Source organism: Scytonema sp. UIC 10036, assembly GCF_009725235.1.
Genome location: NZ_WJFC01000007.1, coordinates 1 through 57,671, shown reverse-complemented (window position 1 = coordinate 57,671; position 57,671 = coordinate 1). Strand labels below are relative to the sequence as shown.

Here is a 57,671-nt window from a genome sequence, read left to right as displayed (position 1 = left end):
AGCCTGAAACCGAGCGTACAGATGATTTCATTTTCAAAAGTAAGAAAGGAGGAATAGTAGACTTTGGTGATTTTCTTCATCACGCTTGGAAAGGCTATAAAAACCGCCACGGTAAACATATGGATGGTATCGTTACTCAGTTAGTTAAGCAGAGCCTTGTGAGTGAATATCGAAAACCTTACCAGTGTAGGCACACTTTTATCACTCTGTGCTTGGAATCAGGCATTGATGCTAAAGATGTGGCAAAATGGGTTGGCAACACTCCAGAAATTATTTACAAGCATTACGCAGGTAATAAGCGAGATTTACAAGTTCCGGAGTTATAAGATTTTACTTGTGACTGGTTCAACTTGAGGTAACCAAGGAACACACCTTGTACCTCTTTAACCATTTAACCTCCCAATAAGCAGTACACACCCGATCGTTCTTCTAGAATCGCGTATGTTTTCTTAAAGAAAGGTTATCATTTTGACAATTATTTTGGCTATCCAATAAAATTGCTTCAATTCCATCTTGCACCCGCGTCAATTCTCGATACTGCTCCTCAATCCAAGCTTTTTCCGCTTCACGTTGTTCTATTGTTTCTTGACGATACCTTACTTGTTGAGCGAGGAAATCACTATAAAATGTTAGCCCTTGCTCAACTGCTTGTTCAACTAATTTGACAAACTCATCAAAAATAGTAGTAACAATTGTTTCCAATTTGATCAAAACTTCCTTCGAGCATTTATCAAATTGCTCCCAACTAATACCTAAAACTCCCTGCTTGGCTAAAGTATCAGCGGTATTGTCCAAAGCATCAACCAAAGATTTAACGTTTACAGGGAGAATGTAAAAGCGTTCGGTAAATGCTCTTTCGACTAAATTAGCTATTGTAGAAGCAATTAAGTTAAACTGAGTAAGAAGTTCTTTAGCTTGTTGTTTATCTAATTGTCCAATACATTTTTCTAGGAATGGAATGTGAGTTTCTAGTTCATGCTTGACGAGTAAGTTGATACTGTCGATAATAACGCGTTGTAATGCTTTTACCTGAGCTTGTAATTCACAACGTAACCTTATAATAAAGTTGTCCTTTTCAAAAACACTTAATGCATTCTTGATTTTTTTCTTATTATCATAAAAATGGTTTTCTTCAATCAGCAATTTTCGTTTGTACCAATCATTCTTAACTTGGTTAGTCACTTCAGATTTATATTGTCTGCTTAAATGACGGACTTTAAGATTACACCCACTTAAATCTCCTATTTCTTCCCATATTTCATAAGTAGATATTTCAGCTACTCTTTGCTTGCTATCCCAAACATCCTCAGTATGAGCCAAATCATCAAAACATACTTGGATTAGACTTTTGAGTCTAGTAGCTGATTGCTTCATTTCTTTAAAACAGGGAGCAATCGACTGGTTCAACTTGGCTACAGATTGCTTAATTTCTGGTGAGTTTTGTTCATCCTTCAAAACTGGCTCGATAGATTCAGTCATCCTCTGAAATATCATTAAATATTCATTCATCCGTGTAATCTCCGATGTTTTTTGTAAAACTTAATTAATACAATCTAAATCAATATTTTCTTTCAAATGCTAATCAAATTAAATACTATGTTTTTTGTATTTCGCCCAGAACACATGATTGGTCTTGCTAATGGTACTCTCAAACAAGTTGTATCGTCCTCAGGGATTCCACTGAGCATGGTTAGAGACGCAAAGACAGGTCACATTGTTGGTCACGCTGTTGGTGTAGTAGCTCAGCCATTTGTAGCTATTCCAAAAATGATATTCGATAGCATAGAAATGATTCAAATTGATAGAGGTTTTAAAAAAACTTATGAAAAACTGGATTTAATTCAGTCAAGCTTGACGACTATCAACACTAATATTAGTGTTTTGCAAGCGACTACAGCTTTGATTGGTGTAGGAGCTATAGCAGGATTGGCACTCTCAGCAGTAAACTTGTATCAAATATTGAGATTAAGAGAAGATATAAAGCAATTGAAACTGGAAGTTAAACATGGATTTATTGATTTAAAAAAAGCTTTAGACAATCAGGGTAAAGAAATCATCAATCATATTGATAGAGTTGCTCAAGATATTAAATTTGAGCAACATCGTTTAGTTATGATTGAGGCATATGGGAAATTTCAGGCAGCACTCAATTTAATTAAAACTGCTTTAAAAACAGAGGCAAGTATCCGAAATACTGATTTAGCAACCGCACGGCATTTATTAACAGATGCTTTAGAAAAATATCGAAATCAGCACTTGTTATCTGAAACGTGTGCAGCTGGATATCTTCGTAGAGTGGAATGTTCTTGGGCTATCGATCAGACTATTATCTTAACATATCAGTTGCAAAACCAGCCTACTGCTGTAAGCGATCGCCTAACCCAACTTCAAGAGAAAATCCGTCAAGACAGCCTCTCTGTTGTAGAACAGTGTGAATCTGAAGAAGAACTAGATTTTCTATTTCCGGGAATAGCGCAAATTTGCAATTATGATTTAACCTTATTAGAATCTTGGCAACATCATGTTGATTGGCTACAAAGTTTATCTCCTGATGAAAGGCAATTAATAGCAAATTCCAATAATCAATTTGATGAGATTTACGAAGATAATCAAAACAGAATACAGATAGCCGAGCCTGAAGAAATATCACTTTACGATCGGTTAAAGCAAAAATCACATTACTTATCTCTACGGGATCAACTAAAATTTATGATTTTACCTAATTCACGTAAGGAGTACGAAACTTATATAACTCAACAAGCGTTAGCAACTGGATACAAAGGTTTTGCTCCTTCTAGTTGGCAAGAATTACCAGACTTAACTGTTGCTAACCTTTACTGGTACTTTAAAGCAAAAAAACAATAAATTCTAGTAATTAAATTTAGAAGTACTTTACTTGTGTTCGTGGGTTCGCAAATGAAACCATACCAAATATTGCATATTATCTCAAATCCGTTTGTATCGGAATTATAGTGATTCTCACTTGAATGAAGTACAGATTTATCTGCTACGGGCTGCGTGCATCTGCGGTTTTATAACTTTTTTTGTATTACACCCAATTGAAAAGCGCTATATCTCTCCTTATCTTTCCCTCTGCGCTCTCTGAGTCTCTGCGGTTTTTAATCATTTATATTATGTTCGGATAAACATTTATACTACGATTATAGACACAATGCATGCGCTAAAGCGCAACTACGAACGAATCATTTTATAAGTCATCAGCCGACCACGATATTACTACGTATTTGATATCATCTCTATCTCCAGGAATGGAAATTCAAAATGTTAATAGATAACAGAATTGCTCCCTCTAGAAATCAATCATTTATTGTGTAAAAGTATGGCACTCTTGTATTGTTTTTTAGACATAAATCTTGTCTTTATTGGATAAAAATTGAATTGTTTTAGAAATATCTAACAAATAATTACCAATCATTTCTAGAGAGAAAACTTCTGGTAATGCTTGTCTACGAGAAAGACCGCCCCATGCGTGATTTAACCGCTTGGCAATTTCATCAGGAATTTCAACCGTAATTTGCATAGAGTATTCCAGCTATAATAGTAGTCCAATTCTATTTTAATGATGTTACCTTGCTTGTTGAGAGGGCAAAAGACGGAAGGCAGACGGCAGAAGCTCATCTCTTTTACCTATCCGTATAATATCATATCCGGTAGCATAACCATGCGGAAAAGTTTCCTAATTTCTTAGCGCCTTTGCGTCTTTGCGTGAGTTTTATTTAGGGTATACAAGCGGACATGATATAACTCTTGGTTTAGTCAAAAGCAGCGCAATAAAGCTACAGTGTTTTCATTAGCTTTTACCCATAAAATAAGGGCTTTAGGGTTAGTACTATGTGTCAAAACAACATCAAATAGAAACTTGCAGTCTCCTACACAAATTCCATAGTAATAATACGTAACTAATTATACAGATGACAAACCTTGCATGGTGCCATAAACTCGATGTGCATAAGCAAGTAACTCTTGCTGTATCTGTAACTCAAACTAATACTTGAAAAATATTATGGGGATTGTCATTTTCTTGGGTGTATTGATTGCCACTTTAGCTGTTATCATAGTCAACAGCTATAATGACCTAGTAAAACTTCGCAACCGCTACAAAAACGCTTACGCTCAAATTGACATCCAATTAAAGCGCCGTTATGACCTAATTCCAAATTTGGTCGAAACAGCTAAAGGTTATATGAAGCACGAGCGGGAAACTTTAGAAGCAGTCATTGCTGCTCGGAATTCTGCTATTTCTGCAAGTAGTCGAGCTTCGCAAAATCCAGGAGATCCCCAAGCAATGCAGCAATTGGGAAATGCTGAAGCAGCCCTAGCGGGTGCATTAAGTCGCATTCAAATCCTCTCAGAATCTTATCCAGAGTTGAAAGCAGACCAAACAATGAGCCGAGTGATGGAGGAGTTATCTTCCACTGAAAATCGTATCGCTTTTGCTCGCCAATCTTACAATGATTCGGTAACGCTTTACAACACCAAACTAGAAGCATTCCCTAGCAACATGGTGGCAAATAGTTTTAACTTTGTTGCAGCAGCACTGTTGCAAGAAGCCACACCAGAAATGAGAACAGCGCCACGCGTGTCTTTTTAATGAGTATATGAATTTTTTTGAAAATCAGGATCGAGCACGCCAAAACACTCAACAGTTAATAGGGTTGTTTGTTTTATCGATAGTGGCAATTGTTGGAGCAATTTACATTGCCACGCTGTTTTTTCTCCGCATGGCTCCTAGAATTTGGTGGCATCCACAATTATTTCTGTGTGTTGCAGGTGTCACGACAGCTGTCATCGCTCTAGCTAGCTTCTACAAAATAGCTTGCCTCAGAGAGGGTGGAAGTGCGATCGCAATAGAGTTGGGTGGAAGATTGCTGATATCAGACATAGCAAATCCCAACGAGCAACAACTGTTAAATATTGTAGAGGAAATGGCGATCGCCTCTGGCATTTCAGTGCCGTTTGTGTATGTCCTTGACTCAGAACTGGGCATCAATGCTTTTGCTGCTGGGTTTACTCCCAACGATGCTGCAATCGGAGTCACCCGTGGTTGTCTGGAACAACTCAACCGGGATGAGTTGCAAGGCGTGATTGGTCATGAGTTCAGCCATATTCTCAATGGAGATATGCGCCTGAATTTGCGTTTGGTAGGATTGCTCCACGGAATTTTGTTTCTTTACCTAACCGGAGTCTTTATTCTACGTTTTCGTAGCAGCTACCGTAGCGAGAACAAAGGTTTGTGGGCGTTTGGTTTGGCATTGATGTTAATAGGAGGTGTGGGATTGTTCTGCGGGCGCTTGATTAAAGCAGCAGTCTCCCGACAACGAGAATTTCTTGCTGATGCTTCAGCCGTCCAATTTACCCGTAACACTGATGGTATTGCAGGAGCGCTTGAAAAAATAGAAAGAATCGGTTCGGGGTTGTATTCTCCCGCAGCTGAAGCCGCAAGTCATATGTTTTTTGGCAATGCGCTTCAACTCTCTTTTTGGGAAGATATGCTAGCCACTCACCCACCACTTTCAGATCGTATTCGCCGCATTCGCGGTTTGAACTACAAACCATCTGGAACTGACATCCAAAGGCGTTCTTATCCCCACGAATCAGCAATGGGTTTTGCTCTTAGCAGTGCTTTTACTACGGGTGCTCCAGTTGCTCCAGAAAAGGTTGTTAACCAAGTGGGAAGGGTTGCTCCAGAGCATTTTACTTATGCTCAAAAAATACTGGCAGATTTACCAGAAACCCTACGCTTGGGCTTGCAAAGGCAACAAAGTGCAATAGCTATTGTTTACGCACTGACATTAAATGATACAAATTCTCCCGTGCGCGATCGCCAACTTGAGTGGTTGCGAGAAGTACAACCTGCGGAGTTAGTAGAAGAAACTCTATTGTTTGTTGACGAAATAGCCTCGTTAGATTCCGGTATGCGCTTACCTCTTGTGGATTTAGCAATACCCGCATTGCGTCAATCTTCTCCTAGCGAATGCCAGCAAATTTGCAAATGCGTTAAGGGTTTGATTAAAGTGGGTGGAGATTTATCACTTTGGGAATTTGTGTTGCAATTAGTGCTGTGGCACCGTCTCGAACCTTGCATCCATCCAGAATCCTCATCTAAAGCCGAGCAATTTGACAATATACAAGAGATTTGGTCAGATTGTATCCTCGTACTTTCTGCACTCGCAAAAGTCGGACAATCTCAACCTGATGCGATCGCCTACGCATTTCGCAGTGGGGTTTTTAGACTTCCTAAAGTCGGGCAACAAGAACAACCGGAAACACCAATTGCTTGTAACTTTGCGGGAATTCAGAAAAGCCTCAATCGCCTGCGCCTTGCTAGCCCCAAATTGAAGCAAGCCACAATTGATGCCTGCGCTCATACAGTGATGGTTGATAATCAAGTCACTCCTCAAGAAGCAGATTTGCTGCGGGCGATCGTCATTACTTTGGATTGTCCCATGCCTCCATTTTTAATTCCTCGTAAAAGAAGCCAGAAGTAAGAAGGCAGAGAATAGAAGCTTTTTTAGGTTTAAAAGCAAGGACTTTAATCAAGTTGTTATGCATTTATTTGCCTCCATACATCTAGCTTGGAGACTTTAAACTGTTTTTCAGAAAACAGATTGCTTGTTTTTATGTTGTAATACATAGATTTTCATTCTGCCTTTCTTCCACAACTGACCTCTTGACACTGTACCGTTCGTTCGGTACACTAGTTTTAGGTTTTTGGATAGAGCTTAGGAGGACATTATGCCACGCAAGTTTGGAGAAATTGCCTTTACCCCTGAAGTTCTAGCCGCACAAACAGAACGCGGATCGCGGCAGTCCTACGAAAAATATATTGCCAATGGTCCTGCGAACGATATTATTACTTCCAACATTAAGGAATTTATTGCTCAATTAAATGGGTTTTATCTAGGAACTATGAGTTCCAATGGGTATCCTTACATTCAATTTAGAGGAGGTCCTCCCGGTTTTCTAAAAGTACTAGATGAGAGGACTTTGGGCTTTGCCGACTTTTCGGGAAATGTGCAATACATTACGGTAGGCAACCTTTCAGGTAATGACAAAGCGTTTTTGTTTTTGATGGATTATCGCCATCGCAGACGCATCAAAATCTGGGGCAGAGCTGAGTATGTTGAAGGGGATTCACAATGGACTGAAAAACTACAGATACCGGGTTATCCAGCCGTAATTGAACGCTCGATTCTCTTTCATGTGGAAGCCACTAGTGAGAACTGTCCCCAACATATTCCGATTCGTTATTCGGAAACCGAAGTCGAAGCAATGATAGCTCCGTTGCAAGCGCGAATTGCGGAGTTAGAACAACAGTTGAGCGATCGTGCTTCCACGTAAAAGTTACTCTTGCCAGTATCAACGACTCATACTTTGCCAATATCCTCGTTAATTCTGATGCGGTTGAGCAGATCACCTTAAATCTCTGCTAATCTCTGCATAAATTAGTAGAATAAACAAGATGCATAGATTAGAAGACTGACTACAGATTGGAGATGCCGCAAAGCTTAGGGGGTCAGTATTGAGACTCTCCGATGTTGGGAGAAAACAGGAAAGATTCAAGCGGTGCGAACAGAGGGTGGTCATCGTCGCTATCGTGTAGCAGATTTACTGAAAGTCGATCACCCCAACTTGCGGCATACAGTGATTTATGGCTGAATCAGCACCCCAGATAAAAAAGAGGATTTGGCTCGTCAGATAGGTGTGCTTGAACTTTACTGTCAGCAACAAGGGCTAGTAACTGCTGATAATTGACACGGTAAATCTTCGTAGGTTAAAATATCCAAAAAATTTGTTAAGTGAATTCTATGGGAAAAAAGAAGCAACAGAAAACTGAATATACCTACACTCAGATTCTTCCGGTTGTTTCTTGTTCAGATGAAACACAAGTGAATAAAATTATGCATTTGTGTGGCATTCCCAGAGCGCTTACTTATAACAAACTTGGATCGTTACAAGGTTGGTCTGTACACTGGACACAAGCCGCTCCGATTATTCGTAAAATACTCACCCCCTCTGACATCGGATTACCCGCCAAAATTTGGGAATGGTCTGTTAATGACACGATGAAAAATGTTTCAGCACAACAAGAAGCGGCTAAAACTATTTTAATTCGTGACATTTGGCGAAAATATCCAATGCAATCTAATCAGCGAAAACGGCTTGAATGGATTGAAACTAACAAAGATAAGAAAAAAGGCAAAGAACTTAAACAACTTAAAGAAAAAGCTTTAGAATTGTTTCCTCCAGGCTCGATTGAAATTGAGCGAAATCGATTAATTGAACTGTTAAGCACAGCTCCTACCAAAGATAATTGGTTACATCGAAAATTTCGCTCTCAATATCAACGTGGACATACTTTTGTACGCAACCAAATTGTTTATCAACCAAATGGTTATACGTGTAAACGTCTTAATAGACATTCGGTTGAGTTACAAATACAAGGTTTAGAACGTGGTAAAAGAATCACGTTAAAACTTCGTTCTAGACAAATTATTAAAGGTCAAATTCGTGTTATTCATAATGAATACGGAAGACTCGAAGTACATTGTCTTCGTACAGGAACATTAGTATTACCACAAGGTAAGCCTAACACAAAGTTGGGTATTGATAAAGGTTACACTGAAGGTTTTTACACATCCGAAAATCAAACCATTGCGTCTGGTTTAGGTCAGTTAATGACTGAGAAAACCGAAAGAATCGCTAAAACAAATCGGAACCGCTACAGGATCAGATGTTTTGGTGAAACGATTAAGAAACACGATCCTAAGAAAGCGGCTAGGATTTTAGAAAACAATTTAGGTTACAAGAAAAAGTCTCGGAAGCTACAACGCGAGAAAGAAACTATTAAGAATTTTATTCGCAAAGATTTACGTAAGGTAATCATTTCACCTATAGATATCATTTGCGAAGATCTGACAACGCCCATCAAAGGTAAAAGGCAAGCGAAACAAATTAATCGCAAGCTTAACCAATGGATGAAGGGAGAATTACAAGCTTCGTTGGTGCAGCTCTCAATGAAGACGGGATCAACAATATCAGTGGTTAATCCCGCTTATACATCGCAACTTGATAGCCAGACTGGGACGCTTTTAGGTCACCGGAATGGAGATCGGTTTATTCGTTATACGAAGGATGTAGTCCAGGCTGATTGGAATGCGGCGATAAATATCCGCATTCGTGAGCAGGATAACCAAATCACCAGGTATATGCAATCTGGTGAAGTGGAAACGATCTTAATAGGTCGTACTGTTCAATACTTACACTCAATTGGGTGTTCAGTAGCAGATGCTTTAAATTCAGGTTGGTTACTTCCTAAGTTTAGCGCAAAAGCATTGAAATATGAGAGTGAGTATTACCCGCAGGGGTAGCGGGTACGCTTAAGCTCAAGTTTGGGAGACAAAACCAATTGTCAGCAAAGTGCTTGCAGCCACTACCAAATTTGAAGAAAGCAGCAATTAAAGACAAATCTGAACGAGTTACAGAGATTTGAACAGATTTAGTTTACCCCATAAAGTCAGGAGTTCCTCAACCAATTGGCTATCGAGTTCTGATATTGGTGGAGGCGGAACAGCTTGTCTGTAGTCAATTCGGAAAGCGTAACCGCCTCGCTCATAAACACCACTAACAACCGATTGTAAATTTACGGTTGTAAACTCTTGAGGTTCCTTAAGCGGTAATAAAAACTCAGGAATTGCCTCACGCATTGTAAAAGCGTACAAGTCTGCTTTCGGGCGGCGATCGCACTGACTCACTACAATTCGATAGTCTGTTATTAAATTGACTCCTTTCATTGCCATGGGTTCATCCGCTCGAAGTAAGTCTATTTCAACCAAATGAGACATACTTCCTAAAATCGCATGACGTTTTTCTTCGTAAACTGAGCGTCCCCTTCCTTTGCGTTTATTCTTAGGCGATAAAATTTCAATGACTGTAATTACAGCATCTGTTCCAGTTTCCCTCACTTCCAAGTAGCGTTCTCTTATTTCTACTGGCATTGGCAGAGTAATTTGCTGAGGGCGAGATTGGACTGCAACAGGATTAGCCTCTTTTGGGCTAATTTGCTTGGAAGATTGCTTACCTGCTGATGACAGAACAACCGCATCCGGAATTCCGATGAGTAACTCCTCATCAGAACTATCAAGATAGGTGCGAGTTTCCACTCCAACGTAGTATTTAGGTAACAAATTTGGCGCAATAGCATCTGCAAGCGCTACAATTAAGCGGCTGTGGAACTCTGACCAGAAAATTGACTGCTCCAGGTAGGGGTCCATTCCCGGAAACGGTGATGGCATAAGCTGAAGGTAGGGGGTAGGGGGTAGGGAGTAGGGAATTTTTTATTCCATCGTTATGGCGTTCGCTTAGCGAACGCCATTGGTGTCTATCTTGATTTTAACTGTTCAAGCGCGAGTTCTACAGCCGATAATATATGGTTAACGCAAACTCTTAATCAATAGCAACCATAACATCGGATGATTTAATGATGGCGTATGCTTGTTTTCCTTCTGTCAGTTGAAGCTTCTCAGCTGAAGATTTAGTGATAATTGAAATGACTTCAACGCCAGGAGCAATTTCCAAGGTAACCTCGGTATTAACTGCTCCTTCTACAACTTTTTTTACTGTCGCTTTAAGTGAATTGCGAGCACTAACTTGCATTTTGATTGATGTTCCCTGTATCAATTTAACTCGATAATCCTAACAAATTCTCTCTTCCACGCTTGAGTTTTTATATTTTTTTAATCATTTAGATAACGTGAAATTCCTTAAGGGCAGGTAAAAAATTCTTATTCTCATGACTGGAACGACTGAGTTTAATGAGTGCAAATCGCTGTACGGGGAGTAAATTCCCCCATTGCTGTGAAGTTATTGCGATACCAAATTCCTGTGCTTTGCTACTGACGCTATCAGGTACATTTTGGTCATCCATCCAGGGTGGGTTTTCCTCAACAGGCAGATCGGTAACTGACTCACCAGTGTGCTGTTGGACTAATTGGCGTAAAAATTCTCGGTACTGTTGGACAGTTTCTTCTGTATTGCAAGGTCGTTCTACAAGGGTTTGACGTTCTTCTTGACTGAATTGATTCCACTGATTAAGTTTCAGCTTAATACCACAAGTGTCCAACTTCAAGCGCACCTGCATGGGAATACAACGCAGTGAGTCAACAAAATCAGCTTCAAAGTCAAAAAAATGGGTCATAAATGGTTAACATGGGGCATTGGGCATTGGGTATTGATATTTGCACCTAGTATACCAATAAAAAAAGAAGGTGATAGATAGTATAGATCGTAGATACCGATCGCCTGTTACCGATCGCCTGTTACCGATCGCCTGTTACTGTTCACTGTTAAAGACGCAAATGCTGCTGAATAACCGCTATCGAATTCTTCGCACATTGGGAAGTGGAGGATTTGGAGAAACTTCCCTAGCGGAAGATACTCAAATGCCCTCACTGCGACGTTGTGTGATTAAACAACTAAAACCCATTCACGATAACCCTCAAGTATACCAACTTGTGCAAGAGCGGTTTCAGAGAGAAGCAGCGATTTTGGAAGAGTTGGGTGGAAGCAGCGACCAAATTCCAACTCTGTATGCTTATTTTCAGTTGGACGATCGCTTTTACTTAGTCCAAGAATACGTAGAAGGTGACACCCTCACAGCTAAACTCAAACAACATGGTGTATTAAGTGAAACTACTGTTGCCGGGATTTTAGCAAGTTTATTACCTGTTCTGGAGTACGTACACTCAAAGAACATCGTTCATCGCGATATTAAACCAGATAATGTTATTTTACGTCATCGGGATGGCAAACCTGTACTGATTGATTTTGGAGCAGTACGAGAAACAATGGGAACTGCGCTGAATTCCCAAGGTAGCCCGACTAGCTCAATTATCATTGGTACACCAGGGTATATGCCCAGCGAACAAGCGATGGGTAGACCAGTTTATGCTAGCGATCTTTATAGTTTGGGACTGACAGCTATTTATCTTTTAACAGGGAAACCACCACAAGAGTTACAAACACATCCAAGTTCTGGAGAAATTGTTTGGCACTCTCATGCTACCAATGTTAGCGCAACGACGGTAGCCGTACTCAATCGAGCGATCGCGTACCATCCACGAGATCGATTTTCCAGTGCCAGGGAAATGCTGCAAGCTTTGCTGACTGGCAGTTTATTGATTCCTCCTACTGCTCCTCTGACACAACCACCATCTTTCACTCCTCCATTACCAGCAAAATCTCAAGAAACTCTTCTTGCCAACCCAGGAGTGTCTTCTCGTGAAACTTCGCTTCAAAATAGAGAACAAAGGGGAACACTTGGTCTTAGCATTATTGTGGCTGCTGGTTTGATAGGAGCCTCTGTGATTATTGGTCTTGTGTTAACAAGAAATCCTCAATCTGTAGAACAGCCAAACGCTTCATTGGGGATGCCTTCTAAAGCACCTTCTAATAGTTCTCTCTCCCCCAATCAAGTTACAGAAAATCCGAGTTCCAACTCATCTAACGAGAGTGCTTCTTCACCACAAAATACACCAATACCTACACAACAAAATGTTAATAAAGCAAATTTTCCCAATTCTTTTTATTTTCTTGCCGATTCTGCCTACTCAACTTCACAAACTGCTTTGATGCAAGTGAAAGCTTTACAAGCAGTTGGTTATTCTCAAGCTGGAATGTTTCGGATTCCACAGTATCCAAATTTGTCGGGCAAGGAGTTATTTGAAGTTTATGTAGCTAGATTTAGCGATCGCAATAATTGTATTGACCTGTTAAGAACTTACGGAAAAGTCAACTCCAATGCTTATTGTGCGTTTGCCAGTAAAGATCCAAATGCACCCCCCGAACGGCTATTTTTTAAAGAAATTTCTACATCCTCTTCGGCAACATTGCCAGATGCAAACGCCAGAAAAAACGATTATTCCTGGCTTTCTCAAAGAGAAGTCACAGATGCAGATTTAGATGGGAAAGATGGTTTTGAGCTAGATATTATGAGAAATGCCATTTTTGCACGTCACGGTCGCCGTTTTCAGACTGCTGGGTTACAAAAGTACTTTGATGGACAGCCATGGTATCGCCCGAAATACTCACCAGATAATTTTCCTAATGAATTACTATCGGATTTAGAAAGATGGAATGTAGAGTATATCAACAAATATCAAGACCGTTACAATCGGAGGCATTTTCGGTAACAGTGACTAAATCTACCACGAAATGGTTTGTTGTGCGATCGGGTAAGCGCTGTACAAGAAAATCTTAGGTTAATCTAGGTATAGTTAAGTAAATTAGAATTATGCCTTATATTTCTATTCAAGAAGCAAGTGACTTGTTAGGCGTTCACCCTGACACATTGAGACGCTCTGTCCAAATTGGGGCATGGTTGGGCATGTAATGGCGAAATAGCTTGACCATCACATCGTTAACCTCTGGGGGAAAGCCGCCAACATGGTAAGAATTGATGTGGACAACATGCTCCCAGCTCGCACCAGCAGTCGCCAAGGTTCGCTCTACGTTCCGAAACGCCTGAGCAATCTCGTCCGCAAGCGATTCGGGAATTTGCAGATTGTCATCCACCCCGCCTTGACCGAATAATTCGTAATTCGTAATTCGTAATTCGTAATTAAAAATTAATAAATTAATTAATAATTAATTCATTAAGGGTACAAGCCCCTAATTTTAATTATGAAAAAGAAAAAAATGCGGAGCATCCTTATTACAAGCCCCTGCCTTTAGGCATGGGGTAATAATTACGAATTACGAATTACGAACTACGAATTGGAGCGAAGCGACTTGACCAGATGTCTCTACTCGATTGCCAATTTTTACCGCTTGCGAGTAATGCAATTCATTCAGCATGTATTCCCCATAACCGGGAGTGATAAAAAACTTGGGCTGATTCATGGTGTTCCTTTGTTTAGTACGTTTGACTCTATCTCGCGTTGCTGAAACAAGTTGGTTTCGGCATCATCCGATTTAGACACTAATGTTCAGAATTCACTTGCCTTATAATCATAATGTTTTCAGCAAACAGTAAAACAACTATTAGCCGCGAAAACGCTTGTAAAATGGCTTCCATCGTCCAGTTCTGACTTTGAACCTCCCAGATCATCCAAACAATATTGAATCCAATCACCAACGAGGATAGGATGACCGATGAATTGCGGCTGCGATAGAAGCGGATCGTCGTCTCCCGCCAAAATGGGAAAGTACTGAAGAGACAAACAAGGTAGGATACTCCTGCACTGATGAACAAGCTGGTTTGAAGACCCGAAGGCAGATTTGGGTATCCAAGCGCGATCGCCGTTAGACAGACTCCCAGCGCGAGGTACAGGAAAGTAAACAAGGTAAATCGTTTCATTATTTCTTCTCCGGTGAAGCTTATTCTCTGTACCAGACCCGCACACATTGAAAGCAATTGATGGTAACGCCTTAACTAATCATCACTGGGTAGACACCATTACTGACCGTCACTCCGTAGACACCATCACTTGTGCCTTCGATCCGATCGGGTAAAACAACGGTTTCAACATTGATCACCTGTATCGTGCTAATTTCGATCCACTGATTGACAGCACTCACAACCTCAGAGAAGGATTCATACTCGGCAGGTCCGCCAAAGGGTAAGCGTTCAGTAATCCGAGGCGCGAAATCTTCGTACTTAATCATTTTATCCATCACCTAAAACTGTAGAGTTGACTTAGAGTCTTCGTAAATAGTCGCTCCCGCACTGCGGAGTTCATCCAGGAACCATTTGGTATCCGAGAGTAGTTCGGGTAGGTAAAGCCCAGGAGGGGCAGGAGAACGGTCGTTCAGTCCCAATACTGATGTGAGAGAAAGAACAACGCTGAGACCCGTGAGTGAGGCTGCGCCATGTTTGAACTCCAGCATCGATCGTGATCGCTTCGTTTGACCATCGATCTCGCCCTCGCTCTCGACGACGATCTCGGCGGCCGCCTCACCGCCCCGACGGCGGCTGGATGATTCATCGGTTACCAAGTCGAAGCGTACATCCGATGCTCCGGTGGCGACCTGGAGGCTCACGATATCGAACGTGGAAAATGCGGTGGCATCGAGCGAGCGATCATCAATTGATTTGATCTTGCCCTTTGCTGCGTCGCCGGACAGCCATACGCGCCGCCCACCCTCGAATACCATTGCGGGGGGAGCAGCTCCGTGTACCCGCTCCATATCTTCGAGCGACGCTGGACCTGCTGGATCATTCTCGTCGAGGATTGCTCCGATCTGGATGGAGTGGATGACCTCGAAGCCTTTGACACTGTTGAGTGCCAGAAACACAGCCGCACCAGCCATCCAGTGACTGGCGAGCACGACGGGTGCTGCGGTCGCATGATGCGCGAACATCGCCAACTCAGGTCCGATTTCGGTGAGGGCAGCGTTGATGTTCAAGTAAGGGATGCCCAAGTCCTGCGCGTAGCTCACTCCTTTGAGTCCGGCTTCGGGAGCCAACATGACCACAGCAGCTACTGTGACATCATCACCGAGACCCAAGCGGGGCTTATCGAGATCTATGGCAACAGCTTCGGCAGCGCCCACCTCCTGGGCGACTTCACCTGCCGATTGCAGGTTCCGTCCTCCGACGAGCACTCGAACGCTGGGGTGCCTCTCGCGGAACCACCTGATGGCAGTGCGCCCCACGAAGCCCGATCCTCCGGCAAAAAGTACCTGTCCTAAAGCCACCTTATTTTCAAGTATCATGATTTTTTACCTCTTGTTATGAAATCAGTTGCATTTACTTAAGTGTGATGACTTCCAACACTCAGTTTCTTTCAGATTCTGATGGTGCTTCTTTCAGCGATAGTGAACCTGTTTCGAGGTCATTCCGCAAATTGCTTAGAAACCACCTATTCGGAACTGCGATAAGCGAAGCTTAACGGCTAAAGCCGTATCGCAAAAAGATATCTGCCAAGGCAGATCGCGATTTAGCCTGCTGTATACCCACCATCGATTGTTAAGGGTTGTCTAGTGATGTAACTGGCTTTCATGGTGTTCTCTCAATATTTGAGTGGATCGATTTAGGGTGGAGCAATCGTGAAATCACTTTAGAAAAAAGCTTAGACAAATCTTGCCAGCAAAAGGCTAAAAGCAAAGGAAAAGGCATGAAAGCTGACATGGGATAACATCGCAGCCTCAAGCGAGTATTGCCAAAAGAGCCAACCAAAAGCAATGCCAGCAATCCCATTGAGTAATATCGCTCGGATAATCACAACTGGAGTGAGTGGAACTATCGCGGCAGTCGCTGGCAGGTGTAGTAGTCCAAATACTAACGCGGCTAGAACGATCGCACCCTGGTAAATCCCTTGACTTGGCAACGTAACGCCTTGTTTTAGCCCTTTCCATGCGATCCAAATAAGCAGCGACATTAAACCCCAGCGCATCAAAATTTCCTCAGTGATGCCGCCATAGAACATCGCTGTGAGCAAATTCAACCAACTTGGCTCTGTATTGTTGGCTGCCCGTAGCGCTTCAGGTAGGGCAGGTTGCATCAACCGATCGAGCAACAAGAGAACAATCGCCGCCGCTGCGCCGATCCCCAAACTCCACTTCATTTCAACAGCAAAAGATAGAGACTTAGCGGTATGAAACACCCAATGATCAATCAAATGGGAGCTTAATCCAACACGATAGGCACAGCCAATCCCAATCAGAATGCTGATTGCTAGTAGAATTAAATACTGTAGTCCTTGCAGAACCATTAAAATCCACAATGGAGGTACTTTTTCCAGTATTTCTGGAGACAGTTTCGCTAACTGTTGCTCGACTAAAGGAATAGACGTGATCGTAAACATGATAATTCCCACACTGCCCAATACAAATAAAATCCCGAATTGTTTCAGAATTGCCATTGGTTTAATCTCCAGATGATCCGTCCTATTAGCTCATGCCAGCAATTATCATCGCCGGAATTGTAAGCAAGTTGAAAACAACGTGAACAATAACAGCAGTCCAGACCGATCCGCTGCGGCGAAAGATCTCGGCAGTGGCGAGACCCGCAACTACGGCTGCGGGAAAGACGATTGTTCATTTCTGAATGCGTTTACTGATCACACTGCTCATATGTCGAGGTGCATAACGTTCTCCAACAGCAATTTCTTTTGGTGCAACTACTTCGATACGCTGTAGGTCTTCTGGTGTAAGGGTAACGTCTGCTCCATCTGCATTCTCTCTTAAGTATTTGCGACGTTTCGTGCCTGGGATCGGTACAATATCTTTACCCTGGGCTAAGAGCCAAGCCAAAGCAAGCTGACTGGGCGTGACGCTTTTTTGAGCCGCGATTGCCTTCACTTGCTCGACTAATTGCAGATTTTTGTAAAAATTTTCACCCTGAAAGCGGGGAGATTGGCTGCGAAAATCGGTTGGATCTAAATCTTCTGGTTTGGTAATTGCACCAGAGAGGAAGCCGCGCCCTAGCGGACTGTAGGCAACAAAGCCGATCCCCAATTCGCGCACTGTGGGAAGAATCTCATCCTCTGGATCGCGGCTCCATAGCGAGTATTCCGTTTGCAAGGCGCTGATCGGATGAACGGCTTGCGCTCGTCGAATTGTTGCTGGCGCTGCTTCTGACATCCCAAGATAGCGAACCTTGCCTTGCTGTACCAGTTCTGCCATTGCTCCGATTGTCTCTTCAATCGGTATAGTCGGATCAACCCGATGTTGATAGTAGAGATCAATTGTGTCAATTGCTAAACGCTGCAAAGAGGCATCACAAGCAGAGCGCACGTAGTCAGGTTTACCACTCACGCCTAGAAATTGTCCATCCGATGTGCGGACATTACCAAACTTGGTAGCAACAACCACTTGATCACGACGATCGCGGATTGCTTTTCTAACGAGCTGCTCATTCGTGAATGGACCATAGATATCTGCGGTGTCAAGGAAGTTGATGCCGAGATCGATTGCATGATGAATTGTGGCGATTGATTCTCGATCGTCAAAGCTGCCATAGTACTCAGACATGCCCATGCAGCCCAACCCCATCTCTGAAACCATTAGTCCTTGATTGCCTAGCTTTCGCATCTGCATGATTACTTCTCCTGGGATAATTCCCTAAAACATTGGATTCACTTTGATATAACTCGTGATTCTTAGACAATTCTTAAACTGATCCTCTCAGCGTCTCTAGAATCATCAACAATAGTGCTTCTAAATTTTGCGTTTCTTCGTATCACACACTGACAAAGAATGTAGGCGTTCCCTCGACTTCCGAGATTTAGCTCATTTGTCCAATCGGTCGAACAATAATCTCATTCACATCCACCTCTGCGGGTTGCTCGATCGCAAAGGCAATCGCACGTGCGATCGCATCTGCTGGAATCACTGCCTCACGAAATTCCTCCACCCATTCCGCCGCTTCAGCATCCGTGATCGTGCTGGCAAGTTCAGTTTCCGTCACTCCAGGCGAAATCACCGTAACTCGGATGTCTGTCGATTCTTGCCGCAGTCCTTCGGAAATTGCCCAAACTGCAAATTTAGTGGCGCAGTATACGGCTGCGGTTGGATAGACGTTGTGTCCGCCGATCGAAGATAGATTGACAAACTGCCCGGATCGTTGCTGCTTAAAGAGGGGTAGCGCAGCAGCAATTCCGTGAAGCACACCACGAATGTTCACATCAATCATGCGGTTCCATTCATCGATCTTTAGTACCTCTAGCCTGGAGAGTGGCATCAAGCCTGCATTGTTCACCACAACATCAAGGCGACCAAATTTATCTTGGGCAAACTCGACAAAGGCTTGCATATCTTCGAGGTTGGTGACATCAAGAGTACGATATTCTGCTTCGCCACCCTTAGAGCGAATTTCGGCAGCAATTGCTTCCAGTCGATCGGTGCGCCGCGCCCCTAATATAACCCGTAAACCCTGATGAGCCAGCAATCTAGCAGTTGCTTCACCAATACCGCTACTAGCTCCAGTAATCGCAATAACTTTGTTCTCAACAGTTGACATGGTGATTGTTCCTTGTAGGTGATTAAAGCTGATTGGCAGTCAGGCTCCTTTTAGGATGTCTGCCTGTACAACTTGGGCAAGCTTGACAATGCCGCGTTTAACGGCAACAATCACAGCTTGAGTGCGTTCGCGAAGCGCAAGCTGTACCCAGCTTATCGCCTATTCCCCATTTTCGGCTTGTGCAATCACCCTCATATCTGGGTCACGGTTAATAATTGTCGCTAATCCTTGCCGAAAAAGGGTACGGGTATAACCGCATTCACGCTATTTTAGGTGCAAGTGATAAATGTATCGCTACTCATCCTTCTGATATGTGTGTAGCACTAGCGGCTTTAGATGCTGTCGTAAAGATTTCAGGACCAAAAGGTGAAGGTGCAGTTACCGTTACTGAGTTTCATCGTTTACCAGGCGATACACCGCAAATTGACACAGTATTGCAACAAGGTGAGTTGATTGTGGCAGTGGACTTACCTACTTCACCTTTTGCTGAACGAGCGCATTATCTTAAAGTTAGAGCAGCCGATGCATGTTCAAAGAGTGTTTGTAACGGATAGTCCGTGTAGAACACTCAGTTGTCTTCTCATAGTAAACCTGGTTAGGAACGCTATGTTTCTGACCAGTAAATTCTTTACCGAAGTAACCGTCATCAAAACCGCGAGCAAATTCCCCAAGAGCAGTACGTGGTTTATATGCTTCTCCTTTTTGAGCGCTAGCAAGCCCTTGACGATAACCATCGGCGTAAGCACGAGGGTGATATGCAGGATCCTCAGAAACACGTGTTTGAATAACAGGATAGCAATAAGTTTCTGTTCGTTCACGAGGTCGTTCACGAGCGAACGCCGTTTCTTGCCAAAAACTTGGTGCAACAATTAGTGCAACAACACTGATATACTTTACAAATCTAAACATTAAAAATACCTTTTTGTTCCGTTAACTTTTCTATTTATTAAAGCGATTGACAATCTATAAGATTTGTGAAAAACAAATCTTAAAATCCAGATGCTTATGGCGTTATTTGAGCAATACCTTCGCCAGTTTACGAGGGTTCAACTTCTGTAGAAAGCGGATGAATACGACCATTAGAAGTAAGCTTGGCAAAAATCTGGGCGAATATTATAGGCTCAGGCTTAACAGGAAGCATTTTTAACATTTCCCTAACATAAGGATTGCTGAATTCCGTCTGCGATAGGGGCGGAGCGTCGCCTCTCGCCAAAAAGGGAAGGTACTGAGAATACAAACAAAGTAGGACGCTCCTGCACTGATCAACAGGCTGGTTTGAAGACCCGAAGGCAAGTTTGGGTATTCAAGCGCGATCGCCGTCAGGCAAACCCCCAGCGCCAGATACAGGAAAGTAAACAAGGTAAATCGTTTCATTACTTTCTCCGGTGAAGCTTATTCTCTGTACCAGACACGCACACATTGAAAGCAATTAATTGCAAGACCCTGACTGATCATCACTGGGTGGAAAGCATTACTGGTCGTCACTCCGTAGACATCATCACTGGTGCCTTCGATGCGATCGGGTAAAACAACAGTTTCAACATTGATCACCTGTATCGTTGTACTTTCGATCCACTGATTGACAGCACTCACAACCTCCGAGAAAGATTCATACTCGGAAGGTCCGCCGAAGGGGCCCCGTTCAGTAATCCGAGGCGCAAAATCTTTGTACTTAATCAAAGCCACTTTATCTTGTATCATTCTGCTTCTCCTGTTTTAATCAAGACCGACTTTCAGCACAAAATTAAACCCAATCCGTCTTATCAGCCTGTGCTGGCAAACAACACCATTAACAGGAACGAGGGCAGGTTAAAAACGAAGTGGACGACGAGACCGGGCCAGATCGATCCGCTGCGGCGGAAAACCTCGGCGGTGGCGAGACCAGCCACCACAGCAGCGGGAAAGATGTTGTTGATCCCATGCATGAGAGCGAAGATCACAGTGCTGCCCACGACCCCAACGAACGGGCCGTAGCGCAGCAGCGCGTTGGTGACGATGCCTCGGTAGAGCAGTTCCTCACCAAGGGGTGAGAAGACGGCAATGAACACCGTGCTCAAAACTAGAGACAGTAACCCGCCGCCAGCGCCATCTCCGTAAACATCCTGGACATTGTTCGTGTCCCCAGTGATCTGAACCCAAGCTAGGATCGCCAGACTCTTGAGCACGAAGGCAACCAGTCCTACTCCGACGCTGATCGGGAGCCAGCGTCCGGAGGTTCGACGCACGCCGAAGGCACTCAGAAAACGAATCCGCAGCCGCGCAGCCACCGCGAACGCGATCAGCGTGGCGACGCCGGTCCATGCAGTCAAGACCAGTCCGTAAACCACGGGGTCAAGACCAAGTTGCTCGAACAGCGAGACGCCTCCAGACCCTACGATTAAATAGACGACGAGTCCGACGATAATCTCGGGCCAGCCCGGACGGGAGACCTTGTTGGGCCGAGCCGAGGACGTGGCGGGGGGCTTCCCTGGCTTGTGCGGGTGGTCAGAAGACACTTTAGACATGGTGATTGACTCCTTTGATCTGGTTGCTGACTTCAGTTGCTGATGGTTTCGAGATTCGACAGGATTACCAGCCCTTCCGATAGCTTTGGGAAACGGGTTCAGATGCCTCGTCGCGTTTGAACACTTTGTAAGCGATCGCCGTTGCTCTACCAATGCCCGACGTGCCACCAGTGACTAACGCCACTTTATCTTGTAGTATCATTCTATTTCTCCTAAAATCTAAGTCCGGTTTTTCTCTCTTGAAATGGATCGATTCACTGTGAGTTCCATCATCAAAAATCAAAAATTAACTCGCTGTGTATCCGCCATCAATGACTAAGGATTGACCTGTAATGTAGCTGGCAGCATCAGAACACAGAAACACAACAGTTGCAGCAATTTCTCCCGGTTGACCCATTCGACCTATCGGGACGATCGCCACAAGTTGCTGCTCTAAAGCAGGATCTTGATGACTAAAACGATCCAGCATTTCTGTAACAATCAGACCTGGATTAACCGCATTGATCCGAATGCCTTGCTTGGCGTAATCGAGTGCCGCTGTGCGGGTCAACCCCATCACAGCATGTTTACTGGCAACATAAGGACTTGTCCCCGCAAACGCAACTAGCCCGCTGACTGAAGAATTATTGATGATGACTCCAGACCCTTGAGTCATCATCTGTTGAATTTCATATTTCATACACAAGAACAGACCCCGCACGTTAATCGCCATCAGGTTATCGAAGTGTTCGATCGACTGCTCGTGTAGCGGTTTTCCGGGTGATTCAACGCCTGCATTATTGTCTGTTTCTCCTGTTTTAATTCATCAGTTTGTATCGGGTAAGTTTGTCTCAGCAACTCAGTGACTTCTTGCGCGATCGCAATCAGAGCATGATTAACTGAGGAGTCCTGAAGAGAATCAGGTTTAGGTGTACCTTTATACCCAGAATTATTTTTTCCTTGTACCAGTAAATGTGTCATGAAATTAGCCTCAATAAAATACGAAATACTGATTTTCAATTCACTAAGTCAAACGCAGGAATTCAGTTATTGTCATGGTTCAAAAAGCGGCAACTTTGTTAGTGAAACAGGCAAAGGCTAGCCATCAGAACTAGATAGCTTGTCAGCACTAACGGACAAATTAAATATCAATTGTGAGCAAAGCTCGGGGAGCTTAATGACTTGCAGAAGTAATGGCTGCGGTCAACTCTGCTGTGTTCCAGTGCCCGGTATATCGATTGCCATTGATAAACAGGGCTGGGGCAATCGTTACTCCACTCTGCATTCCGCCTTCGATATCCTGATTGATGCGATCGATATACACTTGTTTAGACAACTCTTTGAGAAACTGAGGAATATCAAGTCCTAAATCATTGGCGTACTCAATAAGATAACCGTTCTCCAAATTTTGTTGATGGGTAAATAAAGTATCGTGCATTGACCAAAACTGTCCTTGGGCAGCGGCGGCTTCGGCAGCTTGGGCAGCTCGTTGAGCATGAGGATGAATCTGTGTTTGCGGAAAATGGCGGAAGATGAAGCATAAATAATCCTCTCCAAAAGAAGCACTAAGCTCTCGTTTAATAACTTTAATCATCTTGTAAACGTCCCCACTTCTAGAGCATTGATAGTCCCCATACATCACCAGCACTACGGCAGCGCTTAGCACACCTTGAATACGATCTTGGGTTGAAGGTGGTAAAAGTAAGGAACTGTGGCTACGGTCGTCGCTCATCTTTTTACATCTGTACAAGCAAACTAAAATCTTGCAATTAAGTTGCTCAGTTAATTTACTCGAACACGATTTACATAAATTCAATATATACAATTGACTTTAAGTTGTCGTCTACAATCAGTTAAATTTTTTCCACTATAAATCGATGGAGCAACCGTTCTATCCCAAAATAGAAGGTTGGCTCTAACTCAAGTTAGAATCCGAATTCCATCGCAAGTACATCCTATAAACTGACAATGCCGCGTTTAACGGCAACAATCACAGCTTGAGTGCGTTCGCGAAGCGCAAGCTGTACCCAGCTTATCGCCTATTCCCCATTTTCGGCTTGTGCAATCACCCTCATATCTGGGTCACGGTTAATAATTGTCGCTAATCCTTGCCGAAAAATGGCATGATCGTCCGCAATCAAAACCCGAATTGTCGTGGCTTGGCTCATTGTAGTGCTACTCCCGATTGACGGTGACAATAATCTCTGTTTATGAAATTCACCCAAATCTGTCATGGATTTCAGATGAACAAGTAAGTGGAATGCTCACTCACTTGTTCATCTTCAGGCTGATGAAAAATTACTGTTTCCAGGGAAGCGGCGATCGGTAAGGATTTTCCTGCATATCTAACACTTCCCAGGTCACAGGGTTCACTTGCCCTGTTGCTGAAATGCGGTAGCGTTGCTGCAAATCTCTCACCGCAGACTGTGTAATTGAACCAAATACGCCATCCACAACTGCACCAGACGGATTTCCTAGCCTGACTCCTGCGGCTCCCAAAAATCCATTGTCTAAAAGAATTTGCTGTAACAGTTGAACGCTTCTGCCGCGATCGCCGTATTGCAGTGTAGGTAGCGTGAGATCGGTGTAGGCAGTTGCTACTAAAATGGGCGGTTCTTGAGGGGGTATGGTTGTGGCGATCGCCCGATTCACTAGCGAAACCGCAATCAATCCGCCTGTCAGTGCGGTTACGAAGAGGACTTTAGACAGCATGAAAAAGGTGTGAAACGTTGAATTTAGAGATGTTGTAGATTGCATGATGACTCTCCTAGTTCTGTTTGAAGTAAACGTTCCTGCTTGAGTTGTGAAACTTCAGGTGTATGGAAATGCAAGGTTTTCTAGAGCATGAAGCGCATGAGGCATATCCACAGGAACATAAAATACGCCTAGGACAGGTTTCTTAGGGAGTGGAAAAACGCTGACATCCGCCCAGCGCTAAGCCTGCGATCGCCAAAAACATCAAAAGAAATCGATTTTTTACTGCATGTTAATTTCCTGTGTTGCTTCATACCCGTTTATTTCCCATCGCCGACATCCAGCCCCGTCCAGTGAGCCGCAAAAGCCCACATATCTGCCGTTTCCTCGATGATCTTGTCGGTGGGCTTGCCCGCTCCATGTCCCGCCCGCGTTTCAATGCGGGCAAGGTGGGGCTTGTCACCAATATCCGCTGCTTGGAGCGCGGCGACATATTTGAAAGTGTGTCCCGGCACCACGCGATCGTCTGTGTCGGCAGTGGTAGCAAGGATCGCGGGATATGCCTTGCCAGACTTGATGTTGTGATAGGGCGAATAGCTCAAGAGGTTACGGAAATCCGCTTCCTGTGCTGGAGAGCCAAACTCGTCTACCCATGTTTTTCCGCTGGTGAACTGGTCGAAGCGGAGCATGTCCATGACCCCGACTTGGGGCAGTGCAGCGGCGAACAGATCCGGTCGCTGATTGACCACTGCGCCGATCAGGAGTCCGCCATTCGATCCACCCTGAATCGCCAAGCCGTCTTGTGACGTGATTAAGAGCGCCTTGAGATACTCGCCCGCCGCAATGAAATCGTCGAAGACGTTTTGCTTGTTCTGACGACGACCTGCTTCGTGCCATGCCATGCCATATTCGGAGCCACCGCGAATATTGGCGATCGCGTACACTCCGCCCTGTTCGACCCATCCCAGAGCATCCGGCGAGAAAGCGGGAAGCATGGGAATTCCATATCCTCCATAGGCATAGAGCAGGGTCGGTGCCGGACGGGTCACATCCTTGCGTCGGACGATAAACATCGGGACACGGGTGGCATCCTTCGAGTTGTAGAATTGCTGTTCGACTGCGATCTGGTTGAGATCGATCGCCACCTTGGGTTGTGCCCACACCCGCAACCTGTTGCTGGCGACATCGTATCGATAAATCACGTCTGGAGCGTTAAAGCTGGTGAAGACAAAGAAGGTTTCCGGGTCGCTCTGGTTGCCCTTAAAACCGCCAGCGGTGCCAATACCGGGTAGCTGCACCACACCATCAGCCTTGCCATCCAGCGTATAGCGTCGAACTTCCGTTTTTACGTCAGCCAGATAGGAGATCAGCAACCGTCCAGCAACCAGCGACGCATTGAGCAGAACCGAATCCTGCTGAGGCACTACATCCGTGATCACCGGATTGGCAGGGGCGATGTCCATCATCACGACCTTGAAGCGCGGCGCGTCCTGAGTGGTTCTGAGAAAGAGCTTTGTCCCCACATTGCCGACGACACCCCATTGATGATCAAGATTATCGACCAGCTTGCGCGGCTGCCAATCAGCGCTCTGGAGATCCACCACAGTCAGTGTGTTGGTTGCTGAAACGGGCGTAGAAGCGATCGCAAGATAACGCCCGTCTTCAGTGATGCTTAAGTTATGCAGCATGGCTGGGTGATCTGGGGTGTCATAGACCAGGCGATCGTTCGCCTGGGGAGTGCCGAGCGCATGAAAATAGACGGCATGGTTGTCTACGCTTGCTTGGGACTCGGTGCCCTCTTCTGGTTCAGGGTAACGGCTGTAGAAAAAGCCAGATCCGTCCTGAGTCCAGGCGATGCTGGTAAACCTCGCCCATTTAACCTCATCGTCGAGGACCTTGCCCGTGTCTACGTCCAGTACCCGAATCGTGCGCCAGTCCGTGCCACCATCCTGCACGGCATATGCCACGCGCTTACCGTCGTCAGATACTGACCATTCGGCAAGGGCAGTCGCCCCGTCCTCTGCCCAACTGTTTGGATCGATTAGCACACGCCCTGCACCATCCACGCTGTCGCGGACATAGAGAACTCGTTGGTTCTGAAGTCCAGAATTATGGAGGTAGAAATACCGTCCACCCTTTTTGACCGGAAGGGTGAATCGCTCATAGTTATACAACTGTTTCAGCCGATCTTTGAAAATCTCTCGACCGGGCAGCGTATTAAGATGAGCGTTGGTAACTTTGTTTTGCGATTCGACCCAGGCGGCGACTTCCTGATCGTTGCGGACATCGTTTTCTAACCAGCGATAGGGGTCAGCGATCGCCTGTCCGAAATGTTGCTCGACGACATCGACTCGCTTGGTTTCAGGATAGTTGATTGTAGTAGGCATCATTGTTGTAGACTCCGAGCAAACGGAGGCGAAATGGGTGGTAAAGAGTAGCGTGATTGCGAAAAGGGTTGCGCGGCGCATCGATATCTTTATCTTTTGAAATGAGAGTCGAAATCCAAAGAGGTTGAATTCCAGTAATTCTTGTAATTTTGTAGTTTTGAACATGTCATTGACCTACGTAAAAAAATAGTTGACCGTAACTACTTGAGTTAACCGATCGCAAGTAGGTAAACAAAATTAATTACGTTGTTTTCACCAAGTTTTTTCAGCACCTTCTCACGAGACTGAACTACGCTTTGCTAACTTCGATCGATATTTGCTAGTTGCCTCGCTTATGCGTACTTAATTTTGATCAATCATTTAGAAGCAATTAGCTTTCACGTTGCGATCGCGGTTGCTCGACCAATTCCCGTTGTTCCTCCAGTTACTAAGGCAACCTTATTTTCTAGTTCAAGTGTTTGTTCCATAATGTGAAATAACTCCATGATTTCTAGTTCTGTAATGTTCTACCTATCCGATCCGAAGTGAAGTAAGTCTCAATAATTGACTGCTTTGGTGATTCTCATGGCGATTTGTCAGAGTCTTATAGAGTTAGCGCACCTGTTTTGGTGTCATGCCTGTGAATCGCTTAAACTATTGTGTCAAATGGCTTTGGCTGGAGAAGCCGACTTGTAAGGCAATGTCCGCGATCGCAAAATCCGTTTGCATAGATTCAATATAGGCGATCGCCTTCAAGCTGTCGTCTATAGCAAGTTAAAATTTTTACAGTATAAATTGATAGAATAACCCTGCCATCGCGGAGTACAAGGCTGACTCTAACTTAAGTTAGAATCTCAATTTGATCGAAAGTACACCCTATAAACTGACAATGCCGCGTTTAACGGCAACAATCACAGCTTGAGTGCGATCGCTGACATCTAACTTATTCAAAATCCGATTAACATGAGATTTAACTGTGCCTTCACCAATACTCAAAGCCGCCGCAATATCCGCATTACTCATTCCCTGTGCCAGTGAGCGGAGTACTTCTAGTTCTCTTTCACTCAGTTCTGGATTGCTGAGGCGCTGTGCCAACTTTGCTCCCACATCAGGCGGAATATACTGCTGACCCCGATGAACGGTACGAATCGCATTCAGAAGCTCGTCAGGTTCAGTTTCTTTCAACAGGTATCCTTTTGCACCTGCTTGCAATCCCCGATAAATGTCTTCGTCACTATCATACGTTGTCAGTATAATAATCCGAGCAGATTTAGCGGTGGCACGAATTGTACCGATGGCTGCAACTCCTTCAACTTCAGGCATTCGGAGATCCATCAGCGTTACATCCGGTTGGTGTTCCCCAAAGGCGGCGATCGCCTGTTCCCCATTTTCGGCTTGTGCAATCACCCTCATATCTGGGTCACGGTTAATAATTGTAGCTAATCCTTGCCGAAAAATGGCATGATCGTCCGCAATCAAAACCCGAATTGTCGTGGCTTGGCTCATTGTAGTGCTACTCCCGATTGACGGTGACAATAATCTCTGTTCCTTGCCCGGGTTGACTCCCAATCGTCAGTTGTGCGCCGATGCGCTCTGCTCGTTCGCTCATGCCTAATAAACCAAAACCATCAGAGGATGGAACGCTCCCAACTCCAAAGCCCTGCCCATTGTCTTTCACTCGCAAGCAAAACCGATTGCGATCGTAGACTAGCTCCACCCGAATTTCATCAGCATTGGCGTGTCTAATCGCATTGGTCAATGCTTCCTGCCCAATCCGCAGTAGGTTATTCTCGACTTCAGTCGGTAGAGCATACACCACACCCTTGATCTCGTAATATAAAGTGGTATCCATTGCGGCAGTTCTGAGTTGAGCGACGAGACGATGTAGAGCGCTCTGTAAACTGCCCTCCTCCAAAAGCTGAGGACGGAGCGCGACGACCGATCGCCGCGCTTCAGACAGTCCAATTCGCGCCAATTCTTTGATCCGGTCTAGGTGTGCCTGAGTTGCTTCTACATCATCCGTTAGCACCTGGTTTGCCGCTCCGACCTGAGCCAGAATACCTGTAAACGCCTGAGCGAGTGTGTCGTGAATTTCGCGTGCCATGCGGTTGCGTTCTTCCAGAATCGAGGCGGCTTCTGCTTGCTTTTGCAACGTAATATCTCGCGCTAACCAAATCACCTGCTCATGCCGAATCGGGGCAATGCGAGCCGAAAACCAGATTTCTCGTCCAGCTATCCACTGGCTGTATTCAACTGTGAGTACTTGTTGGGTTCTCAACACCTGCTGAATGTAACTTAGGAATTCATCGGCTTGTTCCGTAGCATAGAGTTGATGCAGGGTTTTGCCAATATACTCCTCTTTATACAACTCTCCATAGGACGGATTTCCTTTGATTGCGCCGATCACTTGCCCTTCAGCATTGAAAACACACAGCGGATCGGGAATGGCTGAAAAGAGCGCTCGCAGTTCTGCTTCAGAGGCTTGCAACGCTATTTCTGCCTGCTTGAGATCGCTAATATCCGCAATCACTCCTTCGATGTAGCCATCAGCTGCATTCAAATAAGAAGAGAAAAGTCCCCAAAACAATGTCCCATCTCGTTTTCGCATCTGTGCTTCAAAGCTTCGCACTTCCCCGTCCCGCTTCATCACCTCAATGCCTTGTTGGCGATCGCTGAGATTGACCCAATAGCCTGTTGTGTGTTCAAGACCAATGATCTCCTCTGGTGCATCAAAGCCAAACAGATCCGCAAAGCATTGATTGGCGTTGAGGATTAAGCCATCACCGATGCGGGTTCGGTAGATGGCAACCTGTGAGTTTTCAAAGATCGTGCGGAACTTGGCTTCACTGCGTTGTAATGCCTCTTCTGCTTGTTTACGCTGGGTGGTGTCATTGCCAACCGACAAGATTTCAACTAACGATCCCTGTTCGTTGAAAATAGCTTGATTAGACCAGGCAACCCAAACTCGCCGACCATCTCGACACAGGTTTTCACCTTCGCCTTGCGGGTACAATTTGGGGTTGCGAAGTAAATCGTGGATAAAGGGTTTAACATCGCGTCCAGAGGTTTCGATGTCTGGAATGATGGTTTCAAATAAGGAACGCCCTACAATCTGATGTTCTTCATAGCCGAGGAGTTTTATCCCGTAATCGTTGATGTATCGAATCCGTCCTTGTGGATCGTAGCGAATGATTACTGAATTCGCTGTTTGCAGCAGGTTGCGATAATTTGCTTCACTTTGTCGTAATGCGTTTTCTGTTCGTTCGCGATCGATGATCTCCTGCTGCAAAGCTTGAGTTCGCTCTTCTACTTTCCGTTCCAGGATTTCGGAATAATCTGCTAATTGTTCATACAGCCGAGCATTTTCTAATGAAATTGCTGCCTGAGCAATCAACAGTTTAAGAACTTGCAAGCGATCGCTGGTAAATACTCCGGTAGTGAGATTGTTCTCTAGATAAAGGATACCGATCGGCTGACTTTGCTGGAGAATTGGCATACACAGGAGCGATCGCGTCTGTTGGTGTTGAATATAAGGATCGGTTGAAAAAGACGATTCGCTGACTGCATCCTCAAACACTAGAGTTTCTTGAGTGCGTTCTACCGAGTAAATGACGGAGACAGGAATGGTTGCACAGTCAGCAACAGCTAGCTTTTCCAGGTCACACGGTCTATTGCCACTGCATTGAGCCACTACAGTGAGTTGATCCTCTTCCAGGAGAACCAAAGCGCCCGTTTCGGCTCCTGCACTTTCTATTACCACCTGCATCAATGTGGCAATCAATTGATCGAGATGGATCATTAAACTCCCCTTGACGAAGGACTATCAGTCATCTCCCAAAGTATATCGCTTGCCAAACTCCAGAAAATTAAGCTTCTGGGTAGATTTTTTTAAAGGTTTCAATGACTACATTTCTGTGGCAGCGGGGAGTAAGGTTCCATGTATACCTAAAATCTCGTCGCCAATCTCAGCAGAAATGCGATCGAACAACTCAGCATTCAGTGGGTCTGCTCTTTCTTGCGTCGAACTCAGGTCGTGGGGTGTGGTGTTCTCATATTCCAAAGTTGAAGGAAGACCCAGAGATTGCCAACTGCATAAGCTATGGTGACTTGCACCTATATATTCTTTGGCTCATTTAAAATTATTATTTTTTGAACCTACCTAAAGAAAGATTTTTTTGTCTTTACTCTTAATTGCTAGATTTTGATAATTTTTTTGTAATAATAAATATCATTACTACATAGGGCTTGCGATCGGCTTAAGGAGGATAAAAGTTTTGTAAACCTTTACAGAGTAGAATTTTCTAACAAATCAAGGAGATGAGTTGATTGCAAATTCGCGAAGACGATCTGACAGGTAAAAAGATTGCTGAGTTTCTCCAGGAACATCTCGAAAATATGCATGAAATTACACCGCCCGAAAGTGTTCATGCTCTTGATTTAGTTGCCTTGCGATCGTCCGATATTACTTTTTGGTCGGCTTGGGAGGGTGACGAATTACTAGGATGCGGAGCTCTAAAAGAACTAGACTCAAGAAGTGGTGAAGTCAAATCAATGCGTACCGCCAAGGCTCACCGCAATAAGGGTGTCGCCTCAAAAATTCTTGAACACATTATTCAAGAAGCCAAACGGCGTGCTTACGATTGCCTGAATTTGGAAACAGGAGCAATGCTAGAGTTTGCCCCAGCACGAGCTTTGTACATAAAATATGGGTTCGAGTACCGGGGTCCCTTTGCTGAATACATTGACGATCCAAATAGCGTATTTATGACAAAAAAGCTTTAAGATGTGTTTCTCGAAATATTCATCTCTGGGGCTTTTAAGATGTAGCGTTCCTGTTGATAAATGACACTCTTCAACATAGGGAAATTTAGTCCCAAAGCCATAAGCATCTGCGGGAACATCATGAACTTTGGGTGCTATTTACAGATTAAAGGGGCTGAACTCCATTCCAATCCGTACAAATAAGATCCCCGTGAAGCAGTTCGCCTTTCACAATTCCTGTATTTGGTAATATGTTAGCCAGCGCAAATCGTCTCGATACGTTTTTGAATATTAGAGGTAACATGGTAGATAAGATCGCACCATGCGCCACAAAAATCAAGACTTTGGGAATATTTGAATACTGCTCGATTGTCGTTGTGACAAATGGGACGAAGCGCGATCGCAAATCGTTGTAACTTTCTCCTTCTGGTGCTTTTTTATCGTATTCTTCGTTGACCAACCAATCTGTCAGTAGTTGAAAGATTTGTGAGAAATCAGAAGAATTTAGTGCAGCAGTACCAAAATTGACTTCAACAATTTGAGGAGCCAGTTGTATGGGAAGATTTTTCACAAAAGATATTGCGTCTGCAGTTTGAACGGTTCGCAAGCGAGTTGATGTGAAAATTGCGGAGACATCAATATCTTGAATTGATGAAGCCAGCGCTTTTACCTGCTGAATACCTTTGATCGTAAGAGGATAGGTAAATCCTTCATCGGGAGGTAATTCTGAAGGTAGTTCCGGTCTCTCAGATAGGACATTGACTTCGCTTTCACCATGCCTGATGAACCAAACTTCAAACTTTCCTGTTTCCTCAGCTTTAACTTTTGACACAAGAGCAGAAAGACCTGCAAATGCTGGTGCAGCTGCGATCGCTGTAATAATTGTACGCCTGTTAATCTTCACTTGATATTTGCTCTCTCTAAATTTTGAAAACAGCAATAAGACTACAGCACCATAACTAAATGCTTTTTAAGAAACCGTTAAAAGTTGTTTTCAGGATATTACAGCGCTTTGCATCTAAATGAAGTACACCCCCCTTTCATCCCCCCAAAGCATCGGGGGGACACAGGCAGTAGCTGGCAATCCCAATACTCCATCTGATGTACTTCTGCAATTGGGAGCAGAATTTCCGTCCGAATTGCTAAATAATCCCGTGTTTCTGTTACCGATCACTGTCGAAGCAGTGCAATCTCTAGCTTTTAGTCCTGATAGTCAGACCCTAGCTAGCAAAAGCGCTGCAGATTTTAAGCTGTGGCGAGTTACAGAGGGGAAGGAAACATTTAGTCGCTTGCAATCGCAACGCATGAGCTATCCTACTATTGCTTTTACCCAGTCGAACAATCAATCCAATCCCGTGTTAATCAGCAGCGATTTCTATGGTTCATATGCAGAGAGAAACGCTCCCGGTTCTTCCGTACTTAGTGGGCTAATTTTATCTAAAACTTTTTTGAAAGCTTTGTGTAATCAGCTTTTTAAGCATTATCTAAGCTAGATCGATCCATAAAGCACTTAATCACCGCATTGAAATCCCATACAATCAGGTTCAGATATGAAGCTTATTGATAATTTAGCCCACTAAGTACGCAAGAACCGCGACGATCGCAATCGTGAATATTTTTTAACCAAACAATAATCGCACCGCTTCTCCAAAGTGAAACTACCAGGAGCGATCGGCCATAACACGGCTCACTCCGTCTCTAAGGTGTGCCTCTAGAGGGGGGTTTGAATCCATTCGTTGGTTTAGGATAAAGAACGTCGTTGGGTCAATTCGAGTGTGAATGGCTCAACCCCTTATGTCGAGGGTAGAGTACAGAAAATGAATGTAGAAGAACTCAAGCAGCGATATGCCTCAGGAGAGCGAGACTTTAGCATTGTTGACCTTAGGGACACAGTGATGGCAGAAATCGATCTCAGCGGTGCTGTTTTACATGGGGCAAAGTTGGATGGAACCAACTTGCAGAGGGCAAACCTCAGTCGGGTTGACTTGAGCGGAGCTACACTTAATGGTGCAGACTTAACCCAAGCTAATTTGAGTGGAGCGGATTTGAGTGATGCGATTCTTGACAATGCAATTTTGGAAGGAGCAATTCTGGATGGAGCCGTTTTAGATCGGGCAGATCTAAAAGATGCTGACCTCGAACAGGCGAATCTCAGTCAAGCCGATCTCATTCAAGCCAATTTAAGTGGAGCCAATTTAGAAGCTGCAGATTTGAGCGGGGCAGATCTGGGTATTGCGGACTTACACCAAGCAAACCTCCGTCAAGCTGCATTAGAAAGAGCTAATCTCACCGGAGCCAATTTAAAAGATACCAATTTAGAAGGAACTATTATCGAAGGTGGAGACAGTACTCTGGCAACTTAAGCTAAATGGAATGACTCGCTAACAGGCGATCGCGTATCTTGACAATTGGTATGTACAATTCTTAAGAAAACTCTGCCTGCTCAATGTTAGCTCGGAAAAATTCAGCATACTTATCTGTTCCAAACTACCATCCTACACTTATCTGTGATGGAATGGTAAATCCTCCAAAGACACGTTCATTTTGGCACACCCCATAGAGAAAACTCTACTTTCCCTACACCCATAACATAGTAATCTGCTCCCTCCAGCCGCAACAAACCTCGCCCAATCGTTGCTTTCCAAACAAATCCAACTGTGGAAATAATTTCTTTGGCTTGCATTGGTAACCAAGATTTCTCATCTTGTTGAGCTAGGAAATCTCCACTCATGCTGTACTTTGCTGAGGTTGCAAGGGGAGTTCCAATAGCAATGGAGTGTAAAAAGTAGCGTTTCACAGGCTCTGGTAATGTCTCCACAAGAAAAATGACTTTCATAGTCTTTCCTCCCTCTTCCTCAAATCTTAGATAGAAATTTTGAGGAAAATGTGAGCTAGGAAAACAAGCAAAGGCGCTGCCAGAACTTAGGCGTCCTAATATATTACAAGCTACATTAACTGAATTACCATTTGTATTATCAACAACTGTACCGAATATACAATTTGACAGGATTGTAGGCAGAAATGCTTTGATGCATGAAGTTAATAAAGTAGCGATCGCACACACTTTAGCTCAATTGCTACATCCAGAAGGAATGGTGGTACTGGCAGAAACAATACCCCGCCACACCCAAAGGCTTTATCGTTTGCTTGACCCAAAGAAGGTTGATGCTAAGTTGTATGAAAAGCTAGCTCTTGCAGAAGAGAACATTTACCCTCGGCGATCGAACTCAAGCATAAACTGGGATGCTGATGATTTGCAAACAGCTTTTGAAAGTGCGGGTTTAAATGTCGAAATTCAAACTGAGCAAAACTCAACTCAAATGCACATTACGCAAACCTTTCTCAATCGCTTGTTTGCTCGCAATGCCACTCGCCCCAGTTATAGAGACCTTTTGGCTAACAGTTTACAAGAAGAAGATCTTACGGTTGTACAACAACTTTTCACCCAATACTTACTTAACCAAACAGTAACCTGGGAAAGTACCATTGCCTATGTAGTAGCTCAAGGTAGTGGAAGAAGAGAAAAGCAGTGACCGTGCGATTCGCAACAACTTTCACGCTTTTTTTGTTAAAACCACAAAAGCTTTACCATCAAAATCTCTCTGGAATGTTTGCACTTGCTGAAATCCAGCTTTTTCGCATATCCGCAATGCTTGTAAGTTAAACTCAGCCACGGTCACGCAAAATAAAGTTGGTGCAAAGGTACTTTTAGCATAACTGAGGACAGCATTAATTATACGGAGAGTCAGTCCCCGTCGTGTCAGGTTCGGACGCAAACCAAACCCAACATCAAGAGCTGTGATGCTGTAATCACCTCCCTTTACCCGCGCATCCTGACCGAAGCAACAATAAGCGACAAGATCCCCACGAGCGTTGGTCATGGTGTAATAAGCATTCTCCTGGTCTAAAAATTGCTGTACATTGTGTTCAATCTCGGTTGATTTTGGATTGTAAAAGTCATATGGCTCGTCATAGCGCCATGTCAAAATAACGCGTGCGTTTGCTTCGTTCATCGGCAAGAAAATGAAGGTCATATGTTCTGTTAGCTAGAAATATCTTCTTCTTAATTGGCTTAACTGTCTTAACTGTCCTTGTGTTTTTTGAGGATTTGTAATATTTTACTTAAGTTAGTCAGTATTTATGATGTTAAAAGTACTAATTAGTACCTCTATTTAGATTTTTATTAGTAATTTTATTGTTTTTCAGTCTAGTTAAGAACATTATAGGAGATTAAATGTATGCAATCCATCGATCGCACTCAAGCTGTTGCTGTCTGTCGCCCCCTTGGCGCACAAGAACATACCTTCTGGCTTCACGATCGAGCTAATCCTTTCCATTTCGCTCTGACTGCACAAATTAGCGGAAAATTCAGTGTTCATCAACTTCAGCAAGCACTAACCCTAATACAACAACGCCATTCATTACTTCAAGTGAGCATTGCTGTTGATGAAGTAGGGCAACCTTGGTTTGTTGAAGACTGTGCTTCAATTCCACTGCGAGTTGTGCAGCGACAATCACAACAACAATGGCAGCGCGAAGTTGAGCAAGAAATGGCAACGCCCTTTGTCTGGTGGCAAGCTCCGTTAGTGCGTGTTGTTTTAGTTCACTCAAGCAATGATGAACAGTTATCAGAATTAATTGTGGTATTCCATCACGCGATCGCAGATGAATCTGTACTTTATTCAAGTGATAACCGCTCTATTTGACCAGAGCGACAGATTGTTTGTCACCAATCCAAATCCTTCTACATTGCCTGTTCGAGCAATTTCTACAACTTCATGCCAGAAACCCTAAGGATCGGGACCCCCTATAGTAAAGCTTACAAGCACGAAGCACTTGACTTGTAATTTTTCGTTGTGGTACTATTCTTGTTTGCTCTACATTTTGGTTTTCCACAATTACCAGAATTAGAGATAGTAAATTTGTACGAAAAGTGTGAGTAGCAAATATCAAAAATTCTTGTTTCTACAAAAAAGTTGTGTAAAATTTTCTAATTTATCAACGACTTCTTGAGATAAAGCTTTTATGTTTTAAACAAAATTACAACATTATGAATGTCCTAATTATACTAGGTGAAGTCATATTTTTAATAGTTATTTTCTCGCTGTTGAACTGGCTGACTAGCATAATCTTCAAGCAGAGCGCTAAAGTATCTTGGCTTCAAGGAAGAACTACAAATATCACCTTCCTACACCGGAGTATCAGCAGATTATTAATCTTAATTTCTGTGATTATGTGTCTTGTGCTGATTGGTGTGAATGGGATGGTGATTTATCGAGGTGGAAACGTTCAGGAATTTCAACTCAATCTTCTTCGCAGTCTTCCTACCCAATTTTGGAAGAATTTCATTACAGCAAGTTTAAAAACTGTGGCTTTGTTAATGCTGGTTAATATTAGCATAGCACCCTTAAGTCGGACTATAGATGGGGTTTGCGATTACGCTAAGAAAGTCGATCAAATCAAGGCTAATGATGAGAGTGTCGAGGCTTTTTTTAAGGTTTTAAAAAGAATTATTATTCATACTATATGGATAAATTCTGCTATCCTATGTGCTAACTTTTTATACCTTCCAAACATCGTTGCTGAATATATTTCTATTGCTTTAAAAATTTACATTACTGTCACAGTTGGTCTACTCATTGTCAAAGCTGTTGCTACTATCGTTGATACTCTCGATGCTCTGAGTCTTAAATATTCTAGTTCTAATAACATACTAAAATTATACGAACGTTTGCGTCATCTCATACCCCTCTTAAAAAAATGTTTGGAATACGTCCTCTATGTCGGTATAGTAAATCTCGTTGTTCCAGAAATAGCACCCATCGCTTGGATAAGTTCTTATACCCCTAACATTGTGCAGATTATTGGGGTTTTCTTTATTAGCAACGTTTTGATTGAAGTCGCTTACTTCATTCTTGATGAGTTTTACTTAAAAGCTACAGATGCAACGGGAATACAGCGACAGAAACGGCTGACACTAATTCCCTTAATACGGAGTTTTGCCAAATATTTTATTTATTTTACTGCTGCAGTAACTGTACTCAAGCTGATTGGCATCGATCCTGCACCTATCTTAGCAGGTGCAGGGATTGTGGGTATAGCAGTTGGTCTTGGAGCGCAAAACCTGATTAATGATGTCGTTTGTGGATTTTTTATTTTATTTGAAAACTATTACTTAGTAGGTGATTATATTGAAGCTGGGAAACTAGAAGAGAGAAATATTGAGGGCATTGTAGAGGCGATTGAACTGCGAACCACTCACGTCCGCCATCCCGATGGTCAATTGCAAATTATTCGCAATGGGGATATTGGATCGATTGTCAATTTCTCCAAGCAGTATATATATGCAAGGGTGGAAATTAGGGTTTCCTATGACTCCAATTTAGATCGTGTCTATAGATTGGTTGAGAAAGTAGGAGAACAATTAAAAATCGATGAACCGGATATTCTAGAACCTACGCGAGTCGCTGGAATAGAAAATTTTGGGGATAATCACTTATTATTGCTGATACTAACAAAAGTCAAACCAGGAAAACACCTTCATATTCAGCGTGTTCTCCGCAAAATATTGAAAGATACTTTTAACCAAGAAGAAATTGAAATTTACGGTTCTTCCAAAAATTCATAAATTATATCATGTCCGGTTGATTACCCATAATTACCGCATCACGTAGAGACGCGATTAATCGCGTCTCTACAATGATTTTATTATGGTTATGCTTCCGGACATGATATTAATTGGTGAACAAACTTATAAGTGTTTATCTGAAGAAGAGGATTGTTATTTTGGGGTAGAATCACAAAGATGGCGATCGCTTTCCTCTACTGCTACATTATTTTTTAAATAATCTTGTACAAACTTGCAGCCGTAATCGAGTGCATCTAGGTTGAGAATCTGCTGTAAATTCCACAGAATCAGTGTATTGTCATCACCCCCTGAAGCTAACAAAGTTCCATCGAGACTGATGGCAAGCCGTCGAATGGCAGCAGAGGATGCAAGAGCTTGAATTTCGCTGTTTCTTGCTTGAGATTCGCTCCTGACAGCTTGACGGTAGAGAATAAATGCTCCTATCCCCAAGCCGCTAGAAATGGCTAACCCGACGCACACTGAAACTAGCAGAAATCTTTGCGCTTTAACCGCTTTGTTCTGTTGTTCGAGTTGTGCTTCTACTGCTTTTGTTCTTGCTGCCTCTAGTGCCACTTGTACCTCTTGCGCTTCATATTCTTGACTGGCAGCTAAAAATCGATAATCAAGGTCGCTGAGACTTTTGCCTTGCGCCCACTTTTGAGCGTCCTTTAATGCCTGCCCCCGCAGCAAACGCGATTTGTCTTGAAAGCTTGACTTGACCCAAGCATTGAATGTCTGTGAGTAAGGGCGGAGATTATCTAACTGCCTGATGATCCATTCAGCATTAAAGACATTGCGGTAGATAGGATTTTTGATGCGGAGATAGCCATTGCGCCTCTCGACTAAACCCGAGAGCAAGAGTTCTGTTTGTTCTTGACTGTCATCAGTTGGTACGAGAAGATCGGGCGCAGAAGAAAGAGCATCGTGACCCCTAGCGATTTTTTGACCTTTCCACTTTTCTAGTGTTGCACTATCGACTTCTTCAGCTTGCAAGATGCGTTGATAAAGTCCGAGTAAGCGTCCTGCTTTTTGTTCGTCAAATAGCAGGCGATCGCGAATTGTACGCAAGTGTTCGGGTTCGTCTTGAGCTTCCCAATGTTGAATAATGCGCGATCGCACCAGTTGCTCTACCCAAAATTTCTCAGTTCCCACAGGTAGGGCGATCGTCCCGGTGGCAGATTCTAGGGCAATCTGGGAAACTAATTGACAGAGTTTTTGGGTTAAAAACGGCTGCCCTTGAGTCCAGACTAGGATCTCTCGCAGCACGGCTTCGCTTTGATTGACTGCTGCTTTTAAGCCTTGAAGTAATGGTTTGGCTTCATGCAGTTGAAAGCCGTGTAACTGGATGGCTTTACCAATATTAAAAGGTGTTCGGCGCTTGTCAAAAATAAGATCGCTGGGACGGGCTACACCAAATAAGGCAAATCCAAGACGGTTAAACTTTAGGTTGTACGATCGCTGGTTGTAGCAATGACGAATCCAAACAAAAAAGTCATTGACAGAGAAACTCAAACTCAGCAAGCTATCAATTTCATCAATGAAGATGAAAATCCGGTGATGTTCCACGTAACGTAGCAACACCTCTTCCACAAATTGATGCAATCGTTGTATGGGTGAAAGCTCTGTTTGCTGTTGCCACCAATCTTTGAAATTGATATGCTGTGCTAAGTTTAAAGAGTGAAATAGACTCAAAATAGTACCTTTGTACCATTGCGATGGTGTGGTTTCATCGCTACCCAATCGAGAGACATCAATGTAAACACAAGCACAGCCTTCTTGTTCGAGACGATAACTGATGCGCTGTAATAAAGATGACTTTCCCATCTGACGTGAGTTTAAGACGTAACAAAAATCGCCTGCCTTCAATGCGTTATATAGTATTCCGTCTGCTTCACGAACAACATAGGTCGGATCGTTACCTGGGAGACTGCCGCCAACCTGATATCGCATAGAAAAATGTGATTGAGAGAATGGGTAAAAATAACAGCTTAACTAATTATAAATAAGTCAGTAGATTCATAGAAATGAAAAAGTTCTTAAGTAGTTCGGCATAAATAAAATTAGGGCTTACGCATAGCCCCCTTAAAAAGGAGATTGGGAGGATATGCTCACCAAAAGTCTTATGCAGTGGGCTTTAACCCTACCTAATACAGTACTTAAAATTTTTCATAAATCAATTATTCTTCCTAGAGAAATTTATTTCCATCCGCCTACTTAACTGTCTTAACTGTCTTAACTGTCTAAAAACTGATTTTACTAGTTCAGTTCATTATTATCTGTCCATTTAACTATAGGACTCCTATTTGATTTCTGAAATAAAACGGTACACGCGTTTCTGGAAATGTCCTGCGGAACGGATGTATTTGGCTTGTATAGATAGAGATACGGAGTGGGTCGTTCTGGTGGGATGATTGTATTCCAAAAAGTGGAAAGCAAAGACCAATTGGCTCAAAATCAAGATCCACAACTTGAGATGGTTGGGTAGAAAAGCAATATTGTAAGGTGCTTGACTGCACCCTACAGCCAATCAATGGAATATCTAGCCGATATTTACTAAAGATATTTGTTAAATTTTGGATTTTTATAGGGAGCACAAGCGATGAAATGATAGCTAATGCAATATGGATAGTTGTTTTTGAAAGTAGGCGCGGTAGAGTTCGCAACGCGGAATCAGACGTTCTCCTTCGTAAAGTATCAATCCTAAGCTGTGAAGCTTGTAAGCTTCAATGGGAGCAAGAAAAATGCTTTGCTCTGTTGTGACGAGCTGAGTATATGCTTGCATCAGCGTGGGCTTTTCTTGCAAAACTATCCAATTTTGCCAGAGATGGTGGCGGTAAACTCCGCCATTGGAAAGCGCTTCGGTAATGAGTTCATCTAAAGTGATTCTTTGACAGCATAGATAATATAAAGCAATCCTAATGAGTGCTGGATGTCCCCCCACAAGAGACATCAATTGGGTAGCTTCTTTTCCAAAATTCCAGTTTAGACCGTGCCGTTGCGCTAATTCCTGGACTTGTTGCTGAGTAAATTCTGGTAGGCGTAATGGTAATCCAATATTGAATGGAGAACGATTGATATCTAGGGAAACATAACTTTCCGTGGAGTAAACCACAACCAGTTTCAGTTTTTGCCAATTAGTATCCCGCCGTGCTTCTTCGTACCACGAGCGCAACAAAGGAAAAAACTCTTGAGCAAGTTGAGGATGTTCAAACAAGCAGTCAACCTGTTCCAAGACGAGAACAACAGGATTTTTAATTTGCTCGAGCAAGTGGTTTCTTAGGTAGAAACTACAACTCAACTTACTACCGATTTCTTCATCCCAGTAAGCATCTAAATTGGGATCGATCCCTAGTTCTGTTGCTATTTGCCAACAAAAACAACGCAAAAACTGGTTGATATCATGCAAGTTGAGTGCATCAATTTGCTGACAATCTAGCTTAACTGTATGGTACTCCTGCCGTTGAGCAAAGTTTAACAGTCGCAACACTAGAGAACTTTTCCCCATACCTTTTGGAGCTCGAATACGGATGACACAGCCCGGTTGAGTTACTTCCTGATAGGCTAAGTTCTCAATCAATGGGCGTTCTATATAAAGTGGAGAATTTAGGGGAACTGGACCATCCGGGTATGACCATATATCTTGATATTTGTCAAGATTTTTGCAAAGGTAAGAATTGTCCTTTGCTTGCAGTAGATCTATCTCTTGTTCGTCCACATCCTGTGAGAAGGTTTCAGTAGCATCATCCGCATCTAACTCGCTGACAATGCTGTAGTCCTCTTTGCGTAATTCTAGATTGAAGGCGCTAAAGCAAAGTTGAAGAGTTTTCCGATCTACACCACTTAAAGACCACAATCGACTGAGTGTTTTACTGGAAACTTTCACGCGATCGCTTAACTCATCTAGCGTAAAGCGCTCTCCATTGTTCTGTGCCATTTCCACAACAGAAATTGCTGCTTGCAACCGTTGTAACCCTGTAGAGGTCAGCAAAACACCCCGTTTTCTTCTGACTTTGGATTGTATCATGTTGCTATGTCTACTACTTGCCCCTATATATGCCCCTATATATCTTAATTGTCTTAACTGTCTTTCGTCGTAGCTTTTTTACACATAAGTTTTGGAAAACTCTCCAAATTTTGCCAAAAAGACTACTTTTCCGGTTTTTGGTAGGAAAAGTAGGAAAAGCATGTTCCTGTCAGTTTTTTCGGAAATCACACCAATTTTAGTCTGATTTCTACCCCACCCTAACCCTCCACGCGTGAAAGGGGAGGAAACTGGAAATTCAATTTCCCCCCTTTATAAGCTATCCATTACCCGCATCTTTCTTAACAATCGCAAAACTGTTATGGACAGAGGGTTTGAGTCGATAGGCTCTTTAAGGGGGGTTGGGGGGAGCTACAACGCAAAGACGTAAAGAGCACGAAGAAAAGAGAGAAGAGAGAATTCAATACTGCGTAGGTTTTGTGTAAAAATCCGTTGGTACGTAGGTTGGGTTGAGGAACGGATGCTGTTGGCGAATATACTACATTTTTGTAAATAAAAGTACTACGCGAGATCAAATCTTCAATCTGTCGTTGTGGCTCCTAGTTGTAACACTTTTGTTTATGGTTTTGTAACACTTTCGCCAACAGCATCAGGAACGAAACCTAACATTTACAGGCATTTGTTAAGTTTCTTCACGGCGATCCCAACCCACAAAAATTTGAGATCCCTTGTAATATTGAGAGAGAATTTACAAATGATTTAGGATTGCTAAGACACTTCTGTTGCCCTTTGTATAGATTTGTACAGATTTAGTTTACCCGTAGGTTATTATGAAGTTGATATTCAAAATGCTATAGGTATGACTTTAGCACCCGATCAACAAGGGGCAGTTATCCGAACAGAACGTGGACTCACGATCGCAGGCACTCGTATCACTCTGTATGACGTGATGGATTATCTGACAGAACGGTATCCACCGGAGTTTATTCGTGCTATGCTCAGCCTCACGGATGAGCAAATGAATTCGGCGCTATCTTACATTGATGCACATCGTGAAGAAGTTGAAGCAGAGTACGATCTAAATTATCTAATATTGTGGAGTGGGCTTTAGCCCAGCTAACTTCTAAAATTGGCAGCCCATCTCACAAGAGGTAATTGGATATTTTTTGATTTGGAAGTCTCTCAGAGTTCTTTTGTTTTTTTGTTCTTTAGATACTCTGCAACTGCTTCGGACACGTTGTCTTCCGCGCTGTATACTTGTGAACTCGGATTCTCAGCATGAAGCTTGTCGAGATAGGCGTGTAAAGCTTCCTCATCACTCCGATGTTCTAAAACATACGCTCGAAGTTCAATCGCAGTCATAGCAATAAAGTTTGGTTTTACACTCATACAAACCTCCATTCTCCACTAGGCTCAATTTCAATATTAATTTCCTTTTTCGCTAAAATAACCACGTTCCCAGTGCGATTATCCAGAGTTACTAAATCAATAGAGCAGTATTTGCTGGTAAGGTCGCAACAAATCTGAAAACATTTTAGCATCTGCGCTGTGGTAGGCATCGCTATCTCCCTACAATAAACATAAACAGTAACCAGACTACAGTAGTTTATTGCTGCAATTGTCCAGTTTATCTCGTGAAGATTTGTTAGCGAGATTTTCCAGATAAGCGAGCGCTGTTTTCTTGAGGAACTGCGATAATGAATTTTGAGTTGATGTTGATGTTACCACCATCGCCACCTTTTTGCTCAGTACCAGCGGTGGTGGAGATTTTCGCGCCACGACGGAGTAACAGTAAATTGCTGTTGAGGTTGATGTTACCACCGTTACCGTTGAAAAAAGTCCTACAAATCCTAATTGCCAACAACTCATACTATTTTAGATTTTCGATTGGACAAACACCCTATATATACAAAGTATCTTATGATTTGGGATGAAAATCGGTTGCAATCATTTTTGTGTGAGTTTACATGTGAGTGCATTTCTTATCCCTTGCAGACAACCCAATGTCATGTACTTGACAACAACCTATTGCAGCAACAAAACACGCGCTCCACCCGCCTCAGGACTCAATCATCCTCACAAGCTTGAACCGGACTGTCATCACATCCTACATCAAATGATTTTTGTCAACCCCCCTTAAAGAGCCTATCGACTCAAACCCTCTGTCCATAACAGTTTTGCGATTGTTAAGAAAGATGCGGGTAATGGATAGCTTAAAAAGGGGGGATTAAGGGGGGTAAATTCGACTTGTGTGTAAATCGTAGCCTTTTTAAGAGGAGATGGGGGTATCTATTAAGAGTTTAAAAAGGCATTTTAGACTGAAATTTTCAAAGAAGCGATCGCCACTCAAATTTTATTTATTAAAAACCAAATCGATAGCAGAGTTAATTAAGTCAAGTGCGTGTAATTCATAGTGGTAAGTTTTAAATTGAAATTTACCTACTTGTTCTAGTTGTTTGCAAGGTCGATGCCCATATCTATCTTCATACAGCTTTAACACAAGAGTGCCAATAGAGGTCATTTGTCCTTGAGTTGCTTCAAGTCCCAATTCTTGTAATCTACTAGCAATGGTAATTAAATTTGCGGGATTTGCAGTAGTTTTACTATTTTTTATCTCAGAAAAAGTTTGATTAAGCTCCTCAAAAGGAGATATTAGAAAATGAATTAATCCCGTGAGTCGCCGCGCCGGTCTATCCGTAGTTACAGCAATTTTCAAGGCTTCTTCTTGCCCAACAGCAATGAACGTGCCTTGAGCGCGAGTCATTGTTGTGTAGAGCAGCTGACGAGTCAGCATGAGATAGTTTGATTTGAGTAACGGAAAAATCACGTATTGGAATTCGCTACCCTGACTCTTATGACAGGTTATGGTGAAGGCATGCATTATTTCCTCAAATTTACCAGTAGAATAATCAACAATGGCACCTCCATCAAACGCAACTTTAACAATCTTTTTTTCTGGATCTATCCCAATCACTTCTCCACTTTCACCATTCATAACTGCTGGTGATGTGTCGTATCTATTTTTTAATTGTATTATCCTATCGCCTACTCTATAAGTAACAGAACCAACCACAACCTCTGGTTGATTTGATTTTTGAGGGTTAAAAATAGGTTGTAAAAGTTTATTGAGATTATAGACACCTGCTGCACCTTCTTTTTGAGGCGCAAGTACCATAACTTGTTCCTTTAAATTAACATTTTCTGCTGCCATTGCTTTAACTAATTCCACAATGGTCTTGGCAGTTTCTTGTGCTGATTCTGTTGTTAAAATCGCGCAGTCGCCCACATCCATCCATTGGGATACGCAAGTAAAGTTATGGAGGGCTGGAACATTTCCTAGATTAACATCGCTAGCTGCATAGATAATTGAGCTTTCATGTTTCTGCCGGAATATAGTTTCTAGGCGTGTTGTTGGGATTAATTCCGAATTTATCAAATCTCTTAATACCATCCCAGCACCGACGCTAGGCAATTGGTCAGAATCACCAACAAGTAAAATTTTTGTTGTCAGAGGTAATGCTTTTAACAAAGAATTGAAGAGGAATAAATCCACCATTGAAAATTCATCAACGATTAACCAATCTAGATTCAATGGATTTTGCTCGTTGTACAGAAAAGACTGCTCTTTACCCCGCCACTGTAACAGTCTGTGGATTGTCTGTGCATCCGTATCGGTCGCAGTTTGCATCCGATTTGCGGCTTTCCCTGTAGGAGCAACAAGTGCAAATGAAGCTTTCTTGAAAAGAAGCCAATCTACCAAAGTTTTAAGAACATGAGTTTTCCCACGACCGGGACCACCTGTCAGGATGCTAATCGGGCTGCGTTCTGCCATATATAAGGCATTGATTTGTTCGTGGCTTAAACGCGATAACTCACGATAAGCCACGTTGTGATACTCTGTCAGCCATTGTTCTAAGTGTTCGGTTGAGTTGTTTTTTTGATTGAGTAAAGCTTTAATTCGGAATGCCACCGAGACTTCTGCTCGATAAGCTGCTTTTAAATAAATGCTGTTTGGTATACTACCTTGAACCAATACCTGATTCTCAATTAGCCCGTTTAAAACTCTTTTGAGAGATTCAGCTTCGGGTTCATGTGTGGGACGTTTTAATAAAAATATAGCTTTCTTAATGATTTGATATTCTGGTAAAAAGCAGTGACCTTCAAGCAGTGCATCTTTTAAGGCTTGTATTATTCCTTTTTCATATCGCTTTTCACTTGTTTCTGGTGTTCCCAGTAATAATGCCAATTCATCAGCAGTTTTGAAGCCAATCCCATCAACGTCATCAATTAAACGATAGGGATTATCTCTTAACACTGACTCGGTTTTATGACCGTAATGGTCGCAAATTTTTAAAGTTAAGTTAAGCGTTGCTCCTACGCCCAAAAGTTTAGCGGCGACCCTCAAGTTGGGGTCGGATTTACTTTCAGACCATGCTTGGATAATATTTTGAATCCTATAATTGGTAAGCCCTGGAACTTCATGCAGTTTCTCTGGTTCTCGGTCTAAAACCAGTAAGGTCTGACAGCCAAACTGTTCTACGAGGCTTAAAGCCGTTTTTTTTCCGATTCCCCTAAAAATTCCACTTGATAAATATTGCCGAATTTCTACTTCAGTTAAGATAGGGAGTTGGTTAACCTGGGAAAAAGTAGTCATGTTGCTTCGCTCTATTTCGTAGTTTTGCTCGCATTAACAGGGTATGAAACCTGTCTCAGCAATTATTGGCTAAAAAATACTCGCGCTAGAAATCTTTCAGTATAGTATAGTGCCAATCGAGCGATCGCACCATTGAAAACCGCTCAAAAGCATTTAAATTTAGGACTTAACGCATAGCCCCCAATTTATCGGGGGGCTAGGGGTCTCCTCTGGGGTGGGGGGAAATGGGGGGATCGACAACGCGTGAAATCCCCAAAATCCATTAAGGTTGCGTAAGTCCCCAAAATTAATACAAACAGCAAATCTCAGAGATGGCTTTTAGACCTAGTGGTCTATCATATTGAATTTGAGGGATGTTTTAAAAACCGCAAAGGCAAACAGCACCAAAGCATGGGGTAAACCCAGTTTTGAGAGATGGTAAAGTCAAATATATGTGGAGGTAGTAACTTATGACCAAAGCTCAAGCACAAACCGAAGTAAAATTATACGCCAAAAACCCAAAACAGCTAAATTGAGTAGAGAGCGTTTATGACCGAGGCAGAACTACTAGAGGTAATAGAACAAGCATCAACAGAAGGCGTGACGGAACTCGACCTCAGTGGCAAAGAGTTAACGGTTCTACCATCTGAGATAGGGAAACTAACTCAACTCAAAAAACTGATTCTCGGCAAATATAAGTATGATGAAGAGGGTGAGATAGTCGATACTATCGGGAATCATCTAAATGCTTTACCTAAAGAAATTGGACAGCTTCATCAACTTGAAGAACTACAGATAGTTGATAACGAACTCGCAACTTTGCCACCAGAAATTGAGAAACTCACCAACTTGCGCTCGCTCAATCTCAATTCTAATCAACTGAGTGGGCTACCACCAGAAATCGAGAAACTCACCAACTTGCGCTCGCTTAATCTCAATTCTAACTTATTGAGTGGGCTGCCACCAGGAATTGTCCAACTTACCAACTTGCAATCGCTAGACCTCAGTGCAAATCAATTAAGTGGGCTACCACCAGAATTTGGACTTCTTACCAACTTACAATCGCTAGACCTCAGATCTAATCAACTGAAAGAGTTGCCATCAGAATTTAGGCATCTCAACAACTTGCGCTCGCTTCACCTGAGTTATAATCAACTGAGCGAACTACCACCAGAATTCAGGCAACTCAACAATTTACAATCGCTAGACCTTAGTGCTAATCAATTAAGTGCGTTGCCACCAGAAATCGGACTCCTCACCAACTTGCAATGCTTAGATCTAAGTGCTAATCAACTGAGCGAACTGCCACCAGAGTTCAGGCAACTCACCAACTTGCAATCGCTTTACCTGAGTTATAATCCACTGAACGACCTACCACCAGAAATTCTCCAACTCACCAACTTGCAATCTCTAGACCTCGGCAAGAATCAACTGAACGAACTACCACCAGAAATTCTCCAACTCACCAACTTGCAAGCGCTTAACCTCAACTTTAATCAACTGAGTGAACTACCACCGGAAATCGGACTCCTCACTAACTTGCAAGCGCTTAACCTCAACTCTAATCAACTGAGCCAACTACCACCGGAAATCAGATTTCTCACCAACTTGCAATCTCTAGACCTTGGCAAGAATCAACTGAGCGAACTGCCACCAGAAATCGTTCAACTCACTCACTTGCAATCGCTTTACCTTAGTGCTAATGAACTGAGTGGGTTGCCATCAGCATTCGGACTCCTCACCAATTTGCAATCCCTCGACCTCAGTATTAATCAACTGAGTGCGCTGTCACCAGAAATCGGGCAACTCCACAACTTGCGATCGCTCTCTCTCAGTGCCAATCAACTGAGTAGGCTGCCACCAGAAATCGGACTCCTCATCAACTTACAATCGCTTGACCTCAACTTTAATCAATTGAGTGGGTTGCCATCAGAAATCGGGCAACTCCACAACTTGCGATCGCTATCCCTCATTGCTAATCAACTGAGTGGGCTGCCCCCAGAAATTCGACAACTGCCAAACTTGCGATCGCTCGACCTCAACTTTAATCAACTGAGTAGGCTGCCACCAGAAATTCAACAACTACCAAACTTGACAAAACTCGATTTGCGTGGCAACCCAGTTCCGATCCCCCTTAAGATTTTAGGACCAAAGGAAGGCTGGAAAGATCCTGGTGATGTCAATGAAATTCTCGATTTCTATTTTCACGCGCAAGATCCCAACGCCACCGAATCCCTTTATGAAGCCAAATTCTTGATTGTTGGTGAAGGTGGTGCTGGCAAAACCTCCTTAGCTAGGAAAATTGAAGACGAAAACTATCAACTCCAAGCTGATGAAAAATCAACTCAAGGTATTGAGGTCATTCAGTGGCATTTTCAACATAACGAGCTCGATTTCCGTGTCAATATTTGGGATTTCGGCGGTCAGGAAATCTACCACGAAACACACCAATTTTTCCTTACCAAACGCTCTCTCTATGCTTTAGTTGCCGATACTCGTAAAGAAGACACTGACTTTTACTGGTGGTTAAAAATTGTTGAACTCTTGAGCGATAATAGCCCCGTTCTCATTATCAAAAATGAAAAACAAGACCGTCAGTGTCAAGTTAACGAGCGCTCTTTAAGAGGAGAATTTACCAATCTCAAAGAAGTTTTGGCAACTAACTTAGAGACCAATCGTGGTTTACAAGAAATCAAAGACGCTATTGAGCAATATATTATTAGATTGCCTCATGTTGGTACACCCTTGCCGAAACTTTGGGTGAGAGTTCGTTCTGCTCTAGAAAACTATTCCCGCAATTACATTAGCTTTGAAGAATACTGTCAACTTTGCCAACTTAATAATTTAACCGAGCGTGAAGATATTTTGCAATTGAGTTGGTATCTCCACGACTTGGGAGTCTTCCTTCACTTTCAAGACGATCCGACACTCAAACACTGTGTTATTTTAAAACCAGAATGGGGGACAACTGCCGTCTACAAAGTGTTAGATAATGAAACCGTCAAGAAGAATCTAGGCTGTTTTACACGGAAGGATCTCAAACATATTTGGAAAGATTTGGAATATGCCGAGATGCGAGATGAACTACTCCGCCTCATGATGCGGTTCAAGCTTTGCTACCCAATTCCCAGTCATTCTGACAACTATATTGCACCGCAATTACTCGATATTAACCGACCTAATTATACCTGGGACGATACCAACAATCTCATTTTACGCTACGAATATGAATTCATGCCCAAGGGAATGTTAACTCGCTTTATTGTAGAAACCCATCCTTGGATTGAAGAACAAAAATTTGTTTGGAGAAATGGCGTAATTCTCCAAAAAGACCAAACACGTGCAGAAATCATCGAACGCTACAATCAAAGAGAAATAAAAATCCGCGTCACAGGAACTCGAAAGAAAGAATTACTGGCAGTTATTACTCACGAATTTGACAAAATTCATCGGTCTTTTGAACGTTTGCAATACGATACTCTTGTTCCTTGTAATTGTATGGAATGTCAAGAGAGTCAAGAACCTTACTCCTATCCTCTAGACAACTTGCACAAGCGCTTAAAAGCAAAGCGATATCAAATGGAGTGTGAAAAAAGTTATGAAATGGTTGATGTTCGTCGGCTCATTGATGATGTCAATTTACAACAACCAGGAGCAGAACCAGAACTAAATCACAAATCCGAACAATTACAACAGGAATTGTCTCAGGAAAGAGATAAATCATTTCAAAATCAAAAAGTGACTTCTCAACAGCGCAAAAAATTACATTCTGCCCTCATCAGTGCTTTTGCCGAACAGTCATTACTCGAACAGTTATTAGATTACGAGCTTGATAAAAACTTAAATGAAATTGCTCAAGAGAGTAATCTTGATACAATTGTTTTTAAATTAATAAAAACAGCTGATTCTCAAGGATGGCTTTTAGACTTAGTTCGCGTTGCATATCAATCAAATCCTAGAAACTCTGAGTTAAAAGCTATTGCTGAAGAATTGAAAAACTATTTTTAGATGCTGGAATTGAGCAAGCTCCACGTTGGTCTTAGCACAGAAACCGATAGGAGAAACAGCCCAAACACGAGTGAAACAAAAATCACCATTTGTAGTGCTGCTATGGATCGCTCCATCCAACGTATAATCCTGCAACGGGTGAAACAAAGCGATTTTTGTCTTATGCACAGATGCTGTCCTGGATTCGCGATCGCATTTCTGCCCGAATCTCCACAGGAATCTTGTCCAGATAATTGACACCCAAACCCAATGCCATGACATCAGCCATTTTCATTTGAGTTTGTGGTCTTGCTGCCAACTGCAATCCACAAATCAGCAATCCCAGGAAACTCGCAAGACAAGCCAAGTACTTCAGGCGAAGTCGGTCAATCCACAACCAAGATAGCAAAAAAGCGATCGCATTGAATCCAAACAACCAAGGACAGACTTCAGGTACGCCCACAGCCACAGTCAGTAAAAGCATAGTCGGTGCGCCAAGAACAATCCAAGCACTTAAGAAAAGACCGATACCATTTAAAAGCAGTACCAGTGTCAGTGAAAATACTTTCCTTATTCCAATCATTCTAACCTTATTGGTAGCAACAACAAAAACTGAGTAAAATATAAAACAATATTGGTCATTGGTCATTGGTCACTGGTTACTGCTCACTGCTCACTGTTATGCTGCTTAACAACCGCTATCGAGTTCTTCGCACTTTGGGGAGTGGAGGATTTGGTGAAACATTCTTGGCAGAAGATACCCAAATGCCTTCACAGCGCCGCTGTCTTATCAAACAATTGAAACCAATTCAGGATAATCCTCAAGTTTACGAACTAGTACAGCAGCGATTCCAACGTGAAGCAGCTATTCTAGAAGACCTTGGAGATGGTAGCAGTCAAATTCCCCGTTTGTATGCTTACTTTTCACAAAATGGTCAATTCTACTTAGTTCAAGAGTATATTGAAGGACAAACTCTGACAGCAAGGGTGCAACAACAGGGTCTGCTCAGTGAGAGTTCGGTGAAAGAAATTTTAACCAGTATTTTGCCAGTTATAGAATTTGTTCACAGTAAAGGTATTGTTCATCGCGACATCAAGCCAGAAAATATTCTGATTCGTCATCGGGATGGGCAACCAGTTCTAATTGATTTTGGTGCAGTTAAAGAAACTGTAGGAACAGTCATGTCACCTTCTGGCAATTCCACCAAATCAATTGTGATTGGTACGCCGGGATATATGCCGAGCGAGCAATCGGTTGGTCGTCCCATGTTTGCTAGCGATATCTACAGTTTGGGGTTGACGGCTATTTATTTGCTGAGTGGCAAATCTCCCCAGGAGTTAGGCACCGATCCCGCCACAGGTGCTGTGTTATGGAGGCAATATGCTTTAAGTGTCACGCCAAGTTTTGCAGCAGTTCTGGAAAAGGCAATTCAATTTAGTACGCACGATCGCTTTGCCAGTGCTAGAGAAATGCTACAAGCTTTGCAAACCGGAACAGGACCAGTTGCGCCCACAGTTCCGGGCTTTGCACCCACCGTTCCTTACATCCACTCACAAGTTCCCACTGCACCACCTAACCCTATACCCCAACACACCGTTTCTGTCAGTTCGGCGCAATCCTCACAATCTTCTTCTCAAAGTAGCAGATCGTCAAGTTGGTTCGATGGCACTTTTGTTGGTAGTTTATTGGCTGCTATTGGTGTGACTGTTGCCATTGGTACTGGTGTCTTTGTGGTTTTTAATTGGCAACAATCTCAACAACAGGTAAAACAACCATCAGCACAGCAAACCCAATCATCTATTCAACCGTCAGCAGAACTGACTGAGGAACCTCAAGAAAGCGTACCAACCCAACAAACGCTGGTTCCTGAAACAACTCCATCTCCTGAAGTTTCCGATCCATTATCAGCTTCAGTTGATAAACCATCACCAGAACAGGCAATTCAAAATTATTACTCAACCATTAATCGGGGCGATTATCAAACTTCATGGAATCAACTGTCTCCCACCTATCAAAACAATCAACGGCTTCATCCAAATGGCTATCTTTCCTACATTGACTGGTGGGGGGGACAAGTTGACAGTGTGGAACTCGAACAAGTGAGTTTAGTGGAAGCAGGTACGGAAACAGCAACAGTCAATGCTCAATTAAGGTACTTTATGAAAACGGGAAGAGTCGTTCCCAGTTCCGTGCGTTTCTTTCTTTTTTGGGATGCTCAGAACAACAAATGGGTTGTTGCCGATACAAGATAAAATTGTTTGTCTCTTTTACCAGTTTAAGCTACATTGGCAGCGTGCGTTATCCTAGTCTAAGTTGGGTGAGGGCTTCATTCTCAATATGACAACAAAGCTGCTGAACAATCGGTATCAAGTTATCCAGGTGCTGGGATCTGGCGGATTTGGTGAAACATTTTTGGCGGAGGATGTCCACATGCCTTCTCGCCGTCGCTGCGTCATCAAGCAACTCAAACCGGTGACAAAAGATCCAAAAACTTACCAAATGATTCAACAGCGGTTTGAGCGAGAAGCAGCCACCTTGGAATTTTTGGGTGAAGGAAGCGAGCAAATTCCCAAGCTTTACGCCTACTTTTCGGAACAAGGGCAGTTTTACTTGGTTCAGGAGTGGATTCAAGGTCAAACTTTGACGGATGTTGTCAACACTAAGGGGGCATTGAGCGAAACGGAAGTTAGAGCAATTTTGTTGAGTCTGTTATCTGTGTTAGATTATGTCCACAGTAAAGGTATTATTCACCGAGATATCAAACCTGAGAATATTATTCTTCGCTCTTTGAACAGCAAACCAGTTCTCATCGATTTTGGTGCTGTCAAAGAAACAATCCGTTCGGTCGCTACGACTTCCGGAAACCTGACGCAATCGATTATAATTGGCACGCCCGGTTATATGTCTAGCGAACAAGCAATTGGACGCCCGGTTTATGCCACTGACATTTACAGTTTGGGTGTCACTGCGATCTATTTACTCACAGGGAAACGTCCTTACGACTTGGAAACTCATCCTCAAACAGGTAACATTGTTTGGCGTCAATATGCCCCTGGGATATCTTCAAATCTGGCAGAAGTTATCGATCGCGCTACTAAGCAGAATGCAGGCGATCGCTACACAACTGCTAGTAAAATGTTATATGCTTTACAATCTGCAACGGCTCCTCCCACCATTACCCCACAATCGGTAACGGGACAAGTCACGATCCCCCTGTCTGCAGGTGCTACTGCTTCTGCCCAAAATACCCAACTCCATCCAAACAATACCAAAAATCCAACGATTTCTTCTCCTAATTGGCAAAAACCAGCCTGGATTGCAGGGAGTTTGGTTGTAGGTAGCTTAATTGGAGCGGTGGCGATCGCTAACATCAACCGTCAACCAGAACCGGAAGATTCTGTTGCGACATCACCCGTTACAAGACAAGCCCCAGAAGCAAACATTACAACTCCAACTCCAACTCCAACAAATGTTACTCCGCCAACAGAATCTAATAGGAATATGCCTAGGGTTGTTGTCCCGCCTCCAGCACCAGTTGCACCCAACCCAGTCGTTAATAATCCACCAGAACAGCCAGTAGAAACTTCTACACCTTCTCAATCTGTAGAAAATTCTGTACCTCAAGAACAAGAGGAAGCATCCACATCTCAACCAGCCTCAGAACAACCTTCACAAGCAGAACAACCTGCTCCACAAGCAGAAAATTCTCAAGCACCTGTTGTATCTGCACCACAACCAGAAGAGCGATCGGAAGCTCCTGCATCTGAGCAACCCGTCGATGCTAACCCACCAAAAGAGGAAAAACAAGAACAAGACGAAAAAGAGGAAAAACAAGAACAAGCGGCAAAACAAGAAGAACAAAAAGTTGCTACTGCCAATACAAGCGGTAGCAATGTCCCAGCGTTCCCTGTTGGTACGCCTGAAGATTCCGTTCGAGCAACCTTAGGAGAACCGAGAAAGCGTTCCAGAGGTTTGTGGAATACTCGTGCTTATCTTTACAACTTAGAACCAAACCGCATCGACCTGGGTTATTTATTTGACCGTAGAACGGGAGTTTTGCGCCAAACAGAGGTAGCTTTTGCTCAATCTGTTGAGCCGGAGGTAATGAAAAATACATTACAAGGAATGCTGGGAGGTAGTGCTTCTGGTGAAATTAAGCAAGGGTTACAAAAAGTTTACGAGCGTCAAAGCAGTAGATATTCGTTTAATCTTGGTGGGTTACAAGGAGTGATACAACGGAACAAAGAAGACCAAATTTACATTGGTGTTTGGGATGCAGATTTGCGTAAATGATTTTGGATTTTGGATTTTGGATTTTGGGTTTTGGATTTTGGATTTTGGATTCAAATTGTTAAATTTTGCCCAAATAGTATCGAAGGATAGATTCTTCGCTTGACAGGTGGCATAGAAAATAGTATTAGCAATTAAAACAAGAATGCAACTGGTAGTTGGGTGAAATTAAGTCTAAATAAACCCTTGTTATATTATGTCCGCTTATATACCCTAGATAAAACTCACGCAAAGACGCAAGGGCGCTAAGAAATGAAGAAATTTTTATTATGGTTATGCTAACGGACATGATATTAATCCAAAATCCAAAATCCAAAATCTAAAATCCAAAATCCAAAATCCAAAATCCAAAATATAGGTGACACTATGGTAAGCAACAAGACAACTAGGCGCAATTTTCTGAAAACTAGCGTGGCTGTTGCTGGTGGAATTGTGGGAACTTCAGCTTGTCAGCAACTCACAAATTCTACAGTCGAACCATCGGCAAATTCTAATTCCACGGCAGATCTGAACTCGCAAGGTACATCTACCTTGGTCTCTAGTACCGCTTTGGAAAAAATGCCGCAAAGAGTTTTGGGTCGCACGGGTGTAACTGTACCTATTCTTGGTTTGGGCGGATCTGCGTCCCCTCTGTCTCGTCCCCAAGAAGATGAGGAAGCTAACTCCATAGCAATTATTGAACGAGCATATGAACTGGGGATTCGTTACTTTGATACAGCTTCTAATTACGGACCGAGTGAAGAACGTTTGGGTAAGGTGTTACCACCTCATCGCAAGGAAATATTTTTGGCAAGTAAGAGCAATGCGAGAGATCGCGATCGCGCTTGGAAAGAACTAGAGCAATCTCTCAAACTTTTAAAAACTGATTATCTTGACTTATGGCAGTTTCACTCTGTTTCCTTTGACTGGAATTTAGATGCTATTTTTAATTCCAAGCATGGTGCAATTAGGGTGGCGCGGGAAGCAAAAGAACAAAAAATAGTGCGCTTTGTTGGTATTACGGGACACAATAACCCGGCAATTATCGCCAAAGCACTTCGCCGCTATTCATTTGATACTGCTCTTATCCCTGTTAACGCTGCTGACAAACACACTCCTAGTCCATTTATTACAGGTGTGCTACCAGTGGCTCAAAAAAACAACACTGGTATTATTGCAATGAAAGTTCCTGCTTACGGTCGTCTTTTTAAACCTGGGATTTTGGACGGTATGCATCAAGCGATGGGATATGCTTTGTCTCAACCGGGTGTTCACTGTTGCATTATTGCCGCAGAAGATGTAAGGTTACTGGAGCAAAATGTGAGGGTGGCTAGCGCTTTTCAGTCACTTTCAAAGCAAGAATTGCAGGCGATCGAACAACGTACTGCTTCTGTTTGGCAGGATAGCAGTTTTTTCCGTCAATGGGCTTGATAATTTTGGATTTTAGATTTTAGATTTTGGATTGGAAGAATTAATGATTTTGGATTTTGGATTTTGGATTTTGGATTGGAAGAATTAATGATTTTGGATTTTGGATTTTGGATTTTGGATTTTGGATTGTAAAAGCGTCAATTTAGAGAAGGCGTCCATAACTCAGATACAGGAAGTTCCCAATCGGGTAATAACTCTGGAAGAACTAAGGTTTCCCCCTCTTCCAATATGGTAACGGTGGTATCAGGACGGTATACAGATACGGTATGTCTATCTGGCTCGATGAGAATTCCAATCCGGGTTCCCCATTTGAGGAAAGACTGAACTTTCTTTTGTACTGATAACAGGCGATCAAATGCCGATTTAATTTCCATGATTAAATCGGGTGGTACTTCTGGATAAGTGCGAGGCATCCGTTTCAGTTTTTGTCGCGATACAAACGAACAATGTGGCTGCAAAATCTCCCCATTCGTTAACTGATAACCTACTTGAGAACCAAGGACGTATCCAAGCTGTCGCGGTTCAACCCAAGCAAACAAATGCGCGCAGAAACGAGTGCTAACTTCTAATGCTGACCAAGAAGTTGCTACAGAGTATGGAGCTTACGGAATTGCTGCACTCCTGATGCCTTACCTGACGGGACTTACTGTAATTGAGCGCTCTATTAAAGGCAAAAGTTTTGGCTTTGACTTTTGGTTAGGTTCCATTAACGATCCAAATACTTTATTTCAAAGAAAAGCTCGCTTAGAAGTTTCTGGCATCCGCAGAGGCTCTGAAAGCATAATACAATCTAGAGTTAACATGAAATTAGAACAGATTAGCCCCTCGGATACTTTGTCTCCCGGCTACGTCTGCGTTATTGAATTTAGCACACCACGTACCCGGATAGTGGAAAAATGCAAGACGTAGAAATTCTTCATCGAGAAGCAATGGAACTTGTTGACCAAGCATTCCTGGCCCGTCAAAGGGGTGATATCATTATTGCTTTAGAATTAACCAAAGCTGCCTTTTCTTAAGAGCGAGCTGCTGCAGATCTAGTGGCAGACTTACTCGACCTTGAACCTACTAGATCTATTCTCCATCGTAGTGCCGCAGTTCTTGCAGTAGAATGTTCTGAATTGCGATCGGCAGAACGACTTATTGGACGAGCGCTAGCTGGTAATCCGCCTGATGACATTGCTAACGAACTGCGAGATTTGCTGATAGAAGAAATTTATTCTCGCAGGCAAGCAATTGGACATTGAAGAAATATATTTCGCTTTTAAGTAGTTAGGTAGAAATAAATCGAATTACAATAAATCCTTACAAACGACTAATGACTAATGACTAATGACAAATTAACTATCGCACTCATTACCATAGCTACTTATTTCCTACACAAACGGTTTAAGTTTTTATCAACAAGACTTAGCTTAGCCCCCCTTTTTAAGGGGGGCTAGGGGTCCCCTCTGGGG

Annotated in this window: 56 protein-coding genes and 4 pseudogenes (1 of these 60 running past the window's edge); 22 read left to right on the top strand and 38 right to left on the bottom strand. The window is 43.0% G+C overall.

Annotated features, from left to right (window positions below; all coding sequences use genetic code 11):
* Positions 1-326, top strand: partial view of a site-specific integrase gene (locus F7734_RS05370; RefSeq protein ID WP_347566129.1) — the 3' portion only. The gene continues 577 nt to the left of window position 1, outside the view; the window shows 326 of its 903 coding nt (coding positions 578-903); the start codon falls outside the window, past its left edge; it ends in the stop codon at positions 324-326.
* A gap of 103 nt (positions 327-429) precedes the next feature.
* On the opposite strand, the gene F7734_RS05365 is transcribed toward F7734_RS05370, so the two are convergent.
* Positions 430-1,509, bottom strand: a complete 1,080-nt coding sequence (locus tag F7734_RS05365; protein ID WP_155743715.1) for a hypothetical protein — start codon at positions 1,507-1,509, stop codon at positions 430-432.
* A gap of 87 nt (positions 1,510-1,596) precedes the next feature.
* On the opposite strand from F7734_RS05365, the gene F7734_RS05360 reads away from it, so the two are divergent.
* Entirely contained in the window at positions 1,597-2,865 is a 1,269-nt protein-coding gene (locus tag F7734_RS05360; protein ID WP_155743714.1) for a hypothetical protein, read from the top strand.
* Between the two features lie 496 nt (positions 2,866-3,361).
* Here the strand turns inward: F7734_RS05360 and F7734_RS61725 are convergent, their stop codons facing one another.
* Positions 3,362-3,541, bottom strand: a complete 180-nt coding sequence (locus F7734_RS61725; RefSeq protein ID WP_207714023.1) for a hypothetical protein — start codon at positions 3,539-3,541, stop codon at positions 3,362-3,364.
* Between the two features lie 483 nt (positions 3,542-4,024).
* On the opposite strand from F7734_RS61725, the gene F7734_RS05350 reads away from it, so the two are divergent.
* The 5 genes from F7734_RS05350 (at position 4,025) to F7734_RS05330 (ending at position 9,392) form a co-directional block, all read left to right on the top strand.
* Positions 4,025-4,612, top strand: coding sequence for a LemA family protein (locus F7734_RS05350; protein ID WP_155743713.1), 588 nt, complete (start codon positions 4,025-4,027; stop codon positions 4,610-4,612).
* 7 nt (positions 4,613-4,619) lie between these two features.
* Complete coding sequence (locus tag F7734_RS05345; RefSeq protein ID WP_155743712.1) at positions 4,620-6,509, top strand: M48 family metallopeptidase; 1,890 nt, start codon at positions 4,620-4,622, stop codon at positions 6,507-6,509.
* 247 nt (positions 6,510-6,756) lie between these two features.
* Complete coding sequence (locus tag F7734_RS05340) at positions 6,757-7,362, top strand: pyridoxamine 5'-phosphate oxidase family protein (protein ID WP_155743711.1); 606 nt, start codon at positions 6,757-6,759, stop codon at positions 7,360-7,362.
* 180 nt (positions 7,363-7,542) lie between these two features.
* Complete coding sequence (locus F7734_RS05335) at positions 7,543-7,680, top strand: MerR family DNA-binding transcriptional regulator (RefSeq protein ID WP_166481748.1); 138 nt, start codon at positions 7,543-7,545, stop codon at positions 7,678-7,680.
* Positions 7,681-7,829: 149 nt separating this feature from the next.
* Complete coding sequence (locus F7734_RS05330; protein ID WP_155743709.1) at positions 7,830-9,392, top strand: zinc ribbon domain-containing protein; 1,563 nt, start codon at positions 7,830-7,832, stop codon at positions 9,390-9,392.
* A 108-nt stretch (positions 9,393-9,500) separates the two neighbouring features.
* Here the strand turns inward: F7734_RS05330 and F7734_RS05325 are convergent, their stop codons facing one another.
* The 3 genes from F7734_RS05325 to F7734_RS05315 all read right to left on the bottom strand — a co-directional run bounded on the left by F7734_RS05325 (position 9,501) and on the right by F7734_RS05315 (position 11,218).
* A complete protein-coding gene (locus tag F7734_RS05325; protein WP_155743708.1) occupies positions 9,501-10,316 on the bottom strand; it encodes a DUF4058 family protein in 816 nt (271 codons plus the stop codon).
* 151 nt (positions 10,317-10,467) lie between these two features.
* Positions 10,468-10,677, bottom strand: coding sequence for a molybdopterin-binding protein (locus tag F7734_RS05320; protein WP_038080782.1), 210 nt, complete (start codon positions 10,675-10,677; stop codon positions 10,468-10,470).
* Positions 10,678-10,765: 88 nt separating this feature from the next.
* Positions 10,766-11,218: a nitrate reductase associated protein gene (locus tag F7734_RS05315; protein ID WP_155743707.1), complete on the bottom strand. Its 453-nt coding sequence runs from the start codon at positions 11,216-11,218 to the stop codon at positions 10,766-10,768.
* A gap of 160 nt (positions 11,219-11,378) precedes the next feature.
* Here F7734_RS05315 and F7734_RS05310 point away from each other — a divergent pair, with 160 nt between their 5' ends.
* On the top strand, positions 11,379-13,211 hold the full coding sequence (locus tag F7734_RS05310; protein ID WP_155743763.1) for a YARHG domain-containing protein: 1,833 nt from the start codon (positions 11,379-11,381) through the stop codon (positions 13,209-13,211).
* Between the two features lie 232 nt (positions 13,212-13,443).
* Here F7734_RS05310 and F7734_RS63120 read toward each other — a convergent pair.
* The 9 genes and pseudogenes from F7734_RS63120 to F7734_RS05265 all read right to left on the bottom strand — a co-directional run.
* A pseudogene (locus F7734_RS63120) lies at positions 13,444-13,593 on the bottom strand (Rid family hydrolase); the annotation flags it as partial.
* A gap of 180 nt (positions 13,594-13,773) precedes the next feature.
* On the bottom strand, positions 13,774-13,920 hold the full coding sequence (locus F7734_RS05300; RefSeq protein ID WP_155743706.1) for a hypothetical protein: 147 nt from the start codon (positions 13,918-13,920) through the stop codon (positions 13,774-13,776).
* A gap of 79 nt (positions 13,921-13,999) precedes the next feature.
* Complete coding sequence (locus F7734_RS05295; RefSeq protein WP_155743705.1) at positions 14,000-14,377, bottom strand: hypothetical protein; 378 nt, start codon at positions 14,375-14,377, stop codon at positions 14,000-14,002.
* A gap of 71 nt (positions 14,378-14,448) precedes the next feature.
* The gene (locus F7734_RS05290; RefSeq protein WP_155743704.1) at positions 14,449-14,685 is read right to left on the bottom strand and encodes a hypothetical protein; all 237 of its coding nucleotides are present in this window, start codon (positions 14,683-14,685) and stop codon (positions 14,449-14,451) included.
* A 12-nt stretch (positions 14,686-14,697) separates the two neighbouring features.
* On the bottom strand, positions 14,698-15,735 hold the full coding sequence (locus F7734_RS05285) for an NAD(P)-dependent oxidoreductase (RefSeq protein WP_155743703.1): 1,038 nt from the start codon (positions 15,733-15,735) through the stop codon (positions 14,698-14,700).
* 356 nt (positions 15,736-16,091) lie between these two features.
* Positions 16,092-16,883 carry a CPBP family intramembrane glutamic endopeptidase gene (locus F7734_RS05280; protein WP_155743702.1) on the bottom strand — a complete coding sequence of 264 codons (792 nt, stop codon included), beginning with the start codon at positions 16,881-16,883 and terminating at the stop codon, positions 16,092-16,094.
* A 28-nt stretch (positions 16,884-16,911) separates the two neighbouring features.
* Complete coding sequence (locus F7734_RS63115) at positions 16,912-17,055, bottom strand: CPBP family glutamic-type intramembrane protease (RefSeq protein ID WP_347566133.1); 144 nt, start codon at positions 17,053-17,055, stop codon at positions 16,912-16,914.
* 3 nt (positions 17,056-17,058) lie between these two features.
* Positions 17,059-18,060, bottom strand: coding sequence for an aldo/keto reductase (locus F7734_RS05270; protein WP_155743701.1), 1,002 nt, complete (start codon positions 18,058-18,060; stop codon positions 17,059-17,061).
* Positions 18,061-18,247: 187 nt separating this feature from the next.
* Positions 18,248-18,982 carry an SDR family oxidoreductase gene (locus tag F7734_RS05265; protein ID WP_155743700.1) on the bottom strand — a complete coding sequence of 245 codons (735 nt, stop codon included), beginning with the start codon at positions 18,980-18,982 and terminating at the stop codon, positions 18,248-18,250.
* A 245-nt stretch (positions 18,983-19,227) separates the two neighbouring features.
* On the opposite strand from F7734_RS05265, the pseudogene F7734_RS05255 reads away from it, so the two are divergent.
* Positions 19,228-19,497 (top strand): annotated as a pseudogene (locus F7734_RS05255) (FAD binding domain-containing protein); the annotation flags it as partial.
* Here the strand turns inward: F7734_RS05255 and F7734_RS05250 are convergent.
* The 14 genes and pseudogenes from F7734_RS05250 to F7734_RS05170 form a co-directional block, all read right to left on the bottom strand.
* Positions 19,493-19,891, bottom strand: coding sequence for a hypothetical protein (locus F7734_RS05250; RefSeq protein WP_243146702.1), 399 nt, complete (start codon positions 19,889-19,891; stop codon positions 19,493-19,495). The pseudogene F7734_RS05255 and the gene F7734_RS05250 sit on opposite strands and share 5 nt — an antisense overlap.
* Before the next feature lie 483 nt (positions 19,892-20,374).
* A complete protein-coding gene (locus F7734_RS05235; RefSeq protein ID WP_243146701.1) occupies positions 20,375-20,683 on the bottom strand; it encodes a hypothetical protein in 309 nt (102 codons plus the stop codon).
* A gap of 62 nt (positions 20,684-20,745) precedes the next feature.
* Positions 20,746-21,486, bottom strand: a complete 741-nt coding sequence (locus tag F7734_RS05230) for a CPBP family intramembrane glutamic endopeptidase (protein ID WP_155743698.1) — start codon at positions 21,484-21,486, stop codon at positions 20,746-20,748.
* Positions 21,487-21,550: 64 nt separating this feature from the next.
* Complete coding sequence (locus F7734_RS05225; RefSeq protein ID WP_155743697.1) at positions 21,551-21,688, bottom strand: hypothetical protein; 138 nt, start codon at positions 21,686-21,688, stop codon at positions 21,551-21,553.
* A gap of 84 nt (positions 21,689-21,772) precedes the next feature.
* On the bottom strand, positions 21,773-22,219 hold the full coding sequence (locus F7734_RS05220) for an SDR family oxidoreductase (RefSeq protein ID WP_347566132.1): 447 nt from the start codon (positions 22,217-22,219) through the stop codon (positions 21,773-21,775).
* A complete protein-coding gene (locus tag F7734_RS05215) occupies positions 22,198-22,446 on the bottom strand; it encodes a hypothetical protein (protein ID WP_155743696.1) in 249 nt (82 codons plus the stop codon). The genes F7734_RS05220 and F7734_RS05215 overlap by 22 nt, the downstream gene beginning before the upstream one ends.
* A 193-nt stretch (positions 22,447-22,639) precedes the next feature.
* Positions 22,640-23,197 (bottom strand): DsbA family protein, encoded by a 558-nt coding sequence (locus tag F7734_RS05210; protein ID WP_155743695.1) that lies wholly within the window; start codon positions 23,195-23,197, stop codon positions 22,640-22,642.
* Between the two features lie 310 nt (positions 23,198-23,507).
* A pseudogene (locus F7734_RS05205) lies at positions 23,508-23,633 on the bottom strand (DNA-binding response regulator); the annotation flags it as partial.
* A 130-nt stretch (positions 23,634-23,763) separates the two neighbouring features.
* Positions 23,764-24,222 (bottom strand): peptidoglycan-binding domain-containing protein, encoded by a 459-nt coding sequence (locus F7734_RS05200; protein ID WP_243146700.1) that lies wholly within the window; start codon positions 24,220-24,222, stop codon positions 23,764-23,766.
* Between the two features lie 257 nt (positions 24,223-24,479).
* Positions 24,480-26,711, bottom strand: coding sequence for a prolyl oligopeptidase family serine peptidase (locus F7734_RS05195; RefSeq protein ID WP_207714022.1), 2,232 nt, complete (start codon positions 26,709-26,711; stop codon positions 24,480-24,482).
* Between the two features lie 468 nt (positions 26,712-27,179).
* A complete protein-coding gene (locus tag F7734_RS05185; RefSeq protein WP_243146709.1) occupies positions 27,180-27,254 on the bottom strand; it encodes an AraC family transcriptional regulator in 75 nt (24 codons plus the stop codon).
* Between the two features lie 147 nt (positions 27,255-27,401).
* Positions 27,402-28,031: a response regulator transcription factor gene (locus F7734_RS05180; RefSeq protein WP_155743694.1), complete on the bottom strand. Its 630-nt coding sequence runs from the start codon at positions 28,029-28,031 to the stop codon at positions 27,402-27,404.
* Positions 28,032-28,038: 7 nt separating this feature from the next.
* On the bottom strand, positions 28,039-30,324 hold the full coding sequence (locus F7734_RS05175) for a PAS domain S-box protein (RefSeq protein ID WP_155743693.1): 2,286 nt from the start codon (positions 30,322-30,324) through the stop codon (positions 28,039-28,041).
* 105 nt (positions 30,325-30,429) lie between these two features.
* Positions 30,430-30,585, bottom strand: coding sequence for a hypothetical protein (locus F7734_RS05170; RefSeq protein WP_155743692.1), 156 nt, complete (start codon positions 30,583-30,585; stop codon positions 30,430-30,432).
* A 266-nt stretch (positions 30,586-30,851) separates the two neighbouring features.
* Here F7734_RS05170 and F7734_RS05165 point away from each other — a divergent pair, with 266 nt between their 5' ends.
* Positions 30,852-31,307 carry a GNAT family N-acetyltransferase gene (locus F7734_RS05165; protein ID WP_155743691.1) on the top strand — a complete coding sequence of 152 codons (456 nt, stop codon included), beginning with the start codon at positions 30,852-30,854 and terminating at the stop codon, positions 31,305-31,307.
* Positions 31,308-31,452: 145 nt separating this feature from the next.
* Here the strand turns inward: F7734_RS05165 and F7734_RS05160 are convergent, their stop codons facing one another.
* Positions 31,453-32,190, bottom strand: a complete 738-nt coding sequence (locus tag F7734_RS05160; RefSeq protein WP_166481740.1) for a histidine phosphatase family protein — start codon at positions 32,188-32,190, stop codon at positions 31,453-31,455.
* A gap of 118 nt (positions 32,191-32,308) precedes the next feature.
* Between F7734_RS05160 and F7734_RS05155 the strand changes: the two genes are divergently transcribed.
* On the top strand, positions 32,309-32,779 hold the full coding sequence (locus tag F7734_RS05155; protein WP_155743689.1) for a hypothetical protein: 471 nt from the start codon (positions 32,309-32,311) through the stop codon (positions 32,777-32,779).
* Between the two features lie 324 nt (positions 32,780-33,103).
* Positions 33,104-33,649 carry a pentapeptide repeat-containing protein gene (locus F7734_RS05150; protein WP_155743688.1) on the top strand — a complete coding sequence of 182 codons (546 nt, stop codon included), beginning with the start codon at positions 33,104-33,106 and terminating at the stop codon, positions 33,647-33,649.
* Positions 33,650-33,825: 176 nt separating this feature from the next.
* On the opposite strand, the gene F7734_RS05145 is transcribed toward F7734_RS05150, so the two are convergent.
* Positions 33,826-34,122, bottom strand: a complete 297-nt coding sequence (locus F7734_RS05145) for a DUF6544 family protein (RefSeq protein WP_155743687.1) — start codon at positions 34,120-34,122, stop codon at positions 33,826-33,828.
* A gap of 193 nt (positions 34,123-34,315) precedes the next feature.
* On the opposite strand from F7734_RS05145, the gene F7734_RS05140 reads away from it, so the two are divergent.
* On the top strand, positions 34,316-34,819 hold the full coding sequence (locus F7734_RS05140; RefSeq protein ID WP_155743686.1) for a hypothetical protein: 504 nt from the start codon (positions 34,316-34,318) through the stop codon (positions 34,817-34,819).
* Positions 34,820-34,840: 21 nt separating this feature from the next.
* Here the strand turns inward: F7734_RS05140 and F7734_RS05135 are convergent, their stop codons facing one another.
* Positions 34,841-35,320: a GNAT family protein gene (locus F7734_RS05135; protein WP_155743685.1), complete on the bottom strand. Its 480-nt coding sequence runs from the start codon at positions 35,318-35,320 to the stop codon at positions 34,841-34,843.
* Positions 35,321-35,524: 204 nt separating this feature from the next.
* On the opposite strand from F7734_RS05135, the gene F7734_RS05130 reads away from it, so the two are divergent.
* Both F7734_RS05130 and F7734_RS05125 read left to right on the top strand, forming a co-directional pair.
* Positions 35,525-35,992 (top strand): condensation domain-containing protein, encoded by a 468-nt coding sequence (locus F7734_RS05130; RefSeq protein ID WP_155743684.1) that lies wholly within the window; start codon positions 35,525-35,527, stop codon positions 35,990-35,992.
* Positions 35,993-36,336: 344 nt separating this feature from the next.
* Complete coding sequence (locus F7734_RS05125) at positions 36,337-37,914, top strand: mechanosensitive ion channel family protein (protein ID WP_155743683.1); 1,578 nt, start codon at positions 36,337-36,339, stop codon at positions 37,912-37,914.
* Positions 37,915-38,067: 153 nt separating this feature from the next.
* On the opposite strand, the gene F7734_RS05120 is transcribed toward F7734_RS05125, so the two are convergent.
* Both F7734_RS05120 and F7734_RS05115 read right to left on the bottom strand, forming a co-directional pair.
* Positions 38,068-39,864: an AAA-like domain-containing protein gene (locus tag F7734_RS05120; protein WP_155743682.1), complete on the bottom strand. Its 1,797-nt coding sequence runs from the start codon at positions 39,862-39,864 to the stop codon at positions 38,068-38,070.
* Between the two features lie 661 nt (positions 39,865-40,525).
* On the bottom strand, positions 40,526-41,938 hold the full coding sequence (locus F7734_RS05115; RefSeq protein ID WP_155743681.1) for an AAA-like domain-containing protein: 1,413 nt from the start codon (positions 41,936-41,938) through the stop codon (positions 40,526-40,528).
* An 817-nt stretch (positions 41,939-42,755) separates the two neighbouring features.
* Here F7734_RS05115 and F7734_RS05110 point away from each other — a divergent pair.
* Positions 42,756-42,971: pseudogene (locus F7734_RS05110) on the top strand (DUF433 domain-containing protein); the annotation flags it as partial.
* 107 nt (positions 42,972-43,078) lie between these two features.
* Here F7734_RS05110 and F7734_RS05105 read toward each other — a convergent pair.
* The 3 genes from F7734_RS05105 to F7734_RS05095 all read right to left on the bottom strand — a co-directional run bounded on the left by F7734_RS05105 (position 43,079) and on the right by F7734_RS05095 (position 46,550).
* A complete protein-coding gene (locus F7734_RS05105) occupies positions 43,079-43,285 on the bottom strand; it encodes a hypothetical protein (RefSeq protein WP_155743679.1) in 207 nt (68 codons plus the stop codon).
* A 256-nt stretch (positions 43,286-43,541) separates the two neighbouring features.
* The gene (locus F7734_RS05100) at positions 43,542-43,757 is read right to left on the bottom strand and encodes a hypothetical protein (RefSeq protein WP_155743678.1); all 216 of its coding nucleotides are present in this window, start codon (positions 43,755-43,757) and stop codon (positions 43,542-43,544) included.
* A gap of 492 nt (positions 43,758-44,249) precedes the next feature.
* Entirely contained in the window at positions 44,250-46,550 is a 2,301-nt protein-coding gene (locus F7734_RS05095; protein ID WP_155743677.1) for an ATP-dependent RecD-like DNA helicase, read from the bottom strand.
* 528 nt (positions 46,551-47,078) lie between these two features.
* Between F7734_RS05095 and F7734_RS05090 the strand changes: the two genes are divergently transcribed.
* Positions 47,079-50,537 carry a COR domain-containing protein gene (locus F7734_RS05090; RefSeq protein WP_155743676.1) on the top strand — a complete coding sequence of 1,153 codons (3,459 nt, stop codon included), beginning with the start codon at positions 47,079-47,081 and terminating at the stop codon, positions 50,535-50,537.
* Positions 50,538-50,697: 160 nt separating this feature from the next.
* Here F7734_RS05090 and F7734_RS05085 read toward each other — a convergent pair whose 3' ends face one another.
* A complete protein-coding gene (locus F7734_RS05085) occupies positions 50,698-51,165 on the bottom strand; it encodes a hypothetical protein (protein ID WP_207714021.1) in 468 nt (155 codons plus the stop codon).
* A gap of 32 nt (positions 51,166-51,197) precedes the next feature.
* On the opposite strand from F7734_RS05085, the gene F7734_RS05080 reads away from it, so the two are divergent.
* From F7734_RS05080 to F7734_RS05070, 3 genes are all read left to right on the top strand, one after another.
* Positions 51,198-52,769 carry a serine/threonine-protein kinase gene (locus tag F7734_RS05080; protein ID WP_155743675.1) on the top strand — a complete coding sequence of 524 codons (1,572 nt, stop codon included), beginning with the start codon at positions 51,198-51,200 and terminating at the stop codon, positions 52,767-52,769.
* A gap of 85 nt (positions 52,770-52,854) precedes the next feature.
* Positions 52,855-54,810 (top strand): serine/threonine-protein kinase, encoded by a 1,956-nt coding sequence (locus F7734_RS05075; protein WP_155743674.1) that lies wholly within the window; start codon positions 52,855-52,857, stop codon positions 54,808-54,810.
* 363 nt (positions 54,811-55,173) lie between these two features.
* Positions 55,174-56,217: an aldo/keto reductase gene (locus F7734_RS05070; RefSeq protein ID WP_155743673.1), complete on the top strand. Its 1,044-nt coding sequence runs from the start codon at positions 55,174-55,176 to the stop codon at positions 56,215-56,217.
* 137 nt (positions 56,218-56,354) lie between these two features.
* On the opposite strand, the gene F7734_RS05065 is transcribed toward F7734_RS05070, so the two are convergent.
* Positions 56,355-56,756, bottom strand: a complete 402-nt coding sequence (locus F7734_RS05065) for a Uma2 family endonuclease (RefSeq protein WP_155743672.1) — start codon at positions 56,754-56,756, stop codon at positions 56,355-56,357.
* Positions 56,757-56,772: 16 nt separating this feature from the next.
* Here F7734_RS05065 and F7734_RS05060 point away from each other — a divergent pair, with 16 nt between their 5' ends.
* Positions 56,773-57,126, top strand: coding sequence for a hypothetical protein (locus F7734_RS05060; protein ID WP_243146699.1), 354 nt, complete (start codon positions 56,773-56,775; stop codon positions 57,124-57,126).
* A 128-nt stretch (positions 57,127-57,254) separates the two neighbouring features.
* Complete coding sequence (locus F7734_RS63105; protein WP_243146698.1) at positions 57,255-57,461, top strand: hypothetical protein; 207 nt, start codon at positions 57,255-57,257, stop codon at positions 57,459-57,461.
* Positions 57,462-57,671 lie beyond the last annotated feature (210 nt).

Bases quoted from the DNA above. Each gene is read 5' to 3' on its own strand.
- F7734_RS05360 (WP_155743714.1), top strand. From the start codon at position 1,597: ATGTTTTTTGTATTTCGCCCAGAACACATGATTGGTCTTGCTAATGGT.
- F7734_RS05150 (WP_155743688.1), top strand. From the start codon at position 33,104: ATGAATGTAGAAGAACTCAAGCAGCGATATGCCTCAGGAGAGCGAGAC.
- F7734_RS05155 (WP_155743689.1), top strand. From the start codon at position 32,309: ATGAAGTACACCCCCCTTTCATCCCCCCAAAGCATCGGGGGGACACAG.
- F7734_RS05270 (WP_155743701.1), bottom strand. From the start codon at position 18,060: ATGCAGATGCGAAAGCTAGGCAATCAAGGACTAATGGTTTCAGAGATG.
- F7734_RS05175 (WP_155743693.1), bottom strand. From the start codon at position 30,324: ATGATCCATCTCGATCAATTGATTGCCACATTGATGCAGGTGGTAATA.
- F7734_RS05295 (WP_155743705.1), bottom strand. From the start codon at position 14,377: ATGAAACGATTTACCTTGTTTACTTTCCTGTACCTCGCGCTGGGAGTC.
- F7734_RS05315 (WP_155743707.1), bottom strand. From the start codon at position 11,218: ATGACCCATTTTTTTGACTTTGAAGCTGATTTTGTTGACTCACTGCGT.
- F7734_RS05225 (WP_155743697.1), bottom strand. From the start codon at position 21,688: ATGATACTACAAGATAAAGTGGCGTTAGTCACTGGTGGCACGTCGGGC.
- F7734_RS05200 (WP_243146700.1), bottom strand. From the start codon at position 24,222: ATGCAATCTACAACATCTCTAAATTCAACGTTTCACACCTTTTTCATG.
- F7734_RS05210 (WP_155743695.1), bottom strand. From the start codon at position 23,197: ATGAGCGACGACCGTAGCCACAGTTCCTTACTTTTACCACCTTCAACC.
- F7734_RS05320 (WP_038080782.1), bottom strand. From the start codon at position 10,677: ATGCAAGTTAGTGCTCGCAATTCACTTAAAGCGACAGTAAAAAAAGTT.
- F7734_RS05135 (WP_155743685.1), bottom strand. From the start codon at position 35,320: ATGACCTTCATTTTCTTGCCGATGAACGAAGCAAACGCACGCGTTATT.
- F7734_RS05130 (WP_155743684.1), top strand. From the start codon at position 35,525: ATGCAATCCATCGATCGCACTCAAGCTGTTGCTGTCTGTCGCCCCCTT.
- F7734_RS05325 (WP_155743708.1), bottom strand. From the start codon at position 10,316: ATGCCATCACCGTTTCCGGGAATGGACCCCTACCTGGAGCAGTCAATT.
- F7734_RS05070 (WP_155743673.1), top strand. From the start codon at position 55,174: ATGGTAAGCAACAAGACAACTAGGCGCAATTTTCTGAAAACTAGCGTG.
- F7734_RS61725 (WP_207714023.1), bottom strand. From the start codon at position 3,541: ATGCAAATTACGGTTGAAATTCCTGATGAAATTGCCAAGCGGTTAAAT.
- F7734_RS05105 (WP_155743679.1), bottom strand. From the start codon at position 43,285: ATGAGTGTAAAACCAAACTTTATTGCTATGACTGCGATTGAACTTCGA.
- F7734_RS05300 (WP_155743706.1), bottom strand. From the start codon at position 13,920: ATGAATCAGCCCAAGTTTTTTATCACTCCCGGTTATGGGGAATACATG.
- F7734_RS05095 (WP_155743677.1), bottom strand. From the start codon at position 46,550: ATGACTACTTTTTCCCAGGTTAACCAACTCCCTATCTTAACTGAAGTA.
- F7734_RS05280 (WP_155743702.1), bottom strand. From the start codon at position 16,883: ATGGCAATTCTGAAACAATTCGGGATTTTATTTGTATTGGGCAGTGTG.
- F7734_RS05285 (WP_155743703.1), bottom strand. From the start codon at position 15,735: ATGATACTTGAAAATAAGGTGGCTTTAGGACAGGTACTTTTTGCCGGA.
- F7734_RS05090 (WP_155743676.1), top strand. From the start codon at position 47,079: ATGACCGAGGCAGAACTACTAGAGGTAATAGAACAAGCATCAACAGAA.
- F7734_RS05310 (WP_155743763.1), top strand. From the start codon at position 11,379: ATGCTGCTGAATAACCGCTATCGAATTCTTCGCACATTGGGAAGTGGA.
- F7734_RS05350 (WP_155743713.1), top strand. From the start codon at position 4,025: ATGGGGATTGTCATTTTCTTGGGTGTATTGATTGCCACTTTAGCTGTT.
- F7734_RS05265 (WP_155743700.1), bottom strand. From the start codon at position 18,982: ATGTCAACTGTTGAGAACAAAGTTATTGCGATTACTGGAGCTAGTAGC.
- F7734_RS05230 (WP_155743698.1), bottom strand. From the start codon at position 21,486: ATGTCTAAAGTGTCTTCTGACCACCCGCACAAGCCAGGGAAGCCCCCC.
- F7734_RS05075 (WP_155743674.1), top strand. From the start codon at position 52,855: ATGACAACAAAGCTGCTGAACAATCGGTATCAAGTTATCCAGGTGCTG.
- F7734_RS05145 (WP_155743687.1), bottom strand. From the start codon at position 34,122: ATGAAAGTCATTTTTCTTGTGGAGACATTACCAGAGCCTGTGAAACGC.
- F7734_RS05180 (WP_155743694.1), bottom strand. From the start codon at position 28,031: ATGAGCCAAGCCACGACAATTCGGGTTTTGATTGCGGACGATCATGCC.
- F7734_RS05120 (WP_155743682.1), bottom strand. From the start codon at position 39,864: ATGCGATATCAGGTTGGCGGCAGTCTCCCAGGTAACGATCCGACCTAT.
- F7734_RS05345 (WP_155743712.1), top strand. From the start codon at position 4,620: ATGAATTTTTTTGAAAATCAGGATCGAGCACGCCAAAACACTCAACAG.
- F7734_RS05235 (WP_243146701.1), bottom strand. From the start codon at position 20,683: ATGATACAAGATAAAGTGGCTTTGATTAAGTACAAAGATTTTGCGCCT.
- F7734_RS05290 (WP_155743704.1), bottom strand. From the start codon at position 14,685: ATGATTAAGTACGAAGATTTCGCGCCTCGGATTACTGAACGCTTACCC.
- F7734_RS05250 (WP_243146702.1), bottom strand. From the start codon at position 19,891: ATGTTTAGATTTGTAAAGTATATCAGTGTTGTTGCACTAATTGTTGCA.
- F7734_RS05085 (WP_207714021.1), bottom strand. From the start codon at position 51,165: ATGACCAATGACCAATATTGTTTTATATTTTACTCAGTTTTTGTTGTT.
- F7734_RS05195 (WP_207714022.1), bottom strand. From the start codon at position 26,711: ATGTTCAAAACTACAAAATTACAAGAATTACTGGAATTCAACCTCTTT.
- F7734_RS05365 (WP_155743715.1), bottom strand. From the start codon at position 1,509: ATGAATGAATATTTAATGATATTTCAGAGGATGACTGAATCTATCGAG.
- F7734_RS05125 (WP_155743683.1), top strand. From the start codon at position 36,337: ATGAATGTCCTAATTATACTAGGTGAAGTCATATTTTTAATAGTTATT.
- F7734_RS05115 (WP_155743681.1), bottom strand. From the start codon at position 41,938: ATGATACAATCCAAAGTCAGAAGAAAACGGGGTGTTTTGCTGACCTCT.
- F7734_RS05080 (WP_155743675.1), top strand. From the start codon at position 51,198: ATGCTGCTTAACAACCGCTATCGAGTTCTTCGCACTTTGGGGAGTGGA.
- F7734_RS05330 (WP_155743709.1), top strand. From the start codon at position 7,830: ATGGGAAAAAAGAAGCAACAGAAAACTGAATATACCTACACTCAGATT.
- F7734_RS05215 (WP_155743696.1), bottom strand. From the start codon at position 22,446: ATGACACATTTACTGGTACAAGGAAAAAATAATTCTGGGTATAAAGGT.
- F7734_RS05340 (WP_155743711.1), top strand. From the start codon at position 6,757: ATGCCACGCAAGTTTGGAGAAATTGCCTTTACCCCTGAAGTTCTAGCC.
- F7734_RS05140 (WP_155743686.1), top strand. From the start codon at position 34,316: ATGCATGAAGTTAATAAAGTAGCGATCGCACACACTTTAGCTCAATTG.